Here is a 56,100-nt window from a genome sequence, read left to right on the forward strand (position 1 = left end):
CTGGACAAACACCCATCCATCAGGATTCATCATTTCTTCGGAAACCGCTGATCCTTCTGGACAAACACCCATCCATCAGGATTCACTTTTCATGTTATGGCAACTGTTTATTTGCTTATTTGACAAGTGTACTTGATGAGATTAAGCTTAAAAAAGGCTTAGGTATGATAAAATCATTCATTCATAAAGGGTTAGAAGAATTTTATTGGTTTGGAAACAAAAAAGGAATTCAAGCAAAACACTCAAATAAAATAGGATTGATTCTTGATCTTTTGGACAAAGCTGACAATATTTCAGTTATGAATTTTCCAGGATCTTATTTACATCTTTTAGAACCAAAGCAAAACAAAATTTGGTCTATCAAGGTCTCTGGAAATTGGCGTATAACTTTTAAATTTGATAGCGGTAATGTTTATATTATCAACTATATAGATTATCATTAAGGATTATAACGATGAATATAAAAAGAAAAAGATGCCCAAGTCATCCTGGGGCTATTTTAAGAGAATTATATATGAAACCATTGAAAATTTCAGTGACACAATTTGCAAAGGATATAGGTGTTTCTCGAAAAACTATCTCTGGAATTGTCAACGAAAAAGTATCTGTCACATCAGAAGTGGCATTTCGTCTTTCAAAAGCATTTCCTAATTCAACATTTGATAGTTGGATAGGTCTTCAGAAAGAATATGACTGTTGGCACATAGAGAATAATAATAAAAATTTGAAAATAAAACCTTATACAACGGCTTTAAAGGAAGTTTGCAGTATTTAATTTTTTTTAAAAAAGACTAACTATTTACTCATTAAAACTCTGGAAGCTGGAAATTTTTTCCAAGCCTTCGGGGTTTTTTATTTTCAAATCCCTCCGGGAGCCAGTTTCCCGGTCGGGAAATCTGCCTTCCGGTTTTTAAATTTAAAAAGGAGGAAGGTATGATTTCAATTAAAAGAATTTTTATGGGTGTTCAAGTAGGCAGTCTTCTTATGACTTCTGTTTATTTGTTCATTTTTTAATAAAAAACTATAATTTTATAAAAAAACAAAAAGGAGTATGGATGAAGATAAGTGGGCCGAGATACAAACCAAACCTCGATGCGTGGTTCTGTCTCCGGTAAACTGACAATCTAATGCCCGTCATCAAATTTTTTATTCTCTGAAGGGACATTTTTTTCCTTCGGGGAAGGGGTGTCCCTTTTTTTATCTTTAAAGAAAGAAAAGGAGATTCCCATGTCAAATATTACCAAATTTAATCCCACCAATGCCCCTGCTCATTCCGTGTCGGATTTTTCCCTGACGTCTGGTGCTGTAAGCGTTCAGGAAATTCTTAAACAGGTTCAGCTCATACAACAGCTAATGTCTGCTGTTATGAAGGAAGATGAGCATTACGGTACAGTGCCAGGGTGTGGCAGCAAAAAGGTTTTGTTAAAACCCGGAGCCGAAAAGCTCATGCTCGTTTTTAGACTCCTGCCTGAAATAGAAATTCGTCATACAGAAATGCAGAACGGCCACCGGGAGTATCAGGTGACCGTTTCTTTATTTTCTTCAAATGGCCTCCGGTTGGGCATGGGCGTTGGCTCTTGCTCAACGATGGAGAGCAAATACCGTTATAGAACAGGGGAAGTTACATTAACTGACAAACCTGTACCAAAAGAGTATTGGAACGACCGTAACCCCGCACTGCTTGGGGGTAAGGGCTTCGTTCCAAAAAAGGACGATTCCGGAAGATGGATGATCGCTGAAGCAGGGCAGAAAGTCGAACATGACAACCCTGCGGATTATTATAACACCGTATTAAAGATGGCGAAAAAGCGTGCCATGGTGGATGCTGTTATGACCACAACGGCTGCTTCCGACTGCTTTACGCAAGATCTTGAAGAAGACTTGGGAGCAAGACAGGCCAGAGCTGCGGATGAAGCGGCTGCTGCTGCCCGTCCTGTTACTCCAGAACCGCCACCTTCCGATGTTTCGAATGAAGACATATCACAGACCCTCAGAAGTTTGGGGGTTTCCTTCAAGGAAGAAAAAGATGGGCTTTATGTCACGGTTCCCCGTGGCAATCAGGCTGCTTTCGAGTTCGTTTCCCAGAACGGTTTTGTCCGTCTGGGAACAACAAACACTTGGCGGCTGAATAAGGCATAAAAAATAATTTTTTTTCTAATCCCGAAGGGAACACACTTCCCTTTGGGGCGGTTGTGTTCCCTTTTTCTTAGTTTTTAAATGAAAGGACACAACCAACATGAAAATATTCAAAATTTTTAAAAATAGACTTGCTGAAATTTCCAATTTTTCTGAAGAAAACGGACAAGCCTTTATCCAGGGCTTTCCGCTTTTCCCGACCCCATCCAGGGTTCGGGTAGGAGAAAGGTTGTTTCAGGAGCATTCTTGGGGGAAGCCCGGTAGTTTCGGTGACTACCTCATAGAAATTGAAGAAAAGGAGAGTTAATAATGTCTAAACTCCTTTCTTTTCTTGGAAAAAATCTCCTTTCTTTTTCCAAATCAAAATCGGAAAAGGAACTTGGGGATAGAAGCCTGTATGTGGGTGCAAGCGATCTAAGCTGCCCCCGCAAGGCTTTTTTGTCAAAAACCGTAGGGATTGAGCATGACACTCAAACCCTATTACGGTTTGAAAGGGGCCATGCAGCAGAAGATATTGTTGCTGGCCTTTTTGAGTACGCCAATATGAAGCCTCAGCGTCAGCTTGAGCTTTGCCACCCACAGAATCCAATGGTGAAATGTCACTTGGATTTTATATTTTACGGCCAGAATAGGGTCCACATTCTTGAGTGCAAGAGTGGTCCCATTCCTCTTGAACCCTACGGGGATTGGATTGAACAGCTTCAGATGCAAATGGGGCTTTTCAAGCTTAACAACCCCCATGTGGAAAATCTCACTGGCAGCATCTTGTCCGTGGATTTGCAAGAAGGAGAATGGTATGAGTTCGGCCCCTATCAGCCCTCCAACCTTCTTTTCAAACAGGTCGAGAAGAGGGCATTCCACATCTTAAATTGCTTGGACGGCAAAGAAATTCCTGTCTGTCGCCCAAGCTTGCTTTGCGGAGAATGTCACTTTGAGGATGATTGCCCTGCAAAACCGAAGTCTCAAGAAAAAATGCCTCCAGAAATGACGGCACTGCTTCAGTCTTTCATTGAAAAAAAAGAAGCAGAAAATAAATTAAAAAAGGAGAAGAATCTAATCCGGGAACAGCTTTTAGGTTTCACCGGGAAAAATTTTTTCTCCAGTTATGAGACTGAAGAATATGTTACATCTCTCAAAGTAAATACATCTTCTGATAGCTTTGTTGTAGATAATGAAAAACTGAAAAATGAGTTCCCTGAAATTTACAATAAGGTGTTGAAGCCTAAGAAGTCTTCACCAAGACTGACAGCTTCTAGGAAGAAGAAAAAATAATTTTTAAAATACCCCGAAGGGAACAAGCTTCCCTTCGGGGTGGCGTGTTCCCTTTTTTTGGAAGGAGCGAACATGCCAACATGCGCCGTTTTAGACACTCAAAAATACAGGGAAGATTTTAATTTCTCCCTGAAACCCTACCAGCTAAACACTTGCGGTCTTCTTGACCCGCAAGATGTGTTGGTCTGGTGGAACGAAAAAAAACAAAAACTGACTACCCTTTTTCCTCCGGAAGAGGGGTGTCCTTTTGCCTGTGTGCGTGGGTTCTTAGACCAGTACACAGGTTCGATTTGGCTAAAAAATGAAAAAATCCGGGGAGAAATTGAAATTCTTCCTGGGGGAAGGGTGGTGGAATTATGACTTCATTATCCTTCCACGCAGCCAACCGTACACTGGAACGAGGCTTGCCTTGGGCAGTTGTGGAAGGTTGCGAAAAAATAAAACCGATACTCAATGAAATCCCTCTGAAGTTTCAGTTTAAAGGGGTTTTCATAGTTGCGGCCCTTCATCCTGAAGGATACCCGCAAATTATAACGGCCTACAAAGCCGATTATTCGAGTATCCGAAAATAAAATTAAATAATTTTTTCAAATCCCGAAGGGAATACACTTCCCTTTGGGGCGGCTGTGTTCCCTTTTTAATTTTTTAAAAGAAAGGACATAGCCTTGAAATTCCAACTTAATAAACTCCCCGGTCTTGAGTCTCTTCCCAACGGAGCGGTAGTAATAGGCCGCAAAGAGTCATCCCCAATCCCTTTCAAATTGGATCAGGGATATTCATTCAGCCCGGATGAAATAAGGACTCTGGTTCTTTGGGCCAATATTGGCTCAACTGAACCATTTTTTATACACGGCCCTACAGGAAGCGGGAAATCCAGCCTTATCCAGCAATTTGCTGGACGGCTGAACATTCCCTGCATGACCGTTTGCGGCCATGCCCGGATGGAGCTGTCTGATTTGGTAGGGTATATCTCAATCCAGAAAGACGGTTCTATGGCTTGGATTGACGGGCCTTTGACTATTTCTATGAGGAAGGGGTTTTGGTTCCTCCTGGATGAAATTGACTTAATCGATCCCGGCACTCTTGCAGGATTGAATGCTGTGCTTCAGGGCCAGCCTTTAATAATCCCGGAGAATGAAGGGGAAATCATATTGCCACATCCCTCTTTCCGGTTCCTTGCTACAGGCAACACCGCTGGAAACGGCGATGATACCGGAAGGTATCAAGGAACAGTAGCCCAGAATATGGCAGCGATGGATAGATTCTGGGTGATGGAAAAGGGATATATGTCTCTTGAGAAAGAAATTTTGATTCTCAAGGGCCAAACCACAAAAATCCCTGAACCAGCGTTAAGAATGCTGGTGAATTTTGCTTTCGAGGTTCGGGAGCAGTTCGATCAGGGAAATCTTTCTGTAACTCTTTCAACTCGGTCGTTGTGCCGTGTGGTCAAGATTGCGAGTTACATTTGGCAACGGGCCATGGCGGGGCATGACGTAATCTTGGAAGCCCTTGAGGTTTCCTTGATTGCAAAGGCCCCCAAGGACGAACAAGAAGCGTTGCGAAGTATGAAGCAGCGTGTTTTTGGTGAGGCAACAGAGACAGAATAAAAAATAATTTTTTCAAACCCGAAGGGGAAGATGCTTACCCCTTTGGGTGAGTGTTTTCTCCTTTTTTAATTATTCAAAAATAACTAAGGAGAATAAAAAAATGCTTAATAATAAAAAACTTATCTGTGTCAATGTGGCTGTTTCCATGTGGGCTGGAAAAAAAGTTATCAGGCCAGAAGACTTGGGCCTGGACTCTTCTGAGCTTCCACCCCAAAAACTGGCTACTTTCGGCCAGAAAAAGGTCTGTAATCCCGAAGATTTACGGGATTTTGCCCGTATCAGGCAACAGACATTTCATGCCCTTGAACAAACAGGGGTTAAATTTTTGGGAGGCTTTGCATTTCCCCTTGCGAAAGCAGGGGAAGTAAAGAAACTGCTGGAAATCAAAAGGGATGAATTTTTGCAGAGCAAGCAATTGTTCCTGCAAAAATATGAGACTTCACTTCAGACTTGGCTAGAGGGCTTCCCGGAGAAATGGAGAAGCATTATTCATCCGCAAAGTACAGCGGACATTGCAGAAAAATTCCGTTTCACATTTTCTTTCTTCCAGATTCAGGCCCCACCGGGTTTTGAGAATGAGGTAGTGGCCATGTTTGATGACTTGGCCGAAAATTTTCAGGAAGAAATTAAGGAAGAGGCTAGGCAACTTTGGGAAAAAAGCTTTCAAAACCGTGCGGAAATCACCGCACGGCCTATGGAAAAATTTAGAAAGTTGCTGGAAAAGGCAACCAGCTTGGCTTTTCTCAAGCCCTCTTTAGGCCCAAACCTCAAGAGGATTGATGACGAGCTGACAAAATTGCCTCTAGGCAAGCTTACAGGCTCAGAAGCTTTCACGGCTTCTGGTCTGATAATGGAGATTATGACTCTGGCACCGATAGCTACAGGGAGCGATACAGAAGATACAGAGCATTTGCTCGAATCTTTTGACTCGTCTGCTTTTTCTTCTCCTGATCTTGATGGTTGGACAAATCCTTTAAATCAGGAAGAAATAAAAGAGCAGAACGTTTTTGATTTTTCTGACCCAGACCCCATTCCCAACGAAGATTGGATTTTTGGAGAAGAAGAAATACAACAAGCTCCTAATTGGCTTGAAAATCAGAATGAGCCTGAAGTCCAAAAACAAGATCCCATAGGGGAAGTTCCCTTTGTAGATTTTTAAAAAATCAGAACAATGATCTTAACCCTGGAGGGAGCAATTTTCCCTTCGGGGATTTTTGTTCCCTTTTTTATTCAATTATTAAAGGAGAATAAATGAAAGATCTCAAAGTAATAGCAAGCATGATAGGGAAGCAAAAAAACATCCCGATCCAGGTTGGGAATTTTGACACGGCCAGCACCGATGGCTTATCAATTTTTCTTCCTGATTCAATAAAATCTCCGGAAGGACATGCCCTTGCTCATGGGTACATAGATCATGAGGCAGGGCATGTTCAGTTAACGGACATGCATTTTTTTAGGGTGGCTGCTATGTCAGGCAGGCCACACCTGAAAAGTATCCTGAACATCCTTGAGGATGTCAGGATTGAGTATGCTGTTGGAAAGCAATATCCCGGCAGTGTGCAAAATTTGAACAGAGTGGTAAAAATTCTAAAAAAAAATAGAGAGCTAGAAGTACCAAGGGTGTCTCCTGATAGTATCCCATACATAGCCATGTGGCTCCTGTTTTGGGCCAGAAGTCATTTTCTTTCTCAAGATCTCTCGGATTTTGCGGAAGAAATGGAACGAAAAATAGCCCCCGATATTGTTTCAAGAATTAAAGGGTCGGTTGAAAATTTAACATTAGAATCAGACACCAGGGCTGTATTTATTATGGCTCTGAAGGTTTTGGATCTCATAGAAGAGAATCAAGCCGAACCTTCGGACGATTCTGACACCGGGGATCAGGGCCAGTCTTCGGACGATTCTGACACCGGGGATCAGGGCCAGTCTTCGGACGATTCTGACACCGGGGATCAGGGCCAGTCTTCGGACGATTCTGACACCGGGGATCAGGGCCAGTCTTCGGACGATTCTGACACCGGGGATCAGGGCCAGTCTTCGGACGATTCTGACACCAGGGATCAGGGCCAGTCTTTTGACCTCGGCAGTTTAATGGCTAAAGCTCTTGAAACTCATATTGACTTTGATGAAGAAGAAATAAACACACCCTATCTGCCAAGTATGAAGCTTAAAGGAATAGACTATTATGGTTTTACTTATCTAAAAAAACCTTTGCCATGGAAAAAGGTAGTGTCATCTCTTAATTGTTTGACAGAAGGAGATATTTTAAAATCAAGGGATGTGTCAAGAAAAGGCAAGCGAATTATCATATCTAAAGCTTCTAGGCTTGCCATTGGTGATACAAAAATTTTTAAAAAATCAACCATGAATAGGGGACAAAATTCTTCTTTCATTCTGCTCTTAGATAGATCAGGGAGTATGGAAGAAGGATTTGGAAATACTTCCCGCTTTGGTATTGCGATTGAAGCGGTTGCTACTCTGTATAAAGCATTGGAAAAACATAAAAATACTGAGGTTAGAGTAGCAATGTTTCCAAGTGATGATATGAGAAATTTTTCTGTCATCGAAATAAAACCTGAATATAATATCCGAATATCTATTGATGGATCAACACCTCTTGATACAGCATTGGAATGGGCCAGAGTTGAATTGTCTTGTGAACCCAGAGAGGTTCGCAAAACAATCATTGTTGTAACGGATGGTGAACCAAATTGCTACACAACTGCAAAATCTGTGGCTGAAAAAATCAAGGGACACGGTATTAACTTGCTTGGTATCGGCCTTGAATACAAAAAATTAGACTTTTTCTCTGCCTGGGAAGAAATAAACAAAGCAGAGGATTTGCCAATGGCTTTAACCAGAATGGCAAAAAGGGGTTTATCTTGAAAAAAGATATTAAAATAATTTTAGCAAAGCTTCAGGAAAGACACGATAGTTTGCAAAATTCAGATAATCCTCAAGTTGTTGAAGTCAGAAAAAAGACAGCCGCAGAAATTAAAGCTTTTGAGGCTGTTCTTCATGCACTTCGGGGAAATAAAATTTTTTTAAATATATACAAAGACTGAGGAAAACTAATGCAAGGAATTTTAAATTCTTCTCATGGAAGGATCGTTTTTGATACGGAAACCGGAGATATTATTGAAATGGTTTTCTTTAAAAAAGACGACCCTAAAAACTACCTTCCCTGTATCACTAAAATTGATGTAGCAGAATGGCTTCGTGCCTATCCCGGTGAATCTCTGGCAGAGGAACATGACATTCTCGACTTCGGAACCTGGGATATAGACGGTAACTACGAAGATCCCTGCCATGAATGGAGGGAAGAACGTAATTTAATTTAAGGGAGATAATATGGATTTATTGGAGAAGGCATACCGCAGCCTCGATAAAATGACGCTTTTTGAGTCTGGTGGTTTAGCTCCGAAGCGTCAAAACGGCTGCATATCCCTTCTCTGTCCCCGGTGCGGACAAAGAAGGGCATTTACATACGATGATCCAGATTATCGGGTTATCTCATGTAACCGCCTGAATAATTGCGGGTACAAGGCAACGTATCTGCAATGGATTTCAGGGCAAGAAAAGCCAAGGGGCGAAAGCTTCAAGGCTGCTCTTAAAACCCTTCAAGAAAATGGGAATGGGTTTGTAATTGATTTTGCAACTTCGTTCCCTGCTGCATCCAGCAAAAGTCCAGAAGATCGCTTTGCTCACCTGGACTATACGGAAGAATACATGCGTCTCCCTCATTTTCACACAGAAGGAGAAGCCTATCTTAAAAGAAGAAAAATTTATGGTGCGGCAAGACGTTTCGGCGTTCGGTTTGCGTCTCATGGTGAATGGCCTCATATTCACAACGGCCAAAAAATCCGACAGTGGAATCCGGGGAGAATCGTTTTTCCCATCTACGATGCCTTCGGAGAAAAAATTTTAAATTTATACGGGAGAACAATAGAAAATGGAAATGCTTCAGGAGAAGATTGGTACAAAGTCTTGAAGCATGATTTCCTCCCAGGCGCAAAGGGGCCTTGGAATATGGATAGGGCCGCATCGGTTAAAAATGATTCGGTTTTTATCGCGGAAGCCATTTTTGATGCACTTTCTCTTGTGGAGAAAAACCATACCTTGGCAAACAGGACAATATCTTTGAACGGGAATACCAGTCGGTTATTGATCGACAAACTCCCGGCAAAGAGATTGTTTTTCTGCCTTGATCCGGATAGTGCAGGAAAGGAAATAACACATCGCCTTGCCGAGTATGCCATTTCAAAGGGCAAGATTTGTTTTGTCCTATCAAAAGATGGGTATGGCGGTACAGGTGATATCAATGATGCTTGGAATCAAGGGGTTTTGAAATTTGATTTCAGGCCATATGGAAAGGAATGAGTCACGCAAGCGGCCATGTTCTTTTTTTAAAAAATAAAAGAAGCATAGCGACACAGGGTTAATACCTTGTGTCGCTAATGCTCATGTTCTTTCTCCTTCGTTCAACATACAGAATTTCCATCAAATTTTTTTAATTCTTAAAAGGATTTGGTGGAAATTCTGGAGTTGAACTTTTTATTTTCAATTTTTCAAGGAGGAAGAACAATGGGCATCAGCATAAAAAGAATATTTGTTGGCGTACAAATGGGAAGTGTGCTTTTCACTACCGTATATTTATTTATTTTTTAAACAAAAAGTACAAGGGGCTTTCTCTTTTCTTAAAAAGAGGAAGCCCCTTTTTTTATTGACAAAACTCAGCAATAATTCTAATATTTTCTTATTTACCTTTTTAAAAAAAGATATTTTTAATGAATAAATTAGAACTAATAAAAAAGCTACAAAATGAAGCAGGCATAAAAAAGGATGAAGCTCAAAAGGTGATTGAACTTTTTTTTGGCTCAATAACGGAAGCTCTTGCTGATGGAGAAAGGGTAGAAATTAGGGGATTCTGCACCTTCTTTGTGAAAGATTATAAGAGCTACGTTGGCCGTAACCCCAAAACCGGGGAACAGGTCAAGATAGAACCCAAAAAACTTCCGTTTTTTAAATGTGGAAAAGCTCTGAAAGAGCTGGTAGATTCCAAAAAATAATTTTTTGGGTGTTGTCGCCTTTCAAGGCGTGGATAGAAACATATGAAGTGAAGTCAATTCCCCCCCCACTGAATCCCTGGCTTTGCCGGGGATTTTTTTTATAAATTGGAGGCTCTTTTTTGATTTTAAAATCCATTTGAGGGAAGGTAGGATGGAAGGAAAAGCCCTTATTATTGGTGGTATCTGCAAAATATGTGGTGGAAAGGCGGTCAGAGTTGTGGAACCTGAAGAATAGTCACGTTCGTTTGAAGGAGGGCATTTTTAATGGCCATATATGGGTCAAAAGTATTGGCCATTGATATCAGGAATCAGGAATTTTTAAATATTTTTTTCAGGCTGCCTGCATGTTCGGGATCCAGCTCTGCTCCCTTTTTCTCTCTTTTAAGAATTGCGCCTGCAAGAGCATTGTCCGTAGATCGGGCTGGTCTCTGGCTGTTCTGTAAATGGCGTACCCCGTACTTGCCACTTAATTGCTGTCAAGGGACACGACTTTTTACGGAGTTAGGAGCCGTTTTTTTACGATTTTGACCTTTGGTAAATCCATCCCACCGCAGCATGGAGCCGTAATCAAGTTTAGATTATGATTATCGCCATACAAAAAAGTTTTGAAAATTATAAATAGTCGGGTGGCTTGTCCAAAAGGAAATTTTCGCATATGAAAAATACCTGTGTTACCAGATTTTTTGAGTGATATTTGTATTTCTTTATTTTGATTTCAGCTAATTATACTGGAGTTTCACAATGACAAGCAACGGACAACGAGCCGAACTTCAATCCCAGATATGGAAAATTGCCAATGATGTTCGTGGTTCCGTAGATGGTTGGGATTTTAAGCAGTACGTTTTAGGTACGCTTTTTTACCGCTTTATCAGTGAAAACTTTGCCAGCTACATAGAAGGGGGGGATGATAGTGTAAATTATGCAGAACTCCCAGATACGGTCATTACAGAAGAAATAAAAGATGATGCCATTAAAACCAAAGGCTATTTCATCTACCCAAGCCAGCTTTTTTCAAATATTGAAAAAAATGCACATAAAAACGAGAATCTCAATACCGATTTAGCAGCCATTTTTTCAGCCATAGAAAGCTCTGCTAACGGGTATCCATCCGAAACAGACATAAAGGGCCTGTTTGCAGACTTTGACACAACCAGTAACCGCCTGGGTAACACCGTCAAAGAAAAAAGCACCCGTCTATCCGCTGTTCTCAAAGGGGTAGCAGGACTTAACCTTGGTCAGTTTAATGAAAACAAAATTGATCTTTTCGGTGATGCCTATGAGTTTTTGATTTCAAATTATGCCGCCAATGCGGGAAAATCCGGGGGAGAATTTTTCACTCCGCAAAGTGTTTCAAGGCTCATTGCCCAGCTTGCCATGCACAAACAAACATCCGTCAATAAAATTTATGACCCAGCAGCAGGCTCAGGCTCCCTTCTCCTGCAAGCAAAAAAGCATTTTGATAACCACATTATAGAAGAAGGTTTTTACGGTCAGGAAATCAATCACACCACCTACAACCTTGCCCGTATGAATATGTTTTTGCACAATATTAACTATGACAAGTTCCATATTGCCCTGGGAAACACCCTTTTAGAACCGCATTTCGCCGATGAAAAACCTTTTGATGCCATAGTATCCAACCCTCCATATTCTGTTAACTGGATTGGTAGTGATGATCCAACCCTCATTAACGATGATCGCTTTGCCCCTGCCGGAGTTTTAGCCCCGAAATCCAAAGCGGACTTTGCCTTTGTACTTCATTCCCTGAGTTACCTTTCCAGCAAAGGCCGTGCGGCCATTGTCTGTTTCCCTGGTATTTTTTACCGTGGCGGTGCTGAGAAGAAAATACGAAAATATCTGGTGGAAAATAATTATATTGAAACCGTAATTTCCCTGGCTCCCAACCTCTTTTTTGGCACCTCCATTGCTGTCAATATTCTGGTTCTTTCCAAGCATAAAACTGAAAACAAAATCCAGTTCATTGATGCCAGTGGTGCAGATTTCTTTAAAAAAGAAACCAACAACAATATCCTCACCGATACTCACATAGACCGCATCATGGAAATATTCGACACCAAAGAAGATGTGCCCCATGTGGCTAAGTCAGTGGATTTCGATACCATAGCCAAAAATGATTTTACCCTCTCCGTAAGCTCCTATGTGGTTGCTGAAGATACACGGGATAAGATTGATATTCAGGTACTGAACAAGGAGATTCAAACCACTGTGGCAAAGATTGACCGCCTTCGTGCTGATATTGATACTATTATAGCGGAGATTGAGGCATGAAAATGGGCTATATAGAAAAATTGCTGGATGGGGTTGAGGTGGAGTGGAAGGCGTTGGGGGCTTTAACCAAGTTAATTACAAAAGGTACCACGCCTAAGAATTATTCCGTTTCAGGTATTAACTATGTTAAAACCGAAAGCTTTAATAATGGTGGTATTGATTCTCTAAAATTTATGTTTATTTCTGAGGATACTCATAAAAAAGAACTCAAACGGTCAATCTTAGATGAAAATGATATTCTTTTTGCAATTGCAGGTTCAATCGGTAAGTGTGCGATAGTTACTAAAGACATTCTACCTGCGAACACTAATCAAGCCCTGTGTATTATCCGTTTAGAACCTTGTGCTAACGTAAAGTTTGTCTATTACTATTTGCAAACAAGTGCAATGAAAGAGTACGCTGAGAAGTTCAATAAAGTATCTGCACAGCCAAATTTGAATCTTCAACAGATATCAGATTTCCAAATCCCCATCCCCTGCCCCGAAAACCCGACCAAATCCCTCGAAATCCAGGCCGAAATAGTCCGCATTTTGGACACCTTCACCGAGCTTACAGCCGAGCTTACAGCCGAGCTTACAGCCGAGCTTACAGCACGCAAAAAGCAGTATGAATATTACCGAGACCAGCTTTTGACCTTTGAAGATGGGGAGGTGGAGTGGAAGTTATTGGGGGAGGTGACTAAAATTCAACGTGGTAAAAGACTTGTCAAAAGTCAATTGGAAGAAACTGGTAATTATGCAGTTTTTCAAAATAGCATGACTCCTCTTGGATATTACCATGAAAGTAATGTGCAAGCTGATACAACTTTTATTATTAGTGCTGGTGCCGCTGGTGAAATTGGGTATAGCAGTGTAGATTTTTGGGCTGCTGATGATGTTTACTATTTTACTGATCACATCAATTTTAAAAGTAAATTTTTATATTATTTTCTATTGACTAAGCAAACAAAAATTTCTGGTCAAGTTCGCCGTGCTAGTGTACCCCGTTTATCAAAAACAGCGTTTGAAAAAATGCCTATTCCCGTTCCACCCCTTGAAGAACAAGCCCGTATCGTATCCATTTTAGACAAATTCGATGCCCTAACGTCCTCCATCACCGAAGGTCTTCCCCGTGAAATAGAACTGCGTCAAAAGCAGTATGAATATTACCGCAATATGCTTTTAACTTTTCCAAAATCAGAGGCAGAAGTATGACCAAGTACAAGCCCATTGCAGAAACTAACTCCTTTATCGTTTTGGATAAATATATCAAAATTGAGCAGCAGGGCGGTGGCTATCAGAGCGAAGCTGGCTTGGAGAAGGAGCTTATTCAGGATTTGGTCAATCAAGGCTATGAATTTCTGCCGGATTTAAATACTCCTGAAACCATGCTTGCCAATGTCCGAGTGCAGTTACAGGCCCTTAATAATATGCAGTTTACAGAGGGTGAATGGCTCCGTTTTGTTGAACAGTATTTAGACAAGCCTAGCGATAACAATATCGACAAAACCCGCAAAATTCAAAATGACCATATTTTTGATTTTGTATTTGATGATGGGCATATCCAAAACATCTATCTGGTCGATAAAAAATTTATTGCCCGGAATAAGGTACAGGTTATTAAGCAGTTTGAACAAAAAGGAACCCATGCCAACCGCTATGATGTAACCATTCTTGTGAATGGTCTGCCCCTGGTACAGATAGAGCTTAAAAAGCGGGGCGTGGCAATCAGGGAAGCCTTTAATCAGATACACCGCTACAGCAAAGAGAGCTTGAATACCGATAAATCACTCTTTAAATATCTTCAGCTTTTCGTAATTTCAAACGGCACAGACACCCGGTATTTTGCCAATACGATTACACGGGATAAAAACAGCTTTGATTTTACGATGAATTGGGCAAAATCTGACAATAGCCTTATTAAAGACCTCAAAGATTTTACCGCAACCTTTTTTCAGAAAAACACCCTTTTGAATGTGATTCTGCACTACTCAGTATTTGATACTACGGATACTTTACTGGTGATGCGGCCCTATCAAATTGCTGCAACAGAACGCATTTTATGGAAGATACAAAGCTCATACTTGGCAAAAAACTGGAGCAAGGTTGAAAGCGGGGGCTTCATTTGGCATACAACAGGATCAGGCAAAACCCTTACCAGTTTTAAGGCAGCTCGTTTGGCTACAGAGCTTGATTTTATTGATAAAGTGTTTTTTGTTGTGGATCGGAAAGATCTCGATTTTCAAACAATGAAAGAATATCAAAAATTTTCTCCCGATAGTGTCAATGGCTCAGACAGTACCGCAAAGCTAAAAATAAATATTGAAAATAATGACAATAAAATTATTGTTACAACCATTCAAAAATTAAATAATTTAATGAAAAGTGAAGATGCCTTACCTATCTACAACAAGCAAGTGGTTTTTATTTTTGATGAAGCCCACCGATCTCAATTTGGAGAAGCACAAAAAAAACTCAAGAAAAAATTTAAAAAATATTATCAGTTTGGTTTTACCGGGACACCAATTTTCCCTATAAATGCTCTGGGATCAGAAACTACCATGAGTGTCTTTGGTTGTGAATTGCACTCCTATGTGATTACCGATGCTATCAGGGATGAAAAAGTATTAAAATTTAAAGTAGATTACAACGATGTACGCCCTCAGTTTAAGGAAATTGAATCAGAGCAGGACGAAAAGAAATTATCCGCAGCAGAAAATAAAAAAGCCTTACTGCATCCCGCCCGTATTCAAGAAATTTCTCAATACATCCTTCAGAATTTCAGGCAGAAGACACACCGCTTACAGATGGGTACCAAAGGCTTTAATGCCATGTTTGCCGTGAGTAGCGTGGACGCAGCCAAGCTCTATTATGAGTCATTGAACAATCTGCAAATGGGGAGTGACAAACCCTTAAAAATTGCAACAATATTTTCATTTGCAGCCAATGAAGAGCAAAGTGCTGTAGGGGAAATCCTTGATGAAACCTTAGAGATTTCTGCAATGGATAGCAGTGCCAAAGAGTTTTTAAGTAAGGTCATAGATGATTACAATGCCATGTTTAAGAGCAATTACAGCGTTGAAGGCAATGAGTTTCAAAACTATTATCGGGATCTTTCCAGTAGGGTAAAGAATAAAGAAATTGATCTGTTGATTGTGGTCGGTATGTTCCTGACAGGCTTTGATGCACCCACCCTGAACACCTTGTTTGTCGATAAAAACCTTCGCTATCATGGCTTGATGCAAGCCTATTCACGAACAAACCGCATTTATGATGCAACAAAGACCTTTGGCAACATTATTACCTTCCGTGACCTGGAGCAGGCCACCATTGATGCAATTACTCTGTTCGGTGACAAGAATACAAAAAATGTAATTCTTGAAAAAAGCTACAAAGAATATATGCAAGGCTTCACTGATATTGCCAGTGGTGAAGCTCGCCGTGGCTATCTGGAAGTGGTGGATGAACTGCAAAAGCGTTTTCCTGATCCGGATAAAATTGTCACTGAAACAGACAAAAAAGAATTTGCAAAATTATTCGGTGAATATTTGAAGATTGAGAATATACTTCAAAACTTTGATGAATTTGCAGGCTTAAAAGCCTTGCAAAAAGTAGATATGACTGATCCAAAAGCCGTAGAGGATTTTAAGACAGCTCACCATTTAAGTGATGAAGATGTAGCCATGATGCAGGAAATACCAGTACCACCGGAGCGTACAGTTCAGGATTATCGTTCAAGCTATAATGACATACGTGATTGGCTCCGGCGTGAAAAAATGGGGGCCGACAATGAAAAATCCAACATTGATTGGGATGATGTCGTCTTTGAAGTGGAGCTTTTGAAATCACAAGAAATAAATCTGGATTATATTCTGGAATTGATTTTTGAAAAAAATAAAACATTTAAAGATAAAACAGCACTGGTAGAAGAAGTAAGGCGTTTAATTCGGTCAAGTGTTGGAAACCGTGCCAAGGAAAGTTTGGTTGTCGATTTTATAAATCAAACCGACCTGGACAACATTCTTGATAAGACCAGTATAATTGATGAATTTTTTGCATTTGCCCAAGCCGAACAGCAACGAGAAGCAGAAGAATTGATAAAGGCTGAAAACCTCAACACAGAAGCAGCAAGGCGGTATATCATGGCATCTTTGAAGCGGGAATATGCCAGTGAAAACGGGACTGAGCTTAATGCGGTCCTTCCAAAAATGAGTCCGCTTAATCCCCAATACTTGACCAAAAAACAAAGCGTCTTTCAAAAGATAGCTGCATTCATTGATAAGTTTAAGGGGGTTGGGGGGAGAGTTGAATAGAGTTACGAGATTATTACCTTTTTTCAATTCTAATGCATGATAACTTTGAGTTTTAGAAGGGTGTAGATCAAAATTGAAGGAGCATATGATTTTTTCTGAATTTTTGAATGAATTAGCAAATGGAAAAATTGACTCAAAATTTATCGAAAATCTTGTTACGTCTCCCAATGCAAAAAATAATTACTATTTTAATATTGGAGATAGATGGTGTTGCGTAGAGAGCTGCTTGAAGCACAATAAGCTGGCATTAAGGCAACTTTACAAGTTTGCTTTTAATAATGCTGATGAAGGCATCGCTTTTTCAATCGGTAATTTGAAAGCACAATACTTACCTGATGAAGATTTTATTGATGAAGGGAGTGCTATTGTAGTTTTTTCGATAGTTGGCTCTGCTTGGTTTCATTTTGTCAGAATCGGTAATCAAAAACATATTTTCAATAAACATAATTCAGTTCTCTTAGAATAGCTCCTGGTTTTCATTTCCGTCAGCAGATACTTGTCAGAAAGAGGGCCAGCTTCAGTCAATCTTCCTTTGGGTATCCATCCACCATGGGGTATCCCAAGATCCAAGGCAGCCAGGTCATCACCCGTCTGGCCCCCGGAAATAATTTTTAAAAATATTTTGGGCATTCTTTTCCCTTTTTTTTTAAAAATTATTTTTTTATGATGCAGTTCTTTTTTTCTGAATGGGCACTGCCAATGGCGCAGGAGTTTATCCAGATTTTGCTTCCATTTGGGATATTTCTTATGTGTCCTCTTCTTTTGGTTTGAATTAGTGATATTAACAATGCGCAAAAAGGAGATTTTTTCTATTATGATTGATGATAGTCAACTAAGACAAGGTAGATTATATGAATCAATCAATCAGTTAAATATTCTGATGACTAATAGAGAAATAGCTCTTTCAAAAAGAATGAAAACGTTTCAATCGGTACCAGGATATATGGAAGTAGATCATACATATTCTCATCATAAAGTATTTCCAGGACTCGATATATTGTTTGTATTATCTAATATAATAATGACATTTGCTATTGTTGGAATTATATATTTTATAGTGCCATAGCAGCGATGTTAATTTCATTTACATCATCCCCTTAATACTTGGTATGTCAAAGATTCTTTTTGGAGAATTTTTTAGAATGATTTGTAAATTATGTGGCAAAAATGATGATCTTAGAAATTCACATATAATACCACGATCCATTTATAAAAATTTAAAGAAAGACATCCCTCAGCTTATCGAGGTGATATGTGACGTTGATTCTATTCCAAAAAAAACAAATTCAAATCCAACTGAAAAGTTATTATGTTCAGCTTGTGAGCAAATATTGTCTGACAAATATGAAAGATATGGAACTCGAATATTTAGAACCAGTAACGGTGTAAAAAAAACAAGCAATTATGTTGAATTGAGTAATTTTACATATAAAATATTTTATCTTTATTTGATAAGTGTACTTTGGAAAGGATCAATATCCACATTACCTGAGTTTTCTGGGGTTAATCTTGGGAAAAAAATGGAAGATATTTTGTCTTCTTGCATAAAAAACAACTCTATTAAGCTTGGTACTTCATTAAACCTTGATAACCTTATTCTTATCTCTGTAATGAAAGTTATTGATACTACAAACGAGGTGAATCAAGATATAATTGACAATCTTTTAATTTCTTTGAACATGGGAGAAAAGAACAATAATGAAGATGACCATATATGTTATTGGATGACCAATGGCTTCATAATAATATATTATTTCAAAATCCATAAAGACCTGTTTAGTGCAAAACAATTCCGAATACACGGACAGATCAAAAAAGGAGCAAAACTAAAAATACCAAAAGTTGAAATATGGAGCCTGAAGGAAATTCATAGATCTTTGGATATTGCGTGTGAAAAAGCAAGAAAGTATGAAATTTGAAAAACAAGAACTTGTGTTTTTTTTGGATAATGTGAAGCGGATGAAAATAGGTTTTTTTTGGGGTTCTTAATAAAAACATACTCTAGGTCGGATATGTGGACTTATCAGACCTAAAAAAACGCCTTTTTCAAAATATGAAAAAAGATGCTTTCCTTAAAAACTGCTAAAAACTGAATTATTGGAGCTTGACGGTTTTTTTGATTTGTTCCAAAAAATAAGAATAGTCCTGTTTTAAAAATTCTTGAAAAACAGCCTGTAATCCTGTTTCTGCTTTCTCTTCAATCTCTTCCCATTCTTCATAACGAAGTCCGTAACCAGCTTTGTTTGTATAGCAGTTTTTTTTCTGTTTTTATTGACAGCCACTTTTCATGCTTTAACTTCATGCCTCATAGCACCAGCCGATATTTTAAAGCTGGATTTTTTCAGATTTTTTTTGAAAGGCGGTATTTATGAGAGAACTTAAATTGGTTGACGGCGGTAAGGTCGGTAAAATTGAAAGAGTCCCTACTACAATAACGACAAAGGAATGCCTTGGGCGTGCCGTTGATCGAGTAGGCAGAATGCTTGAAGGGGGTGTCGATGAGGAAGTAATCGCTTTACAAATGACAAGGCAAAGCGAAAAAACAGGTTGTAGACAAGTTTACACCGTATCAGACGTAGAGACTTGTGGCAAAATGTTTAGAGATGCAAGCGCAGGATGTATCCTTATGACATCACAACAAGCAGATGTTTTAATAAGAGATTCAGCAGAAAATACAACGCAAGAACAAGATACACCATCAGAAAAAGATATGTAATTATATTTTGAAATAGCAAAAAGCTTGTGGAAGGTATGCAGACTCCGCAAGCCCTGATCAAATTTTCCTGCTTGCTGAAGGGAGTTATCCTTGGCAAGCTTTTATTTTTCCCCGGAAAAGAAAATTTTCAACCTCGTCCAGGCTGATACTGGTACTGCGGCCAGACCTCAGATCCTGAAGACGCTGCATGACAATCTTCATATCTTCTTCCAGGGTTGACACCTGCACTGGACTGTTCCCCATGATCCAATTCCTCTTTTTCTTTTTCCCGTTTATTTCTCTCCGGAAAAATGTATGTTTCATAGCTCAATATTTGGAACCGATCTTCTGCTTCTTCCCACGACTGAGCATCTTTCCATCCCTTAACCGTCAAGTTTCCGGGCGATCCTTCAAATACCATTGTGGTATAACCCATTTCGTTCCCAATATCAGATACTACCTGTGACCCAACCCATCCTTCCGACATTAACCTGCCTTTGAGACGAACACTTGCTTTAATCAATAGTTCGATGGATCTTTGTACTGTGTTTTCAGGCGTATAATGAACGATTTCCCGCAACATAAGCACCTCCTTTTCACGTCAAAAAGAGAAGGATATTTGCTCTGCATTATTCATCGTCATCTTCTTCCTGTACCTTCTCTTCCAAATATTTCCAATCTAATTTTCCTTCTTGGATCAGAACTTTAACGCATTGAACTATGCACTCGTCACAAATATAAACCGCAGGGCCAGCGACAATTCCTTTTACATCACAGATTCAATTTTTATTGTTTGCATCTTCTTCCCCATAACGACTTTCTTCGTCTTCAGGGAGCGGTGAAATTTCTTCTAAAAATTTCAAAACTTCCCCCCTGTTCCTGGAATAAAAATCCGCAATAACAAAATGGACAAAAGTTTCTGGATTTTCATATCCAAAAATATTTGAAAGGACGTTGATTTGTCTTATTGTTTCGCTATTACTTATCCGCAAAGGTTTTTTTGACATATTTTCTCCTTATAAAATAACAATATCAAAGAGTTTTGAGATATGCTTTTTATCAGTTTTTCTTAAAAGCTGTGCATATCCCATGGTGGTTTTTGGATCGGTGTGCCTTGCTAAAATTTGCACATCGGTAATGGATACCTGAGCCATGAGAAGGTGAGAAATACCCGTATGTCTTAAAATGTGTGCAGAAACTCTCCTGTCCAAAGAAGCTTTTCTGGCCCTGTCCTGAACTATGCGATTAAAAGCATCTGTTGTGAGTGGTTCACAAAATGACCTTTTTGAAAAAGAAATAAAAATATAATTGTTTTTGAACTTTAAAAATTTATCCGTACAGATCAGTTTTTCAGCAACAGCCTTGTAGTATTGATTTAAAACTTTAAAAATTCTCTCATCGAGAGGAACAAAATCATTTGCTCCTGTTTTAGTTTTGGGTAATTTCAGAACATATCCAGAGCCAGCCTTTTGAAGATCCTCCCACCGGGCATTTACTACTTCAGAACGCCTCAGCATAGCACTGTACGCCAAAAGTATTGCTGCTTTATCCCGAAGATTCACCAAAGGCTTATTACCAATTTCACAAGCCTCTATAAGCTTTCTCATGTCAATTTTAGAAAGACCGAGTTTCAGCTCCTGAGAACCATGATCCTTGAGACGTTTTACTATTTTGGGGTCTGCTGGATTGTGAGGCATTAAGCCTCTGGCTACTATAGGATCGAAAAACTTTTTTATTGCAGTGAGTTTACGATTTATAGTTGCTGGTGCAAGCCTCTGGCTTGCCCAGGCAGAATTTCTCCATGCTATTACATCCTCAAAAGTTACATTCAGAATATCTTTTTCAGAAAAAATTTTGCCAGAAAAAAAATCCAACAGGTCAGTTCTGTATGATCTTTTAGTTTCTATTGAAAGAAATGAGGAAAGATATTTTTCAATACTATCTGTACAATTAGTGGAAGCCAAAACCTTATTATCGATAATTACAGGTTCCAAGGCCCCCCCCCTTTCCTTCAGGATGAATAACAGTTTCATCAAAATGGAAACCTTCGATAACTCTTTTTTAAAAGAGTTAAAAAGCCAGGTTTTTCCTTAAAAAGCTCTGATATTCAAAACTTGAGAAAAGTATAAACAAGCTGCATAAAAAATGCAAGGCTTTTTTTATAATAATCAATAAAATTCTTTATTCTGTTTTTTTACTTTGATTATAAATTTTTAAAATTTCTTCTGTTTCCATATTCAACTCTTGGATAAAGAAGTCCTCCATTTTTGAACTTAAACTTTGATGTTTCATTGTTTTTATGGCGGATTTGATAGCTGGATCTATGCGTACTGTAAGATTCACCCGTTTCTCGCCTGACAGTGTACCTTTGTTGTACGTTCTTTTTGGGGTTCCCTTTTTGGGAGGATTGGTCATTGTGTAATCGCGGACTGGATCACCCACTATGAAAGCATTTAATGCGTCATCATATCCGGTGATCTTTCTATTTTTATAGTCAAGAACAGTTACATAGTACCCTGCAAGAACTCGAACTCTACGCAAAATTACAGATTCTTTCCAGATAACACGCACTGTTTTATTTGCCAAATAAGCTTGTTCTAACAATTGTTCATTTTTTTCTTTTTTAGACATATAATTCCTATCTTTTTGTTTTTATGTATCATACCTTTTTCTTATCAAAATAAAATGTTGTAATAAAAAAAGCAATGCTTATTTGATTTTTTGCAAAAAAATAGCCCTCGAAGGGCTATTTTTTAGGGAGTATGCTGAATCTGGGTAATAAAAATTAAGAAACACTTACCTCATCTGATAAGGCAATAATTTGTAAAGCGATGCCTCCAGGTATTGCAATAAATACCTCTTCATCTTTTTGTATATCAATATTTTCAAACAAACCAGAAAGTTGTTGGAATACACTATGCATTTCGACAGCTTTTTTTGATGATCGGGTGGGCTGCTGAACTTTAAGAATTTCTTTAGATAAAAAAGCTTCTACCATTTTTTTTGTAATTTTTTTATGTATCCCTTCAACAGCCTGTTTTTGAAGAATATCAGAAATGATTTTTATGCTTTCATCTGCTCCAAATCGTTGAAATAAATTTACGGCAAGACTGCTTGAAATTTTATTTTTTTGTATCTGATCTTGAAGGAATATCGGAAGTATACACATTTCTGATAGCTGACGGATAGTTACCTCTGACACTCCTACTTTTGATGCAATTTCTGAAATTGACCATCCGTAATTTACCAGACGGGTATAAATCTTTCCCTTTTCAAGCGGGGAAAGACTTTTCCCGCTATTAGATGTCAGGATCAGCAGAGACTGTTGCGCTGGACCACCCCTGAATTCAATCACATGAATGCGTTTTACTTTAAAAGAAGGATCTTCTTCCATAGCCTCAATCAGGGCTTTTCTTCGGCAATGACCGTCTCTGACATAGATTTTTCCATCTTTTACCTGGACATGCCAAGGTTCAACATATTCTCCGTTTTTATAGGCATTTTTGAGATTTTGAATGTGTGCCTTAATATCAGGTGCATCATAATCTCTGGGATTAAACCCATCCTCTTCGTGAATCATTAGGGGGTCTATCCACCAGGAATTGTTTCCTTCGCCAGGGATTGCATGATCTTTCAATAAATTTTCTATTTTCTCTACTACCAGCTCTTCACCCATAAAAATCCTCCATGTTTTTAAAAATATATTTTTTAAAGAAATAGGAAGGATATAAAAAATGAATTTATTTTATCCATTCGTAAAAATGTTCTAATTTTACACCTGTCAAAAACACAAAAAAAATTAAAGCTTCAATGTTTTCATTAGAAATAATATGCCTTGTCTTATTTCTGAAAGAAAATTCATCTTTTGATGAAAAATAAAAAAAACAAATTTCTAAAATGCTTTTAAAAGGTAAATTTTCTTTTCTTTTTTCAAAAAAAACAGAGAAAGAATTGTAGGGAAAATTATATTTTACCGCCAGTAGCGTCCATAAAAAATACTTATCTCCAGGATCAAGAAGTATTTTTGGCTCTAAACCATCCACGTATAAATCTATTACTTTTTCAAATTCATCTTCATTCATAAAAAAATTGTCCTTTTAGACAGTTAACGCTTCGCCCAATACTTTGACGGCCTAAATATTCACCTTTAGGCGAGAGACGGATAAAAGAAATCCAATACTGAGGTTCATAGGTTCCATCTTTCATACGCACACGCAATAATGCCTCTTCTTCGAACGACGATCCTAAAAATATTTTTTCTAGTCCTTCAAGCATTATATTTTTATCTTCATCGTGGACAGGAAGAAGGAATAATGTATGTAAAATATCTGTTCTTTCTAATCCTGTTTTATGTAGAAATAAATCATTTACACTGATAAGTTTTCCAAATTTATCATACATCAGAAAAAATTCATTTTTTTGGTGATAATAAACCTCTATTTTTTTCTTTATTACAGGAATAAGTGTTTCAAGAATGGTTAAATTTTGTAATATTTTTTGCTGCTCATCTATATCGGAAATAGACGAAATAACTGCTGGAAGTTGGCTGGTTAGCAGCCGTATTTTTTCTGATAGAAGGACTACATTTAATTCATCTCGATCACTATTTTCTTTTAAAAAAATATGTTCCTCTATGGTTTTTATTAGTTCTGTTTTTTCTTTTGGGCCGATTCCAAAAAAGAGCCAAAAAGGAGAAATATTGCCAGCGTTACATATTTCTAAAAGTTTAAAGCCACCTGGCATAGTATTTCGCGTGATGACACCGTGCATTGTTGCGCTACCATAAACACCGTTATTTTCCCAAAATGGGCCACCTTTCTCCTTCAGGACTGAATACAATCGATTTCTAAATGAATTTTCTTCAATCGTGGTTTCGTTTTTATTTTTAGGCACAGAGGATTTCCTTTTTAATTATTTAAAAAATTAAAAAGCTGTATGCCTATAAAAAAAAAACGTCAATACTTAAACTGTAAAACAATGTATGCTTGCATAAACGCAAGTATAAAAAACATCTTTTCCCAAAAAGCTTTCAAATATACAAGTATCACAGAACTAAAAACTTGACAAACAGAAATAAAAAAACAAAAAGGATAAAAAGAATCAAATATAATTTTGTTTAAATAAGGTTACGCAATGAAACCCATAAATATAATTTTTGAAAAAATTATACAAAGCAGAGCTTACGAATTTGCATCTCAAGCAATCATGAGATCTAGCGGGTATACAGTGCAAGATCTGATAAATGAAAGTTATTTGGTGCTTCCCAGCATCATGCAAGCATGGAATCCTCACAAGGAAGTACGATCTAGTCTGTCGTCATGGATATGGCTTAATCTCGGCTGGCACTTTAATGGGTTAAAACGTCAACTTGACCCATTTGCTATTGATATGAACAATTTAAGTTTATTCAATGATATTGAAGACTCTTTTCATGAAAAAGAAAATTTCTTTTTTTCAAAAGAAACAGATGCTTTATTTGAAGATGTTTTTGATTTAAAAACCGATTTTGATTCGATCCAAAACAGAATAGAAGAAAGAAAATCGAAAGAAGAAATGCTTGAAATTTTTGAAACTAAAATAAAAAGCATTAGAAAAATGTTGACAAAAGAAGAGCAAAGAATCTTAGAAGCTATAACATCCTGTTCTTCTTATGTAGATGCTTCGGAAATGGTGGGTAAAAGTGCTCAAAACTTTTCATACCACAAACAAAAACTTGTAGAAAAGATTTCTCTTCTATTAGAAGATAATTCTGACAAATTTCAAAAAAATTCAAAAGAAGCTATTTTATTATGTAAAAAACTCACTAGGTTGGGATGGACATCGGAAGAAATAGCGGAAGAAGTATCTGCGTCTGTTGAACTTGTTGAAAAATATATAAATATGTATGATTTAGGCATGTTAGATTAGATTTAGCTGCTCTTACAGTCAGAATTTCATAAGATATTCAATAAAATTAAATATTTAAAGCAGGTGGGCATGATTTATGTTTTCCTGCTTTTTTTATGCCATTTCAAATATAGAATATGAATGCTGAAAAAGTTTGTACTTCAGGCCAATTAGGAAGGATTAGGAATATGTGGAAATTGATATTTATTCTTTCTTTAATGATCTTTTTTTATTCTATTGCAGCACATGCAGCCATTATTGACCTTGGTACTTATGGAAACACTTATAAAATTTCAGATCCGGACATACTTTCTGAAATTGAAGAAAGGGTTAATGACCCAGAAATACAAAAAAAAGCAACGCAAGGACTTCAAAAGGCTCTCGATAATTATTCTCACCCTATGAAGATACAAACAGCCTGGGCTTCAAAAGATGCTATCCATTATGTTGATCCTACATACACACTTCCTTATGATATCCCAAACGGTTTTGGTGGTTATATGTATAAAAAAGGTTATAAAATAAACCCATTACATCATATGGTTTTTGACCAAACTATTTTTATCATCGATCCAGGCGATAAAAGGCAGCTTTTATGGCTTAAAAAACAGTTTGAGACTGAAAAAAATATAAAACCGATGGTCTTGTTAAGCTTTGGAAATATGGTTGAATATGCACATAAATTTCCTTTTCCTGTCTATGCTATGACAAAAGATCTGAGTAAATTTTTTAAAATTAAAGAAGTCCCTGCAAAGATTACTCAAGCAGGCGATCTAATGAAAATAGAAATTTTTGACCCTGAGGAAAAAAAATGAAAAAAATATTCAATAATTTTTTATTTATTCTTTTATTTATTTTTTTTAACAATGCACACGCTATCTGTATCCCAAATCCTCTTAACGCCCTTGTCGCTGTCGATTGGACAGCTATTTTTCCTATCAAAATCGGTGGTGTACAAATTGGAATTTCGCCTCCAGGGACATCAGACCCACCGGAAGTATTGACGCAACCTATATGTTTTTGTCCTGTTCCCTTACCAAGGCCAGGAATATCTTTTTCGATGTGGGAACCTGTCTATATTATTGAAACAGTGAAAGACCCTATGTGTATGATGACTCTTGGTGTACAGCTACCAATTCCGTTTGGAAATCAAGCAGGATACGATGAGAAGACAAATCATAAATTTTTTAATGCACATCTTATCCAGTATCCGGTGTGGTCAGTCTTAGGGTTACTGGTTGATTTCATGTGTGTTTCTGGTGCCAGTGAAATTGACATCCTGGATTTTTCTGAGGTTATTCCAACGTGGCAAAACGATCAACTTGCCACACTGTTGTATCCCGAAACGCTCCTTTTTGCTAATCCCATTGCACCAGTTGCATGTATAGCAGATGCTGTGTCATCAAATCTTGGCTATCCACTCGCCCCACTTTTTTGGTGCTTGGGTTCCTCTGGTACAGCTTACCCCATGACAGGAAATATTAACAGTGAGGGTACTGCACAAGCATCTATGACTGCTGCTGGTCGATGGTTAAATTTTTTACATCGGCCAGGAGTTGTCTGGGATTACGCAACCTGGGCTTGCAGTCCCATCCCTCTGCCTACATGGCAAAAAAATCATTGGCGTTTTCAGCTTATTCAACCAGTTCCTGGGCGTGTACAGGTTATGGGGCGGTCTGCGATGTTATGGGGAGCTTTTAAAAATCCTATTGGCATAGCAGATAATTTTGCATGGATGGTTTTCAGAAAAAGGGTTTGTTGTGCATTATAGAATATAAGGGGATAAAAGTGTTTAAAATAAAACAAAAAAATATGTTTATATTGATTTATTGGTTTGTCTTTTTTGCAGGTATTATTCATTTCTCTGTTATTGCTCAAGCAGAAAATTTTAAACCATTAACAACAAAAGAAGCAGAAACCCTTTTGGAGCAACATAGAGAATCGTTAGAACAGAGCCTTCCTGAAGATTTAAAAAACACTATTGAAAATTACAAAACTGAAATAGAACCAATCATAACAGAGGCACAAAAACGTGCAGAAATCATAAAACAAAATAATTTTTTATCTGGGTACAAATACTATTCAGACCCTAACCAAAACCAACAAAAAGAAGAAGAAAAGAATGAGTTTAATGGAAAGAACACCGAGCTTATAATTTTTGTTTCTTCTTCCATGGGTATTGATGCCATCCGGGAATATATAAGCGATGCAGATAAATCAAATAGTATTAGTTCAAAAAAGATTCTTTTGCGGGGATTTGTCGATGGAGCAAAGTCGGTACAACCCACAATAAATTTTTTACATCGGTTAACAGAAGGCTTCGAAATTAAAAATGTGGAAATTGAAATCGATCCAACAATGTTTAGAAAATATAAAGTTGATACTGTTCCTGCGTTTATTATCAAAGAGGTAACACCAGGGCAAATACCAAAATCTGAAGCTGAATACAGAGTACAAGGGCATATTTCTTTAACGAAAGTTTTTGAAATTTTAGAAAAAAAGACAAATGAAAAAAAATATGGAAAAATTCAGAATGAAATCAATAAAAACTTTTTTTTCTAAAAGAAAGAAATTATTTTTTTTGTGCTTGTTGTTATCCATTGTAACAAACTTTGTATTATCTCATATTATGATAATATTTAATGATTCTATCAATTATAGTCTTGCTTGGGTTTACAAAAAAAAAGATATAATATCTTCTGACATTACAAAAGAAAAATATGTTTTTTTCAAAACAAAACATCCATTTAAAATGGAAGAAATACAACTTATAAAACAGGTGGTTTGTGATGAAAATGATGACCTTTCTGTAAATGAAAAAAAAGAGTTTTTCTGCAACGGCTCTTTCTTAGGAAAAGCAAAGGATAAGGCAAAAAATGGAAAATATGTGGAACACTTTAATTTTCATGGAAAAATACCCAAAGGGCATTTCTTCTTTATGGGATCACACGCCGACAGCTACGATTCTCGATACTGCGGTTTCTATCAAAAAGAAAAAGTTCTGGGTTTGGCTCATCCTCTTTTTTAATGCCGTTACGTTTGCATCTGCGGAATCATTTTTTTCTCTTTCGGAAGATAGGATAAAAAAAATTCCCCTGGATGACCCAAGACGGAAGGAAAAGTTCTGGAATAACGACTACAGAGAAGGTTTTTATTGGTATACTGATTTAATCGAAAAAGAAGAAAAAGATGAAGAAAAAACCCCCTCTATTTCTGAAGCTGCGGAAAAAGTGTTGCGTGAAAAGGTAGATTCAAAAACCTATTCAGAATTGTGGAATACGCATCCTCAAGAATTAGGAGAATTACAAGAAGTTGCCACAAAGCTTGCAATACAGGCTCCAACCCAAAGAAATGTATACAGGCACTTATTTATGCAGGACTTAATGAAAAACAAAGCAACTGCTTTTGCTTATGCTGTAACTGCCTATGGAGTCCAAAATGATGCTTTTGACACAGGAGCTACTTACCCGATTGTTGGCCCTGGTCAATCTTCGCTTGTCAATATGAGACAAGAAGAAATATCAAGAACCATTCAGAAAGTGCAAAAAGATTTTGGTTTAATTTTGATTACCCAGCCTAGATGTAGTTTTTGTGATGACCAAAAAAACATACTTCGTTTTTTCCAAAATAAATATCCCTTTGTTCTCATTAAAGAGATTGATTTAGATACACCGTTGGCTATGAAATTGGGAGTTACGAAAACCCCAAGCATTGTTACTGTCTCCAAAAAATCTGAAAAATCTATGCCCGTTGCAAGCGGTGTTGTCGCTGTAAATGAGCTGGAGCAAAATCTTTACAGAGCGATCAGGCTCTTAGATGGTGATATTTCTCCTGAGCAGTTTGGCTCCTATGATTTTAATATTCGCGCGGGGGAAGACCCCCATGGCAATAAACGAAGATTTCAAGATCAGCCTATCGAAGAGTTTTTAGAATAATAAACGAAAGGGGAGCACCCCTTTTTTTTAAAATTAAGACGGCTTTAACCTGCCCTCACCTTTAGGCTGCGGAGGTTTGATGGAAAAAATCAAATATTTTTTTTATTTATTTTTTTTGGTTTGCATGATTTTTTTAGAACTAGCGTATTCTGGAGACGATATTTCTAATCTTCTCAGAATTGACATCGGGAGAATCACCCATAAAACATACAATAATATTCTCCCTTCAATTTACATTACACGAAATCTTGATTTTCTTAATTCCAGTATTTCTTCCTCGTCTGAAATGCTTCAATTCCGGGCTTCTGGTGAAACCAGAAATATCCAATGTGATAATAGCTATGTCACTTGGACTGTCCCAGGAACAGCATTACAAAATAAAATTAAATGCAACATTGTTGACTTGGAAAAAAACTTAATCAGTGTTTCTTTTGATTTTGTTTACAAAGGCGAAGATTCACCCCAAAAACAGCAACCCAGCACAAGTTCTTTTGGGGATCTTGCAGGTACAAGCTTATCAAATCCTTCTTGCGAATCTGATAAGAATGCAACTGCTTGTAAGTGGGAACAAAAAGAGGAAGAAGAGTGGTTTGTTTTTACCCAAATAAACGTTATCGACCAAGAACTTTTACTCGGCAATAGGGCAGAACAAGCCCCGGAACCTATTAACGATTTTTGCGGAGAAGACAGTAATAGCAACAGTATTCTTGAGCCTTTTGAATTTTCTGAGTGCTTGAGAGACGGCAATAATAGGCTTTTTTGTACTCATGATAATATTGATTGCACAGAAGTTACAGCAGACCCCATTTGTCTTTTTGATGGAGTTTTTGATTCTCCAAATAACAGGTGTAAGCATCCCTTAATTTCGGTGACATGCCCTATGTCAAGCCCTTTTGTGTATGACCAAGGGATAGAAAAATGCTTCCGTGACCCTGTTTGTCCCGATAGAGGCATATTCAAATCAGTGACAAACACATGCAATATTTCTTTGACAAATGGTGATTGCCCCGATGGTTTTTTTTATAGCAATCAGGAATCCAGTTGCATTAAAAATTCTGTTTGCCTTCCTGGAACAGTTTTTAATGATACAGCTAAACGCTGTGAGGGGCTGCCTACTGATTCATGCTACCTGCCCTATTCCCAAAATGGAAATCTTTGTCAGGCAAGCGTATCATGCCCATCAGGATCAAGTTATAGTACAACTCTTAAACGCTGTGTAAGGGCTGCTGTTAAAAATTGCCCTTCTGGAACTACATTGGTAGATAATATATGCCAATCTACGCCAACCTGTCCTCCTGGAAGTACATTTAGTTTTGCAAATAAAAGGTGTGAATCACCACCTTCAGGCGGTGGATATACACAATGTACTATATTATCTCATGACGAAATTTGGCTTACATCCCCGTCTACATATCAAAACACATATCCACAAGATTTCTATTTAAGTAGTGAATCATATAGTAGTTATTATGGAAATCCAGGAGGTCAATTATATTTTTTATGGGGAACGATGCCTTTTTACATAGACAATAGCTTTTTTGATAATAATTGTAATTTAAATACCTTTTTAAAAAACAATAGTGGCACTATTTCTATTTCAATCATGCCTGGAGAAAATAAATTAGTTAAGCACATCGGCTCTGGTTATGCGTATATAGGAGATACGGGAAGACAAGAAAAAACTTTTTATCATAACAAGTCAGAATCACCGATAAGCTGCTCTATCGGTTATCTTGTAGGAAATATTTGTATAAGCAATCCAACCTGTCCAACTAATACTACACTTAATTCTAATACAGGTTTTTGTGAAAAAAATCCTGATAGCAGTTGTGCAGAAGGTTTTTTTTATTTTGCGTCTAGTGATACGTGCGCTAAAATTCCTGATTGCCCAATGATGATAGACGGTATAGCAGGAGCATTTAATGAGGCTACAGAAAAATGTGAGGCTATTTTTTCTAAAAATTGTCCATCAGGATTATCTGGGAATGGAACTCCTCCTACATTATGTTTTACAGAACAGGTATGCCCTATTGGCGTATACCGTTTAGATTCTAATAGTTGTGCTATATATGGCTCTAGTTTTTGTCCTCCTGGGTATCCGTTTAATGCAAGTACAAATGAATGCATCAAGCCTCTGCCAGATTGCCCACATCCATCAAAATATGACAGCAATTTAAAAAAATGTGTTGATCCGACAGATCCCATATACAACTGCCCGGAGACATATTCATACAATCCCACTTTTAAAGATTGTTCAACATATCCTATTTGTGAGGCTGGAGCCTATAGGCCAGCAACAAAAGATTGCTGGGATAACGAATGGGCTTGTCCATATGGTGGAGATCGACCCTGTGTACCGTTTCAAAGTAAGCAGCAATGCAGTAAATTTGATTGTCATGATTTCAGCTCATCTACTCCAATAGGTGATCCTGAAGGAGCCAATGACAAAGAGGATGATGGAGAAATAGATGATTCTGGTGATTGCCTGGGACAAATATACATTTATAACGGGCAGGACAATAGATGCCGAAATGGTGGAGTGACGTTGACTGGAGGGTCATGTTGCAAAGAAGAGGATTACGCGATGGGCCTTTTAAAATGTAACCCAAAAGAAATAGCTTTGATGAAATTACGGGGTAACGGCGTTTGCCACGAAGTCGGAGAATACTGTTCAAAAGAGATTAACTTGATGTTTGGAAATGTATGTGTCGAAAAATCAAAAAGATATTGTTGTTTTAATTCAAAGCTCGCCCGTATTATTCACCAACAGGGCAGGCCACAAATTGATGGCTTGGATTGGGGAACACCGGAATCTCCTACTTGCCGTGGTTTTACCCCTGAAGAATTTGAGCGTCTTGATTTCAGCAAAATAAATTTGAGTGAATTTTATAAAGATATCGAAGTTAAAGAGATGGATCATACTGTACTCCAGGATACTTTGACCGACTCATTTAATAGAAAAGATCAATCTCAATGGAAAGATCCTATGGAAGAAGGATCTAAAAAAGTGAACGAACTTTATAATTCTGTTCCTTTGCCAGAGTAAGGAGTTTGTAATGTTAAAAAAACAAATAAAATATTTTTTTACGGTTTCTTTTCTTTTGTTTTGTTTATCCCTTCAAGTAATGGCAAATTCACAAAAACCTCATTACCAGGAAGGGACAAGCAAAGCCTCTGAAATTGCAGCTCCAATAAATCACCCGCAAGGATTGAACGAGACAATTTTTCAGCCGATGCTTTCAGACGACAAAAACATGAAAAGTTTTGGCGGTACTCCCGATGATCCTGGTGTAGAATTTTCAGCAAATATTTCTCCGATAGCCACCAAGAGTTTTTTGCATATTTTTATTCAGCCGTCGCCAAGCAAAGACATTCAACATCTCGCAGTAAAACTTGATACAACCATGGATGGAAATTATGATAAAGCATATACGGTATCTGATACAATTTCTGGGCTTTGTTCCAATGGCTTTGTGAAGTGTACTCCTGGGACATGGAATAACTGTTCTTTTTTCCGCTGGGAAGCAGATACAAATTTGAATATTTATGGTGTCAATGTTGGAAGTTTGCCTAGCGTAGTGGGACGTCATAATATTTCATTAGATCAAAAAGTCTCAAATTGTTTTTGTATAAATAATAGTTGTTCAGGAAACATTTCATGGCAGCATAAGCAAAACCTACTGCAAACTATCGGAAACGGAATTCTTGAAGCATTAAATAAAAAAACATCACAATTTTCCGTAACAAATTCAACTTATGATGAATATTCAATAGAATATATGGGAGTTAAAACAGCGCATAATGTAGAGCAGTCTGGCACTGCTATTTCTGAATATACATCTGGATCTTCCAATCCTGAAAAATATTATCAAAACAATCTACAAGGTGCTGGCGAAGATGAAATGGTGAGACAGTCTCAAGATACAAAATCACCCTATCACCGCTCTTATTCTGCAATGGCTAACGTAACACATCCCAAAACCACTGTAACATGCTCAGAAAAAACAATAATTGAATTTTCAGGGGATCAGCCATACGCAAAACGATCTGAAACTTGCAGCGATCTTGATATTACTGATTGTTCTCCTTATTCCATTACCGTATGTGATTATTTCCATGAGAACTGTATTGACATGGTTCAATATGGAAAACCAACAGGTTTTAACCCAATAGCAATCACAATACGTTATAATGATTGGAATTTCACTGCCAATGGCTCTCAGATCATAGCTGAAAATTATAATAACCTTAAACCGGGAGAAGTACCTGTTCCGACCCCAATGCTTAGTGGGCCTGATCTCTGGTGGAATGTACAAAGAGAATATCAGTGCAGAACAGCCCCACATGACTTTTCTCAAGCTAACCAAGCTGAGGGCGATGTAAGCACTTCTCTTAAAATGAATGGAACAGAATCGTTTTCATACGCGCACAGTGGAATTTCATATTCTGCCCAACTCCCATACACAGAGCGTCCAGAACAAACTTGTGATCCAGTATGCAAAATTCGTGTCAGTATCGCTCATAGCGGGGTGACTTCTACCGGGTCAGGAGCCTGGGATGGCAATACAAGCTCTTCATCAGACAAAGAATTTTATAAGACATGCATTGCTAATCAATGCCCACTGGATACAGGAGAAAGTTTAATCCTTGATTGTGGTTGTCATAATGCTTTTGCAGAAGCGATGTCAGCGGTTGCAATAATTGAAGCGATGTCAAAAGATTTTATATGCAGTTCGGATTGAATTGTGGCCTGAAAGGTGCGGAACTTGAAATTCCCATTCCAAATGTCCTTGTGCCGGGACTTGAATCCATCCAAGCCAAACTCTTCCCCTGATGCCAGAAACCTTACCAAACACCGCATAGACAGCGATTAGCCACACATAAAGACAACATCCGACAAAAAAATCCGCATTCTCACTTCAGAGGATGAAGTGAATGCGGACACATGGTTTGTCAGTATAACCGTAAAAAATCCTAAGCTCGATGATCTTCCCACTGCCGAAAATCAAGGAGTATCCGCACTGGCAAGCCTTTCCACGGAAAAAAAGCTTCCAGTAACACCAGCAAAAAGATTGACATCATGCCCTTTCTCTTCACCTTTAATCTTTGCATCCAAGTCATGGGGCCTGGATTCTCTTATGCTGATTTTAGGTTTTTGTAGATTTTCTCCATATGTCTGATGTTTCCATTTTTCAATAAGAGAATCATCTCCTGCAAGTGGCTTTTTTAAGGTCTCGACCTTGATTTTCACTGCGCCTACCCATGCCCGAGCAAAAACGTCTCCCTTGCGAGTTTTGGTGCTTCGTGAGACTCTAGGCTGCAATGTTTTGATGTATTCACATCGATCCCTATTAAGCTTCTTACGCAACACATCATAGGCATATGCAGCCACCTCAGCATCACTACCGTAACCCACAAAACGGAGAGTATTTTTCCATTCACCCATAACCATTCGCACCTCTTTAATGGCTTCGCAGCCAAAAACATCACATACAATCCGTGCCAAATACTCCATATGCGCTGGTATATTGCGTGTACCCGTAGGGTTAGATATACAACTCTGCACCTCTGATAATACAACATTATCCTGTGTTATACCATGCCGAGCCATTAAGTCATGCGCTTTTGCGAGGGCAGAAGCAGCCTCTGCTGCATTATCAGATGCCGATAATGCCAGACATTTTTTTATTTTTCTGAGTATATCATTCATCAAGCTGAACTCACGAAGGATTGATTTTTTTACGGAGATTATTAGAACATTTGAATGTAACAACTCTTCTCGGTTCAAGAATCATGGTCTCTCCGGTAGCTGGATTTCGGCCTTTTCGTGCTTTTTTATCGTTTACTTCAAAAGAACCGAATCCAGAAACAAGGACTCGTTCACCATTTTCTAAAGTTTTTTTTATGATTTCCAAAAGGATTTCAGTGATATAATCAGCTTTTTTTTGATGAAAATCAAGGCGGCAAGAGATATTTTCAACCATATTCTGTTTTGTGAGAGCCATTATAATACCTATCTTTTTTCTTTAATTTTTTTTTGAGTAACTGTCTCAATAAATCCAATTGTATTTAAAATATTTCCTTCTTTTCTTCTTTCTATTTCATTCCAATTACTGAATTCAAAAAAATATTTATCAAAAACAGTATAATAAAGTCCAGAGAATAGAACTTGTTTATTTTTTGAAAAAACATCAAACTCCATGCTGAAATAAAGATTTCTTTTATTTTTCAATTTCACATGAGGCAAATTTAAAAATGAATTCACCAAAGAAAAATCTTCTTCTTTGCTCAGGACACTTATATTGATAGCCCTGTTTTTTGCCGCCATTTCTTTAATTATTGTAGCAAGCCGCCTGGGAGCGATGTAAACATAATCTCCGAAGGAAAAAAAAGAAGGGATAGACCCATCCGTATTGCAATTCATATAAGGGTCAACGAAATTAAAAAATTCATCAAACCGAAGCCAAGATAGATCATACGGTTTGAATTGTTTTCTTATTGAAATTGTTGGTTTTGGAACAAGATTTTTACAACCTTTAACAATTTTAAGGCTTAAAGTTTCTTCGGCAATATTTTCTCCCATTTCCATTTGCCGAACATCACTATCTGCATCCTTCAACATTTTTAAAACAGTTATATTTTTTGCAACAAAGAATTTATCATGATGCCCTTCGATAGCAGAAAGAACAGCTTCTCTTTCTGCTATCGGTAGATTTTTTAAGATTTTTTGTTCTTCTATATAAGCTACCCCTTTCAAAGGATGTTTTTTTGACTTATATTCTGAATCTTTCCATAAATCAGGTATTTTACCAACATCGTGTAAAAGTGCAGCCATTGCTGCCAGGGAAACATTGACAGATTTTTCCTTTTTGAAATTTTTAAGAATTAAAGAAGCAACATTGAGAAGATGTTTTTTAAGAGAAGTTTTTTTCACCAAATCATATTCTTTTCCATAAAATTTATCAGATGGAAAAACACTTTGGTAATCTGGAAGAGAATCAAGCCATTGCAAAATATCACGAAAAACTTGATCGTGTCCTAAAGCAGAAATCCAATCAATGTTTGGTAAGTAGACATGATACCAAAATTCCTGAAGGTCGTTATCTATGAGTGGAAAATACCATTTTAAATCTTTTTCTGGAATAAAAATGTTTTGATCTTTATTGACATATTGATTTTCTGTTGCTCTTTGTCTTATTCGTTCAAAATTTTTTCTTTTTTGTCCATTTTCTTGAAAATATTTAAAATTCAAAAAAACCCACCTAGATATTCCAAGCAAACAAATACATCCATAAAAAACCATTGAAAAAAATGAAAAGTTTAAAATCCATTCGACTGAAGGCATAAAAAACCTTTAATTGCTGTGACCTTTTACGGTCAAATCTGGAAAAATAATATCCAAATATGAAGATTCAACATCCGCTGTTATGCCCCTGTAATATCCTTCAAAACCAGAATACCAAAAATGACGAGCTGGTAAATTCATAGCTTTTCCTGGTTCTACCAGCATTTCCTTTGCCTCTCTTATCATGAGATTATCGTTTAAGGAGACGATAGGAGAAAAATATTTTTTTTCAGAAAAACAGGAGGATATAAAATCTGCGGTTTCTGGATCATTTACCCGGAGAAACAACTTCGAGTTTGTGTTATCCAGAACCTGCCTTGTAGCTTCTGGGCCAATTACCCTATTCAAATCAGCAATACTTTGTGTCAACGCAGTTATCCAGACACCAGACCCACCAGCTTTATTAAAAAGCTCTACAATATCCATATAAGCAGCATTTGAAAACTCATCAATGACAAGTGATAGGGGCGTGCTTAATCGTTTGCCCGAAGCAAATCTACGGCCTACAAACGTCTGAATTGTAGAAATTAAAACTCTGGCGAGGGTGCCAGCCGTCCTCCTGGTTATCAAAGATCCAGTTTGTATAACAACAATAACTCTTTTTTCTTCTTCAAGCTGTTTTATAAAATTGTTTTTTTGTGCTTTTCCGACAATCTTACCCATCATTCCGGTTGAAAGAGAATGAAGGACAGTCCTTAAAGAAGAAGAAATTTTAGAAAAAAAATCTGGTGGGCTTTGAAGTTGAATGTCAATAAATGATTTGACCTCTCTAGCTTCTTCAGAATGATAATTTGAAAGCATTTCGGAAAGCTGAAGTAGCCCACTATGAGAACACTTATCTAATATGGAGGAAAAATTCAGATAGGTTTGATTCCCGTGCTTCTGCAATACTAAGATAGCATTCACAATACTACTCGTTACTTCTTCTGCCACATTTAAAAAAAATGCTTCTTTCGAATCAATACCTGAAACAACGTGGCTTACCAGTTCTTCAGGCTGTGCATAAAATAGCAACGGATCAGTCTTTGCCGATAGATCTGGATACAGTGGATTGATAAATATCAATTCATCCTCTCGACCTAATTCATAAGCCACCTGGACTATTTTGGAAAATAGTTCTATGTCTCCCTTCGGATCAACGAGAACGAGGCTTCTACCAGCTCTCAGATCTGTCTCTATTATATGTTCAGCGAGACGACTCTTACCTACTCTAGTCGAGCCACAACAAAAAAAATGACCAGCTCTATTTTTGTCGGACAAGATAATTTTTTGTAGCTTATTTTTATCACCATTAAGGTCAACTCCATGACCCAATATTATGCCATCTGTTTTTTTTTTATTAAAAAGCATCAATATCTCCAAAAAATTTTTTGACTTTATATGACTTAAAAAAACGAATACTGCTAAATAGCCACACGCTGATAAAAGGTATAACCATACCGAACATCATCAAAAAAAATGTTTCAAATGCTGAATAAATCAACTCTGGTTTAAGATTCATTATAACACGATATGCAGCCATTTTCATTTCAGGATTAGAACTTAAATTCTGAGCTATAGCCCAAGCCCAATTTTCTGTAATAAACGTAGACAGATAAATAAATGAAATAAAAATCAATATCCCCTTAAAAAGCATAGAAAAAAGCCTTCCTAATAACAGATTGTCTATTGCCATACGGGTGATATTACCTATTCTATAGGATGTAAGAAAACAGCATATTCCAGCAAAAAGAATCACTGGAAAATAATTGATAAAAAAAACAAAACTCCGATAATAAAGCAATGGGAAATATTCAATGGCTTTATCATATAAGTACGGATCAGATATAATAGGTACTATGACTATAGTAAGCAAAATTAAAAGAATGGATTCAACAAAACCAGACACAAAACCAAGTCGAAAAAAGATAATCCTTTTTTCGATGGTATGAAAATCGGCTGGTATATCTCCACTATTTTTTTCAATCACGTAATAGGTTTGAATTTTTGATATTGCACCTAATAATGAAAGAATTTCATCCGGTTCTTTTTTTTGCTGATTTATTACAACTTCTTCCGAACTTCCTACCATTACCTAATTCCTTTCCATTTAAAAAAATCACATTTTGAAACACCTGATAATTTTACCTAATGAAGAGACCTGTTCATATACAGGCCAAAAAAGAACAAACCAATATTTAAACCATGGCAACATTATTGCTATCAAAAAACTGAAAAGCATAATTCCTACGTGCCGTAAAATAATTCCGTAAGACAACCCTAAAATAAAAAAAATAGCTGAAATAAAATAAATTGTTGAGAAAAAAGGAAAAAACAACTGTATTAAAGGCTCGTAGATAAAAGAAAGAAAAATGATAAAAAAGATTAAAATCACTATGAAAAACATCTTAAATTCTTTAAAGAAAAGATAAAACACTTTTAATAACCTCCTACAATAAGATGCTCATATGTTTTTTTGACTTTTTTTATATAGTTTTGGCCTTGATGACTACGGGTTTCCAGTCCTCTTCCTGTGTTATAACAGGCTACGGCTCTCCAAGAATCGCCGTACCTGGAAATACAATCTTTTAGAATCCATGCGCCAGCAGCAGTACAATAACAGGCATCTTCTAAAAGAAGATCAAAATTAAATAAAAAAGACCACTGTGAGTTAATCTGCATATGACAAAAATCTTGACTGCCATCACTATTGCTAGTGTTTATAACCCTGTTATCCATATTACTTTCAACTAAAGAAATAGCCATAATAAGTTCTTTTGATAAAGAATATTTCTCAGCAACAATATCAAAACAATAATCTGCATAAACTTTATCTAAAAAAAACAGAACAAATATAAAAATAACCTTATTTATTTTCATTACACCTCCGTCTTGGAGGCCCCCGCTCTCATGCGGGGGAGGAAGGGGCAGGATGATGAACGCATGTAAGTTTCACATGGAAATGTTATTTACTCTTTTATACCCAAAAGTTCTTGAATCCTCGGGATATTAGCACCTTCAACTTTCCAACCAGAAGAAGGTGCAATAAAAACCGGGACTCCGCTAATTCCAAATCTGGGAAAAAATTCTTCTGTTTTTTTAAAGATTTCTGCTGACTTTTGGCAACCCGATGTTTGAGGGGTAGCCTTCCCTTGTTTCAAATATTTTTCAGCATCAAATTCAGAACAAATTACTTCATCAGCATATGGCTTACTTCCATTAAGAATGGACGTTACAATCACCTTAAATGTTGCTGCATACGGATATTTTTTAGCAATATCCATTGCACCAGCAAGTCCGTTTTTACAATGAGGACACAGAGGATCGCTTATCAAATAAATGATATTTTCTTTGCCTTCACCAAAATGGATAGCTACCATTTTATCAAGTACTGAAATATTTTCTTGAATCAATTTCATCTGCTCTTTTTCTAAAATAATACGCCTTGCTTCAGTTTTCTGTCTCTCTTCAGCCTGAAGATCCGCGATGCTTCGTAATGTCATGTCCGTAATCTGCTTTCGATTCGAAAACATCTGACCTGCCAATATCCAATTTTTACCTGCGTAAACAGGAACAAACTCACCATTGATAGAAATTATGACCTCACAAAGGCCAAACTGTTCTTTTTTCAATATGATTTTGTTGGGAACAGGTATAGGAGCTTGTTCATTCAGCCATTTCATTGTGATATGATCGCATACATTTTGATCTGCTTGGGTAGTAACACACAAAGCAAAGAAAAGAGAAAACAAGAGGCTTATCTTTTTCATAAAAATTCCTTTTGAAGAGATTGATTATAAATCACCACGCATTTTTAGCAGAGAATTTCTTAAAGAACTTTCTTCTTGGACTTCTGACGTTGGCACGGTTTTTTCTTTTTCGGGTTCTTCAGAAATTATTTTTTCCTTTTCACCTTTTGCTTTTTTATTTCTTTTAGAAGGGGATAAGGAAGCATGAAACATTTCCCCTTCTGCAAAACACTCTAAAAATGAGAAATCTATTTTTTCTGCCTCTTCTGCTAAAAAAAAAGATTTGAAAAAAAACTGAAAATCAGGTTGGGCCAAAAGCAGCAACAAAGAATATTCTGTTAATCGTTCAATATCCTTTGGTTTTATTTTGCTTAAAATCCTTATCAAATCTTCATTTCTAAAATTAAGTCGGTATTGTTTTGTTCCTGTCATTACATTCTCCTTTCTTATCAAGCGGAACAAAACTTTCCGTATCCCCGTGCATTTGCAAATTCAGGTTTTTCAGGAATAAAAAGAAATTTTTTTCCTAATTTTTCAGCAAAATAATTTGAAATATAATGCGCCCCACCACCAGCACACAAAACACGATCAGCACGGACAATAAATGGACCAAATCTATTTTCGATTTCTGCGTACAAGTATGCGGAATATTCCCTTATTATCTCTGCACAAATATCTGTAAATTCAATTCTTTCTCCTTTAAAAACAAAAAATTTCTGCTTCAAACACTGCTTCAGATCTTGCTCTGTCAAAACAGCACTCATACCAGCCATGCTTTTGATTTGGCTCTTAACATGAGATTCAAGCATCTTGGTTGCTTTGCAGATACCCGCAGATTCAAGCATTTGAGAGTGATGTGAACTGCATGATCCCTGGTTAACAATCAATACATCTACGGTATTGTATCCCACATCAATCACAACCATATTGGTGCCATCCACAGAGCTACGAAGCTTAAAATTTTCATCAATGGCATAATCATACAAAACACCTTCACCCTGAGCCATAATTGATACATTTTTAAAATTGAAACACCTCCCATTAACCGAAAAATTAGAAATAGATGTTTTCAAGTCTTGTTTGTAATCTGCATAGAATTCCAATGGTAATCCAGCACAAATACAGATTTGTTCCATTTCTACATTTTTTACTTCTGGGATTTGGTCAATAATTGCAGCAATCATTATCGCTGAATTCTCGACAAGGAAATTTATATTTCGAGTAGGTAACGCTGTACCACTGAAAACAGCATCCGTACCCACCAGATATTTCTTCCCTTTAAATTCATAATGTTTTTCTTTTGAATTTAATCCGGAAATCATTTCTACGGCCAGGGGAGTAATAGCTGTTGGAATAGAAACCTGTCTGCGGATTGTAGGCTTAGAAATCAGTACAGCTTTTGTTTCGCCAAATCCTACATCCACACCTAAAAATAAATTTGCCATTTTTTACCTCGCATAAAAGAAAGTTATTTATGTTTTGATTATGCAAAGTGGGTAAAAAGTGGCAAAAAAAGGACAAAAAAAATGCGGAAAGAAACTCATATTGCGGCAGGGATTTTAATTTCAATAACTTTTATGCCTAAAATTTCAATGTTTCTTCTTATGGTAAATGATCTTCTTTATGCGTTTTTTTACTTTCAAATTTTTGTCGCTGGAACAATAGGATCTTTTTTTCCAGATCTTGATTTGATTTTTAAAAATAGGAATTTTCACAGAACGTTAACACATTGGCCTTATCCATACATTTTTCTTGGATTTATCGGATATTATTATAGATGTACCTTTCTGCTTGTCTTCAGCCTTACAGCTCTCTCCCATATTATGCTCGATTTTTTCAATCCAACAGGAGTCCCTTTTGGAAAGAATCCTTTTAAAAAAAGAACAAGCTCTCCTATATGCCAAATGAAAACAAAATCTTGGCAAGACTTTATACTCTTCTTTGTGTTTACTACCTTGACCATTCTCATCATTTTTGAGGATTTCTGATTACCACCACCCTTCTTCAGCTATTGTTCCCATGCCCCAGCGTGGGAACGCCATACCGGACGCTCCTGCGCCCAGGTCAGTATCCTCGTATATACTTCTCCGGGAACCGGGTATTGCGCGAAGCACCGGGACAATCCAGACCAAAACATGGGCGTATCCGATTTCTGTACGCCATTGGAATTCGGCCTACATCACAGCTTGTTTGTTTTCATTTTTTAATCAGAAACCTAAAACCAAAAGAAAACCAAATATCTGTGAAAAGGTCTATTTTATGATTAAATTTTTTAAAAATTTAAAAAAGCAAGCAAAGGGCAAGAACAAGCAAACTATTCTCTTAGAAGAATTGGCATTTTTGTGGCTCGATAATGACTTAGTTATCGGAAAGGAAGAAGAAGAAAAATTTTTAGACGAACTGACGGCGATAAAATTCAAAAATGAAAAAATTAGAAATTTTTGGAAAGAGCTTTATGACAGTCAAATTTTTTCATTGGAAGTCCAAGATTTAGTTTTCATCATTTCAAAGGCATTATTCTTTTTAGAAAAAAATTTTGAAAAAAAAAGAAACAATCCCCAAATCCCTCTGTCTGTGCAAAATCCAATATCGTTAGGTGAGCATTCGATAAACGTAGCCCAAACAATTTTGCAAAAAAATAAAACGTTATCTCCTAAAATGATATTGTGCATGGTTGCTGCTGCTCTCTGCCACGACCTGGGTTATGCACTTGATGGATACATTCGTCATGAAACAGGCTCATTGAGCTGGCTTGAAAGTCTTCTCTCGGATAAAAATATCGAAGCTGATATTTTTCATATAACTGAAGCAATCCAGAACCATCATGAAAGGCCAAGCCCTAAAGCATCTAAAATTTCCAAGGCTCTTTTTCTGGCAAATGAAGAAGTAAACGAAAAAGAATTATCACAGATTAACACCTCCCTTCCGACCACACCATCCACACCACAAATACAAACACACCACGATCACCTGAAAAGCCAAGAAGAAGCTCCGGGAACGAATGAAGATCAGCACTCTCTCGGGAGCCAAGAAGAAGCTTGGCAAAAAGAAATCCGCACGGAAAGCACGGAAAGCACGGAAAGCACGGAAAGCACGGAAAGCACGGAAAGCACGGAAAGCACGGAAAGCACCATAGCTCTTAATGAAGAAAAAAATAGTAAAGAAATTTTTCTTTGGGAAAAACAGATCTTTATTCATCCCAGAGCCTGGGACGATTGCCAAAGAAGTCCCCTTTTTTCTTCTTTAAAGAAAATCGAAAAACATACCTGTGTCTTTAAGTTTGAGAAAAAGCAACCTTCTAAAATCCATAGAACTCAAAGTAGAGGATTTTATTATGTTTTAGGTGAAACCGATTCTTTGAAAATTGCATCGTTTTTGGGTTTGGAGGAAGGAATGGAGGATGATTTTTTAAAACTCGTAAAAATTGAAATAAAAAACACAAAAGGAGATGAAAATTGAAAAAAGAAAAATTGGTTTTCTTAGCAATTATCTTTTCTATTTTCGGAAATTTAATAGCATTTGCAAATGCAGATCATCTACAAATCAATCAACAAAATGACTACGAAATAAAAAATACGATAGTTTCGTTTTCTAAAAGTTCAACTTTTATGATTACAAAAGATAATCCTGAAAAAAGTTCGAAAACTCTGCAACCTTGTAAAATAGCCAAACCAAAAGAAGATGCTTTTGACAAAGAAACGTTAACAATTTTTTTTGATCTGGGGAAAAGCACTATAAAAAATGAATTTTTTCCTGTTTTGAACGCATTTTCTAAAACTTATTCAAAGGGTGGGCCACTTTCAATTACAGGTTACACCTGTCCCTTGGGGACACAACAGATAAATCAAAGTTTAGCCTCAAAAAGAGCGGAAAATGTAAAAGATTTTTTTCAAAAACTTGGATTTTCATCTATCGAAGCAACCGGAAAGGAGGGATGTTGCTATATAAGTGAAGATCCACATCTTTTGTATAAGAATCGAAGAACAGAAATTATCTACAACCCAAATTATGTGAAGGAATGAAAAATGAATTTTCACAAATCAAATTTTTTTCTTACCCTTTTTTCTTTAACCGTTTTCAGTCTTCTCCTTTTTATCCCGGATATGGCATTGGCATTCACACCCGCAGGTGGGACAAAAATTGGGACGGAAATTTATACCTTTGCGACTACTGAGTTGATCGGTGGCCCTATCGGCGCGTTGTTTGGGGTAATCTGCATTCTTTTGTTGGCAGCAGGGGCATTAAAAAACAACGTACCCCTGGCTATCGGTGGCCTTTTGGCTGGTATTGCAGTTCTTAAAAGTTCTGCCATTGCAGCAGCAATGGGCATGACTTTTTAAAAAAAACTATTTTAAGCAGTGAATAATAAAAAGGTTTTCCTTTTTACTATTCACTGTTTTTTTTAGAAATAGGAGCAATATGGACGAAGTTAAATGCCCTCAATACCTCAAAAAACCATTAGCTTTTCTTATTTTTGAGTCAGACGAAGCTCTTATTTTTATGATTTTTTTTATTTTTGCAATGATAGCTGATTCATTTATCCATATTATATGGCCCTTTTTGTTCACATTCCTATTTCGGAAAATTAAACAAAAATATCCTGAAGGAGTTTTATGGCACACACTTTATTACTTTGGGATTCAAAATTTTAAAAAATACCCTTCTTCTTTTGAAAGGCGTTTTAGTGAATGAAAAAGGACTATTTTATAAATAAATATGAAGCATATAGAGAAACAGCAAAAATTCTTTCATTTTGTCTTGTATTTGTTTCTATATGCTTTTTGATTTCAATGTATTTCAATTACCAACTAAGTAAAAATCAAAGAATAATTGTTATTCCTCCTGGAGCAGATAAAAGGATAGAAATTTCTTATGATTATATCGATACAGACACATTGAAATTATGGAGTAAGTATATTACGTCCCTCTTCTTAAATTATACCCCTGCATCATACACAGATCAAGTAAATGACCTTTTAAAATTGACTACTCCAGAATTTTATAAAAAACTTGAATCCGTGCTTTTAGATAATCAAAAAGATATAGAAACTCTTAAAGTTTCAAGCACATTTTTCCCCACTGAGTTCAAGGTTAATAGAGCAAAAAAAGAACTCATAATTAACGGGGATCGTTTTTTAATTGTTGGATCAGAACCAATAACAAAAAAAGAAGAAGTTTATGTGTTTAATTATGAAATAATAAATGGAAAATTCTGTATCGATGGCATTTATAAAGAAAAATAAAAAGAGGTATGTATGAATATAAAAGGCGTTGTTTTTATCTTATCAGCTATTTCATTTGTCGTCTCTGCACATGCACAGGATTTTACCGTTAGCCTTGGGATAAAAAAAGATATTTCAGAGGCAAGGCTTTTTTCAGAAAGTGCAAAAAAAGAATTCCCTCATGTACAAATATGTCTCAACACTTCAGGTAATTATATTGTTTCAGACGGAACAATTACAAATGATACAAGCCTCATAGGTGTAGCAATTCAAAATGCTCAATCCAAAGGAGGATTTGAAGCACAAATAGCACCTATTGATAAGAATAAATGCTTTAGTCCTGAAAGTTTTTTGAGAACCGATCAAAACCCCAAAATAGAAATTGAAGATAAAAAGAGAGAATCAGCTTTACCTGTACATATAATGCCTCCTGATTTTTCCCAAAAAAATTTGCGGGATAAGAATAGAACTGACGCTCCAAGTATAAAAGATAATGGACAAGTCATTCAAGACAAGTTTATTCATGTTTATCCAGATATTGTAACATCTGTTTGGCTATCCAACAATTCTGTCAATAGAATTGTGTGCGAAGGTGGAGTTCCTGTTTCTGACGTCATTTATTCAGACGAAAAAGGAATTACCCATAAAATCCAAAATGATACTGTCTGGTTAAAATATGTCGCGCTCGAATCCAGCTTAACAAAAGAATTAAAATATCGGAATGAACCTACAGAACTTTACGTACTATGTGGAATAGATAAAAAAACCTATGCAATGGTAATTACACCAAAATTCATCGACACCCAAAAAATTATTTTAAAAAATGGAAACAAAAATATTCAAAAAAACCAGTCATTATTTAAAGGTCTATCAACGGAAGAAAAAATTCTAAAACTCATTAAAGAAGCTTATAATAACGACTATCAAGATTCGTATTCATTCAACTTTTTAACAAAAAATCCTGTCCAATATGGATCGTTGGAAATAAACGCAGAAAAGGAAATAAGCATTCCTGGAGAAGGTTTGCAAATTATTGAATTTTCAATTTGGAACAATCCTGAATGCGATTCACCGACCTCTGTCTTCTTCGATGAAAAAAAAATGCTCGCATTGAGTATCAGGAGCAATCCCCTTCTTATCTCTGTCCGAAATCATCATATAAAGCCTGGGGATAAAACCAAAGCTTATATTATTGATTTTGTCAAATAAAAGGAAAAATAAATGTCTAAAAATACATTTCAAATAAAAAAAAATGAAATTCTCCAAAACATTCAAAAACTCGTAAAAGAAGGGAGTGAAAAATACAAAAATAAAATCAACCATTCCTCCAAAAATCATAAAATAATAATGGCTTTTGTAGCAGCCATTATTTTGCTTTTTGCCGTTTTTTTTATGCAAAAAGCCAGAGAGAATCAAAACGAACATATTCTTACAGAGAATGAAACTATTGAAAAAATTCCTTTTGGTAAAGAAGATTTAGACCGTGCTCTAAGATCTCAAATTTTAAACAAAGAAAATAGGGAATTGGAAATTCTTAAACGTGAAGTCGCCAGTTTAAAATCTTCCGTCCAACAAAAAAATGAATTTGATTTATACAATCCTGATACTCAAAACATTCCAAAACCTTTATATGGAGAAAAAAAAGAACCTGTTAAACTAGCAGGTATCTCAGATAACCCAAGACCTACAACTCGGGATTTGCTGTATGGAGAATTCAAAAGCGCCCCGCCACCACCTGAAATAGAAACATTCAATAAGGTTGGTGGAATCCAATCTGATTCCATTGAACTTATTGAAGAAAAGCCTGTAGACGACCCGGAAAAAAAAACTATTTATTTACCCCCTTCTTTCGTTAAAGCTGATCTTTTAACAGGAATTACAGCACGTACAACAGGAACGTCCAGTCGAGATACTACACCGTTGATGCTCCGAATCAGAGATCTAGCTATCCTCCCAAACGCTCTCAAGGCTGATCTGAAAGGCTGCTTTGTTATCGCTGAAGGGTACGGAGACCTGGCTTCCGAAAGAATCATTACGCGGCTTGTAACGCTGTCCTGCATCGATAAAAAAGGCGGGGCTGTAATAGATGAAAGCGTAGATGGTTTTATTGTAGATGAAGATGGCGGGATTGGCCTAGCTGCAAATGTCACAGCTAAAATGGGAACACATATTGCTCGTTCAATGTGGGCAGGCTTCGTTGGAGGTTTCGGCAAAGGACTTTCTGATTCTCAAAGAGAATTTAGTTTCTCTGATTCAGGAAATGTCAACTCTTTGATTAGCAAGCAAGACGTAAATAAAAGCTTAAAAAGCGGTTTAGGTGAAGGAATTTCAGATTCAACAAAAGATTTAAGAAGTTTTTACTTAAAATTGGCAGAACAAACTATGCCTGTTCTCCAATCCGGATCAAGTAAAGATGTCACTATCGTTTTCAGTAAAGGTAAAGACCTCTCAATAATGGTTAAAGATCTTTATTAAAAAGGAAAAAATTATGGATTTTTCAAAATTTATATTTCTTTTTATTTTTACACTCTTTTGTTCTGGTTGTTCAATATTAAACCCATACAACGAAGAATTTATGTGTCCCAATGTGTCAAAGGGTATGTGTACCAGTGTTGAAGATGCATATGCGAATAGTACGCAACCTTTGGTTGCACCTGCTACGCTTCCTCAAAAACAAATTGCCACAGATTCACAAAACACCTTTGAATTAAACAGAAATATTATTTTGTCAAACATAATAAAAGAACCGAAACAGCCTGTAATGTCACCCCCAGAAATTGCCAGGGTACTTATCTTACCATACTCAACTGAAAATGGATCAATGATGTATGGTGAACGCTATGCATATATCATTATAAAACAAGCATCTTTCGATGTTTTAGCAACAAATCAAATAGATTAAAGCGTAATAAAAAAGGATAGGTGATACAATGTTTCCATTTGATTTATTTGCTAAAAAAATGGCTTTGAGTAAAAAGGACGTTGGAAACATGCTCCATGTCAATAAATTTTCAAAATATTTACCTTATCGAGCTTATGATGATGAGCAAGAAGTATATTATAACGTCGATGAATCAATAGGATTTCTTTTTGAATGTACACCTTTAGTATTTGCATCTCAAAAAATTTTTAAAACCCTGGAAGGTCTCTTCAACATTGGTATACCATTTGATTCTTCATTACAATTTATTCTCTATGCAGATCCAGATATAAATTATGTGACCGATTTATATCTAAAAATGAAAACAAGTACAAATCCAATCGTACAAAAACAAGCAGAATCAACCATATCTTTTTTTAAAGATCCTAATGGATTAAGAAAAAAAATGAAAAGTATCCCTCCGAGGGATCACCGCCTTTTTGTTTCCTTAAAAATTCCTGATGCAGCACATCTATCACAAAGAGATATTGCAGAAATAAAATCAAATTTAACAGAAATTTTAAAGGGGGCATTTTTGAACCCTGTTTCAATGCCCCCCTTAGCTCTAATTTCCTTATTAGGACAAGTCCTTAATGATGAAAAACTTGCAATACCTCGATATGATGAATTTAAACCTATAAATGAACAAATACTTTTATCTGATTCAGATTATAAATTTGAAAAAGATAGGCTTCTAATAGGAAGAAAAATTCTTCGTTCTCAAACAGTAAAAAATATGCCCAAAAACCTTGATAGCCTTACATCAAATCTATTAACAGGCGGCATCGATGGGCTTATTTCTGATGCCCAACAAATAACTATTCCTTATTTTTTTTCTACAACGATTGTATTCAAAGATATAGCTACAAAAATACACGCAAAATGCAATATTATGTTAAAACAAAAGGGTCTTGGATCTCTTTCTACGCAGTTAAAGAAAAAAACAGATGAGTATATGTGGGCAGCGGATAGACTAGAAGAAGGTCAAGCATTTTATTATGTAATTCCATCTGTTTGGACTATCACTGATGATGAAAAAGAATCTCTTGCTACAGCAGCGCGATTAAAACGAATATGGGAATCTCAGGGTTTTACCGTACAAAACGACAGACTCATTTTACAACCTTTGTTTTTGGCAAGCATCCCTTTTGGCCTCTATGATGACAAAAATTTTTTAGATTTTCTTAATAGACATCACATTTTACACAAAGAAGCTGCTCTAAGGATACTTCCAATTCAAGCTGATTTTAATTGCTTGATGGAACCAACAATGCTGTTTTCAGGGAGAAAAGGACAAATAGTATCACTTAATATTTTTAATAAAAATGCAACAAACTATAATGCTTTTGTTGCTGCTGAATCTGGTGCTGGCAAAAGTTTTTTCATGAATACATTTTGCATCAACTATTTTGGAACAGGCGCAAAGATACGACTAATTGATGTCGGGGGTTCCTACAAAAAACTGTGTGAAATGTTAGGAGGTAAGTATATTGCATTCTCAAAAGAGAATAAAATAGTTTTAAATCCTTTTTCTAATATCCGGGAACCTGACGAAGATATTCACACCGTAGCTGCCATTATTGCTCAAATGGTTTATTCAGCTTCTTTGGCGAGACCTTCAGAAGAAGAAATGACTCTCATCAAAGAAGCCGTTAAGATTGTTTATGCAGAAAACGGTAATAATGGGGATATAGATGACGTTTATAATATACTACTTTCGCCATCAAAAAAACTTTCTACCTTACAGGATATCATTGAAAATTGTGAAGGAGAGTCATGCAGTGTGGATCTTAATATCACATCAACCAGAATAGCATTTAACCTAGCTGCATTTACGTCCAGAGGGGAATACGGCGGCTGGTTTAACGGGTCAAGCACTTTCAATATAGCTGATGATGATTTTGTTGTTTTAGAGCTTGAAGAACTCAAAAATATGGACGAACTTTTTCCTGTCATAATTTTGCAAATTATGAACGCTGTCACATCAAATCTGTATCTTTCGAAACGTGAAGCCCCCAGGATAATTTGCTTTGATGAGGCGTGGCAATGTTTTTCTGATGAGTCATATATGCTGGAACAAGTTATTGAAGCAGGTTATCGAAAAGCCAGAAAATATCGTGGAAGTTTTATTACTATCACACAGTCAGTCATGGATCTAAAAGATTTTGGCAAGGTTGGCAGGGTTATAAGTGATAACTCAGCTTTTAAGTTTTTACTTCAAGCCCAAACCTATCAAAAAATTAAAGATGAAAAGATGTTAGATATAAATGCCTTCGAACTAAGTCAGCTTGAATCTGTAAAAAATAATAAGCCCCATTATTCAGAAATTTATTTGCATTCGGCTCTTGCAAAAGGTGTTTTCAGATTATGTGTTGATCCAGTAAGTTACTATATTTATTCAACAGAAGCTACGGATAAAATTAAACTTGAAAAAATAATGGACGAATTCAATTGTGATATTATGAAAGCCATAGAAATATTGGTCGAAAGGGAAAAAAATGTCTCATAAATTTTTATTTTATTTAATAATTTTTTCTTGGTTTTTTACACCATCTTCATATGCTGACTGGCTTGGAACTTGGATGAATAATAGCATGACCTCTACCTATGCTCCACCTCAATCATTTGAAACAAAAAAAGCTGGGTATGTAACAGGCGGGAGTTTTTCTACCCGGTATGTAATGTCAAATGACCCTGTTATATCTATTTCAAAACCTCGGTTTGAATCCGGTTGTGGTGGTATTGATATGTTCCTCGGTGGCTTTAGCTTTATGCAACCTGAATATTTGATTGAGAAAATGAAAAGGGCAATGGGGTCTGCTGCGCCTGCATTTGCATTTGATTTAGCTCTTGGAATGATGTCTGAAGGTATGAGGACATCGCTCAGTAATGTTATGGATATGGTTGATGCTCTCAATGGCTTACAGTTTGATGACTGTTCGATGCACAATGCTACCAAAGCTGTTTTGACAACAACAGCAAGTGGTGATTGGACAAGAGAAGCGTACTCAAAAAGTACACAAGAATTTATGCAAAATTCTGGTATGTCAAATTTATATAAAAAATCCAATGAAATATTTAAATCAAGCAGCGATGATATTGACAAAACATTAGAAAGTCAGGGAACCAGCGGTACAACTGAACTTGTTGCTGGTTGTCCACAAGATCTCAAAGATGTTTTTTTTAAAGACGGATCTCTCATGAAGAATGCGCTGGCGCATTTAAATAAAAGTTCAGTATCTATTCCAACTTATTTCCTTCCTTATATTAGAGGTTTATTTGGAGATATTGCTGTAGTCAAAACAAACTTTAGCTTTAAAGAACCTTTAGCTCAAAATGCAGAAATTAAATTACATGATTTTATAAGAGGTGATTTTTTCATAACAGATTCTTCAGGTAATCCAATAAAACCTGAAGAATTTGAATACAATGGTAAAAAATATAAAAATCTTCTGCTTTTTACAAATGAAACTCTTAAAAGCATTGGTACAAAAATATTAAACGATCAAGATTTTACAGATACCGAAAAAACATTAGTCGTTTTAATGCCTCTGAATATCTATAAATATATAGCGGCTGAGGTAACCAATTCAGGGAGTGATGCACCTGTCGTTATTGACAGTTTAGCTCATGGCTTATCTGAATATGTAGCAGCTCATATAGCGTATCAAGCCTTTTCCGATCTTTTCGCAAGTATAAAAGAGGTGACCGATTTACCAGCAAAAATAAATGCTGCCAATTCTCCAGGAAGAAAAAATACTTGCAAAACAGAACTTGCACAACCTGCAATAGCTCTCACAGAAAAAATCCAAACAAATATAGGAAAAAAAATGTACTCGTTTTTCCAAGAAAAAAATGAAATTCTTGATAAATATATCGATGTTATTACGGCAAATATTCAAATAGAAGAACGAAATAGGGCACGATTTGAAAAAAGCATAGATCCTGTTTCTAACTGATAAATACGTTATCATAAAATTCAAAATCCCTCCTTAAAAGAGGGATTTTTTAATGAAAAAAGGGGATAAGTCATGTTAAATAATAAAATTAAAAAAACTTTTTTGTTTTTCTCCCTTTTTTTTCTTTTTTTAACAGAAAATGCACTGGCAGATATGCCTAATTTTTTAAAAGTCGTATATGCCAGGATGGATTTCAATTCTGTTTATGTCGCCTATCAACATCTTGCCCTTATCTGTAACAGCCCAATTTATAAAGGTATGTTTGCTGGTTTCTTTCTTATTTCTGTTCTTTTTATAGCAATTAAAACCGGGGGTGGAATTTTATTTGGGTCAAAACAAGGTGGAGATATCAAATCTTTTATGATTCTCCCCATCCTTCTATTTTCATTGATTTTTACCAAAACTTTTATATTCAAAACTACTGATATTGTCATTACTGATAAATCATCTGGGTATTTCGAAACAGTTGCCGATGTTCCAGATATTATTGTTATAATTTCTGGATTTATCTCAAGTATAGAAGATGCTTTTATAGATATAATAAGTTCTCTTGCTATCCACCAAAGCGATATGAATTACAATCAAAATTCTACTGGTGCTTTATTCGATCTTGCTGGGAACCTGCAAAAGAAAGGGATTAACCATACTTTTTACGATGAAAAAATAAGCCGAGAATTAGATAACTATATCAAGGATTGCCTTTGGTTTGAATTAGGCCGACCAGGAACTACTCTACAGTGGAATGATATTAAAACAAATACTGATTATAGACCATTTTTTGAAGAGGCTGCGCGGCAAAACATAATGACAAAAAAAAATGACGGAACAAATGTCACATGCCGTATGCTCTGGAATGACAATATTAAGCCATCATTGAATTTTACCCAAACAGTAACTGATGAAATTGCTATAAGTCTTTGTGGTCAATCAGGAATTTTTGTAAATAAATTGATCCCGTTAACTGTAACAAATTGTCGTAAATCCCTAGAAGGAATTTATAGCGGATTTATAGGCCAAACTGTCAGCTCTAATGATTTAGTACGTCAAACAATCATTTCACAGGCATTATACAATGCAATCTCCACAGGTAATAACGCTGCTTTTATCAATATAAAAAAAGCAGAAGAATATAAAAACATTCTTACCGCAACAACGGAATGGCTCCCACATATTCAATCACAACTTTTCGTTGTTTACCTGGGCCTAATACCATTCCTGCTCATATTCACCGTAACACCCCTTGCTCCCGAAATTTTAAAATTCTGTTTTGGTGTTTTTATTTTTTTTACCTGCTGGGCTATTTGTGATGCAGTATTATACCAAGCAGCACTTGCTAAAGCCCTTAATTTAACAAATGAAATAAAAAATAATAAATTAGGGCTTATGACATATCTGACTTTCAGTTCAGATGCTGCAAAAGGATTTGCAGTATTCGGACAATATAAAATAGTTGCTATGACAATGGCAGGAGTTATTTCAGCCCTGTTTACTAAAGCAGGAACATCTTTAGGTAGAATGACCCTCAGTATGGGTGGTCAAATTGCATCAACTGGTAGCCAGAGTGCTGAAAAAATGACTTTTAGCCGTGGTCAGTCCTTAGATACCATAACATCGTCACAAGGCTCTACGCTAACTCACGGACATTCCTCTTTTAATAGCATGTCTGATTTTGCAAGATCCGCACGAGAACAGCATATAAAAGCCTATGAGACTGGAATAAATCATTTCGGAGGCCATGACCAATATGTCGAACGAACAGGTAGCGTTAAAGGCCAAGGAGAAGTTGAAGGTACTGGCAGAGGTGAAACCAGAATGAATACTGTAGGAGGTGGGTTGGGTGGAGCTGAAAATCATGCAAAAACAATGGAAAGAGCAGCAATTTCAGGTGAACGTGGTCAGATTGAAGGTGCTGAAAAGCTTAATAATGATTTGCACGCCATTAAACGTGGTCAAGGTGAAATACAGACAGCCAAAGCATTAGGTGGGGTTAATGCTGCACAAATATCAGGAAATTTAAGTCATGTTGAGCATGACGCTTATGCAAGAGAAGCCCAAAACATTGAAGAATCATCTAAATTAAATCGTATTGAACCATTGTATCTTGGCTCCCAGGATGGACAACAAAGGGCAATACAAGCGAAAAACTATGAATCAATGACTGCCGATGCAGGATTAAAGTACGCTGAAACTGCTGCTCTTGCTCCAATGGCAACGATTACAGCAAAATCAGCATATAATGATATACTGTCAAATGGTGGAAGGCTTTCTCCTGATACTATGAGTGCTGTCAACGCTCTTCGACAATCAAATACGGGGGCTGCATTATTCCAACAAGAAATGGCAAAAGGATTTTCCGCAAATCTTGATCCTGGTCAACAAAAAGAATTGGCAAAAACCTGGGGAGTATCCCCTGGTAAGCTTGAAGGAATAGTATCGTCTCAAGGCATTATGATAAATCCTGACGGTACAACAGGTGTTACACAAACCAGAGCAACTAGCGGGAATAGCACGGAAAAAAATGATAGCACTGTAAGAAATGCTGATAAAATAATAACCGATAAAACACTAAGAGATGCCAGCACAACAGTAGATAATTCTACCAATGTTAAAGCTGGAATAGGAACTCAAATAGGAAATTCTTCTCTTCGTGAGGGCAAGGCAGTTCAAACAGCAATAAACGCAGGTATAATTTCCCTTGGAGATAAAAGAGATAAAGAAGGAAATGTATTGCCTCAAGCATTTTTCAATGAAGGTCGGGCGAGAACTGTTGCTGGAGAATTTGCTCAAGCAATGCAAACCGAATATTCCAAGCTGGAAACCTTTGAGCAACAAGCGGCATTTAAAGCTAGTTTAAGTGGATTTTTACAAAAAACATTTGGTAAATTTGCTGGAATAAAAGCATCTGCAAGCCTTGATGCTGCATTAAGTTCAAGCGACAAGGAATCTAGAAACCAGTTATCTAATATTTTTTATGATGGATTACAAAAAGCTTATAAAGATACTGATTCTGCAACTCACATAAAGACTCTTCAACAGCATGAATCACCTGAAATATACTTTGATGCGTTTAAAGATACTATGCAAAACCGAGGCGAATATATGTTCAGGGCTATAGATGATGCTTTCCATAAAGCTTCAATGGAAACAACAGAAGGATTACCTTCAAAGCAAGACAATTATAGTTTTGAAAAAGTAGATAAAGAACAAGCTATTATAAATGAAGAAGGCTGGTCTTCTTATGTGAAACCCATAGAAGCAAATCCTTCTTCAAATCCATATCAAAAAGACCATGCTTTTCCTCAAGGTTTAGTACCTTACATTTCTAAAGAACCAACCCCGACAGAAAAAGAACAGACTATTCTCAACGGATTCACCCGTACTAAATTTGGAAAAGATGGTTTGATGGGCCAAGAGCTAAAACAACGTAATGACCCTAAAAATGAACATGCTGATGATTCAAGCGATAATACAAGTATGATGGACTCCATAAGAGATTGGTTTAGTGATAAAAGAAGTCATAATAGTATAGATGAAATTTCTCGAATGCGGCAAAAACCAGAAGATTTTGGAAATGCAAATGCTTCCGATGAATTCAATCCAATTATAGGAACACCCGCTTGGTTAAAAGCTGCCCATGACGCGGCTCCAGGAGCTTCCGGTACTCCCGGAGCTGCCCATGCTGATCGGAATGCCCTGACTCCTGAAGCAAGAGCGGCCATGGCTGCGGCTCCCGGTGCTTCCGGTAC

58 protein-coding genes are annotated in these 56,100 nt (G+C 36.7%); 40 read left to right on the top strand and 18 right to left on the bottom strand.

The genetic code is table 11. From position 1 onward, the window contains the following. From BR04_RS13935 to BR04_RS14015, 17 genes are all read left to right on the top strand, one after another. The coding region (locus BR04_RS13935) for a type II toxin-antitoxin system RelE/ParE family toxin (RefSeq protein ID WP_496356633.1) at window positions 1-443 on the top strand (443 nt) is incomplete at its 5' end. Window positions 444-454: 11 nt separating this feature from the next. After that, window positions 455-775: a HigA family addiction module antitoxin gene (locus BR04_RS13940; protein ID WP_496356634.1), complete on the top strand. Its 321-nt coding sequence runs from the start codon at window positions 455-457 to the stop codon at window positions 773-775. Window positions 776-1,227: 452 nt separating this feature from the next. Continuing rightward, window positions 1,228-2,139, top strand: a complete 912-nt coding sequence (locus tag BR04_RS13945; protein ID WP_496356635.1) for a hypothetical protein — start codon at window positions 1,228-1,230, stop codon at window positions 2,137-2,139. A 97-nt stretch (window positions 2,140-2,236) separates the two neighbouring features. After that, entirely contained in the window at window positions 2,237-2,443 is a 207-nt protein-coding gene (locus BR04_RS13950; RefSeq protein ID WP_496356636.1) for a hypothetical protein, read from the top strand. Between the two features lie 2 nt (window positions 2,444-2,445). Then, a complete protein-coding gene (locus BR04_RS13955; RefSeq protein ID WP_496356637.1) occupies window positions 2,446-3,408 on the top strand; it encodes a hypothetical protein in 963 nt (320 codons plus the stop codon). Window positions 3,409-3,480: 72 nt separating this feature from the next. After that, on the top strand, window positions 3,481-3,768 hold the full coding sequence (locus BR04_RS13960) for a hypothetical protein (protein ID WP_496356638.1): 288 nt from the start codon (window positions 3,481-3,483) through the stop codon (window positions 3,766-3,768). 305 nt (window positions 3,769-4,073) lie between these two features. After that, the gene (locus BR04_RS13965; protein ID WP_496356639.1) at window positions 4,074-5,015 is read left to right on the top strand and encodes an AAA family ATPase; all 942 of its coding nucleotides are present in this window, start codon (window positions 4,074-4,076) and stop codon (window positions 5,013-5,015) included. Window positions 5,016-5,115: 100 nt separating this feature from the next. Beyond that, on the top strand, window positions 5,116-6,174 hold the full coding sequence (locus BR04_RS13970; protein WP_496356640.1) for a DUF3150 domain-containing protein: 1,059 nt from the start codon (window positions 5,116-5,118) through the stop codon (window positions 6,172-6,174). Window positions 6,175-6,266: 92 nt separating this feature from the next. After that, on the top strand, window positions 6,267-7,901 hold the full coding sequence (locus BR04_RS13975) for a vWA domain-containing protein (protein WP_496356641.1): 1,635 nt from the start codon (window positions 6,267-6,269) through the stop codon (window positions 7,899-7,901). Beyond that, the gene (locus BR04_RS13980; RefSeq protein WP_496356642.1) at window positions 7,898-8,080 is read left to right on the top strand and encodes a hypothetical protein; all 183 of its coding nucleotides are present in this window, start codon (window positions 7,898-7,900) and stop codon (window positions 8,078-8,080) included. Before BR04_RS13975 ends, BR04_RS13980 begins: the two co-directional genes overlap by 4 nt. A gap of 9 nt (window positions 8,081-8,089) precedes the next feature. Then, window positions 8,090-8,356 (top strand): hypothetical protein, encoded by a 267-nt coding sequence (locus tag BR04_RS13985; RefSeq protein WP_496356643.1) that lies wholly within the window; start codon window positions 8,090-8,092, stop codon window positions 8,354-8,356. Window positions 8,357-8,366: 10 nt separating this feature from the next. Further along, window positions 8,367-9,395 carry a toprim domain-containing protein gene (locus BR04_RS13990; protein ID WP_496356644.1) on the top strand — a complete coding sequence of 343 codons (1,029 nt, stop codon included), beginning with the start codon at window positions 8,367-8,369 and terminating at the stop codon, window positions 9,393-9,395. Window positions 9,396-9,802: 407 nt separating this feature from the next. Further along, window positions 9,803-10,084, top strand: a complete 282-nt coding sequence (locus tag BR04_RS13995; protein ID WP_496356645.1) for an HU family DNA-binding protein — start codon at window positions 9,803-9,805, stop codon at window positions 10,082-10,084. Between the two features lie 741 nt (window positions 10,085-10,825). Then, window positions 10,826-12,373 (top strand): type I restriction-modification system subunit M, encoded by a 1,548-nt coding sequence (locus tag BR04_RS14000; protein ID WP_496356646.1) that lies wholly within the window; start codon window positions 10,826-10,828, stop codon window positions 12,371-12,373. After that, the gene (locus BR04_RS14005) at window positions 12,370-13,566 is read left to right on the top strand and encodes a restriction endonuclease subunit S (protein ID WP_496356647.1); all 1,197 of its coding nucleotides are present in this window, start codon (window positions 12,370-12,372) and stop codon (window positions 13,564-13,566) included. Before BR04_RS14000 ends, BR04_RS14005 begins: the two co-directional genes overlap by 4 nt. Next, window positions 13,563-16,664, top strand: a complete 3,102-nt coding sequence (locus tag BR04_RS14010) for an HsdR family type I site-specific deoxyribonuclease (protein WP_496356648.1) — start codon at window positions 13,563-13,565, stop codon at window positions 16,662-16,664. Before BR04_RS14005 ends, BR04_RS14010 begins: the two co-directional genes overlap by 4 nt. A gap of 85 nt (window positions 16,665-16,749) precedes the next feature. Further along, window positions 16,750-17,130 (top strand): hypothetical protein, encoded by a 381-nt coding sequence (locus BR04_RS14015; RefSeq protein WP_496356649.1) that lies wholly within the window; start codon window positions 16,750-16,752, stop codon window positions 17,128-17,130. Here BR04_RS14015 and BR04_RS14020 read toward each other — a convergent pair. Next, complete coding sequence (locus BR04_RS14020; RefSeq protein WP_496356688.1) at window positions 17,085-17,294, bottom strand: YpsA SLOG family protein; 210 nt, start codon at window positions 17,292-17,294, stop codon at window positions 17,085-17,087. The two genes, BR04_RS14015 and BR04_RS14020, sit on opposite strands and share 46 nt — an antisense overlap. 184 nt (window positions 17,295-17,478) lie before the next feature. On the opposite strand from BR04_RS14020, the gene BR04_RS14025 reads away from it, so the two are divergent. The 3 genes from BR04_RS14025 to BR04_RS14035 all read left to right on the top strand — a co-directional run bounded on the left by BR04_RS14025 (window position 17,479) and on the right by BR04_RS14035 (window position 19,380). Beyond that, window positions 17,479-17,730: a hypothetical protein gene (locus tag BR04_RS14025; RefSeq protein ID WP_496356650.1), complete on the top strand. Its 252-nt coding sequence runs from the start codon at window positions 17,479-17,481 to the stop codon at window positions 17,728-17,730. Between the two features lie 76 nt (window positions 17,731-17,806). Then, window positions 17,807-18,583 carry a hypothetical protein gene (locus BR04_RS14030; RefSeq protein WP_496356651.1) on the top strand — a complete coding sequence of 259 codons (777 nt, stop codon included), beginning with the start codon at window positions 17,807-17,809 and terminating at the stop codon, window positions 18,581-18,583. A 449-nt stretch (window positions 18,584-19,032) separates the two neighbouring features. Continuing rightward, complete coding sequence (locus tag BR04_RS14035) at window positions 19,033-19,380, top strand: hypothetical protein (protein ID WP_496356652.1); 348 nt, start codon at window positions 19,033-19,035, stop codon at window positions 19,378-19,380. A gap of 127 nt (window positions 19,381-19,507) precedes the next feature. On the opposite strand, the gene BR04_RS14040 is transcribed toward BR04_RS14035, so the two are convergent. The 8 genes from BR04_RS14040 to BR04_RS14075 all read right to left on the bottom strand — a co-directional run bounded on the left by BR04_RS14040 (window position 19,508) and on the right by BR04_RS14075 (window position 24,252). Beyond that, the gene (locus BR04_RS14040) at window positions 19,508-19,942 is read right to left on the bottom strand and encodes a hypothetical protein (RefSeq protein WP_496356653.1); all 435 of its coding nucleotides are present in this window, start codon (window positions 19,940-19,942) and stop codon (window positions 19,508-19,510) included. Window positions 19,943-19,988: 46 nt separating this feature from the next. Next, window positions 19,989-20,138 carry a ClpX C4-type zinc finger protein gene (locus BR04_RS14045; RefSeq protein WP_496356689.1) on the bottom strand — a complete coding sequence of 50 codons (150 nt, stop codon included), beginning with the start codon at window positions 20,136-20,138 and terminating at the stop codon, window positions 19,989-19,991. Further along, on the bottom strand, window positions 20,139-20,366 hold the full coding sequence (locus BR04_RS14050) for a hypothetical protein (protein ID WP_496356654.1): 228 nt from the start codon (window positions 20,364-20,366) through the stop codon (window positions 20,139-20,141). Between the two features lie 9 nt (window positions 20,367-20,375). Next, window positions 20,376-21,353 (bottom strand): tyrosine-type recombinase/integrase, encoded by a 978-nt coding sequence (locus BR04_RS14055; protein ID WP_496356655.1) that lies wholly within the window; start codon window positions 21,351-21,353, stop codon window positions 20,376-20,378. 187 nt (window positions 21,354-21,540) lie between these two features. Further along, window positions 21,541-21,990, bottom strand: a complete 450-nt coding sequence (locus BR04_RS14060) for a hypothetical protein (protein ID WP_496356656.1) — start codon at window positions 21,988-21,990, stop codon at window positions 21,541-21,543. A 154-nt stretch (window positions 21,991-22,144) separates the two neighbouring features. Then, window positions 22,145-23,035, bottom strand: coding sequence for a ParB-like helix-turn-helix domain-containing protein (locus tag BR04_RS14065; RefSeq protein ID WP_496356657.1), 891 nt, complete (start codon window positions 23,033-23,035; stop codon window positions 22,145-22,147). Window positions 23,036-23,099: 64 nt separating this feature from the next. Beyond that, the gene (locus BR04_RS14070) at window positions 23,100-23,441 is read right to left on the bottom strand and encodes a hypothetical protein (protein ID WP_496356658.1); all 342 of its coding nucleotides are present in this window, start codon (window positions 23,439-23,441) and stop codon (window positions 23,100-23,102) included. After that, the gene (locus tag BR04_RS14075) at window positions 23,434-24,252 is read right to left on the bottom strand and encodes a hypothetical protein (protein ID WP_496356659.1); all 819 of its coding nucleotides are present in this window, start codon (window positions 24,250-24,252) and stop codon (window positions 23,434-23,436) included. The genes BR04_RS14070 and BR04_RS14075 overlap by 8 nt, the downstream gene beginning before the upstream one ends. A gap of 240 nt (window positions 24,253-24,492) precedes the next feature. On the opposite strand from BR04_RS14075, the gene BR04_RS14080 reads away from it, so the two are divergent. From BR04_RS14080 to BR04_RS14115, 8 genes are all read left to right on the top strand, one after another. Continuing rightward, window positions 24,493-25,266 carry a hypothetical protein gene (locus BR04_RS14080; RefSeq protein ID WP_496356660.1) on the top strand — a complete coding sequence of 258 codons (774 nt, stop codon included), beginning with the start codon at window positions 24,493-24,495 and terminating at the stop codon, window positions 25,264-25,266. A gap of 167 nt (window positions 25,267-25,433) precedes the next feature. Then, window positions 25,434-26,060 (top strand): hypothetical protein, encoded by a 627-nt coding sequence (locus BR04_RS14085; RefSeq protein ID WP_496356661.1) that lies wholly within the window; start codon window positions 25,434-25,436, stop codon window positions 26,058-26,060. After that, a complete protein-coding gene (locus BR04_RS14090; protein WP_496356662.1) occupies window positions 26,057-27,016 on the top strand; it encodes a TraU family protein in 960 nt (319 codons plus the stop codon). The genes BR04_RS14085 and BR04_RS14090 overlap by 4 nt, the downstream gene beginning before the upstream one ends. Before the next feature lie 17 nt (window positions 27,017-27,033). Next, window positions 27,034-27,807 carry a TrbC family F-type conjugative pilus assembly protein gene (locus BR04_RS14095; RefSeq protein WP_496356663.1) on the top strand — a complete coding sequence of 258 codons (774 nt, stop codon included), beginning with the start codon at window positions 27,034-27,036 and terminating at the stop codon, window positions 27,805-27,807. Next, on the top strand, window positions 27,779-28,273 hold the full coding sequence (lepB, locus tag BR04_RS14100; protein ID WP_496356664.1) for a signal peptidase I: 495 nt from the start codon (window positions 27,779-27,781) through the stop codon (window positions 28,271-28,273). The genes BR04_RS14095 and lepB overlap by 29 nt, the downstream gene beginning before the upstream one ends. Before the next feature lie 67 nt (window positions 28,274-28,340). Continuing rightward, entirely contained in the window at window positions 28,341-29,180 is an 840-nt protein-coding gene (traF, locus tag BR04_RS14105; RefSeq protein WP_496356690.1) for a conjugal transfer protein TraF, read from the top strand. 79 nt (window positions 29,181-29,259) lie between these two features. Further along, the gene (traN, locus tag BR04_RS14110; protein WP_496356665.1) at window positions 29,260-32,226 is read left to right on the top strand and encodes a conjugal transfer protein TraN; all 2,967 of its coding nucleotides are present in this window, start codon (window positions 29,260-29,262) and stop codon (window positions 32,224-32,226) included. A gap of 10 nt (window positions 32,227-32,236) precedes the next feature. After that, the gene (locus BR04_RS14115; protein WP_496356666.1) at window positions 32,237-33,922 is read left to right on the top strand and encodes a hypothetical protein; all 1,686 of its coding nucleotides are present in this window, start codon (window positions 32,237-32,239) and stop codon (window positions 33,920-33,922) included. A 263-nt stretch (window positions 33,923-34,185) separates the two neighbouring features. Here the strand turns inward: BR04_RS14115 and BR04_RS14120 are convergent, their stop codons facing one another. The 9 genes from BR04_RS14120 to BR04_RS14160 form a co-directional block, all read right to left on the bottom strand. Next, window positions 34,186-34,890, bottom strand: coding sequence for a DUF2786 domain-containing protein (locus tag BR04_RS14120; RefSeq protein WP_496356667.1), 705 nt, complete (start codon window positions 34,888-34,890; stop codon window positions 34,186-34,188). Window positions 34,891-34,900: 10 nt separating this feature from the next. After that, window positions 34,901-35,185, bottom strand: coding sequence for an integration host factor subunit alpha (locus BR04_RS14125; RefSeq protein ID WP_496356668.1), 285 nt, complete (start codon window positions 35,183-35,185; stop codon window positions 34,901-34,903). 8 nt (window positions 35,186-35,193) lie between these two features. After that, window positions 35,194-36,525 (bottom strand): HD domain-containing protein, encoded by a 1,332-nt coding sequence (locus tag BR04_RS14130; RefSeq protein ID WP_496356669.1) that lies wholly within the window; start codon window positions 36,523-36,525, stop codon window positions 35,194-35,196. A 9-nt stretch (window positions 36,526-36,534) separates the two neighbouring features. Continuing rightward, a complete protein-coding gene (locus BR04_RS14135; protein WP_496356670.1) occupies window positions 36,535-37,875 on the bottom strand; it encodes a type IV secretory system conjugative DNA transfer family protein in 1,341 nt (446 codons plus the stop codon). Continuing rightward, the gene (locus BR04_RS14140) at window positions 37,865-38,596 is read right to left on the bottom strand and encodes a hypothetical protein (RefSeq protein ID WP_496356671.1); all 732 of its coding nucleotides are present in this window, start codon (window positions 38,594-38,596) and stop codon (window positions 37,865-37,867) included. Before BR04_RS14140 ends, BR04_RS14135 begins: the two co-directional genes overlap by 11 nt. 347 nt (window positions 38,597-38,943) lie before the next feature. Further along, window positions 38,944-39,384: a lytic transglycosylase domain-containing protein gene (locus BR04_RS14145; protein WP_496356672.1), complete on the bottom strand. Its 441-nt coding sequence runs from the start codon at window positions 39,382-39,384 to the stop codon at window positions 38,944-38,946. A gap of 89 nt (window positions 39,385-39,473) precedes the next feature. Then, window positions 39,474-40,274 (bottom strand): thioredoxin domain-containing protein, encoded by an 801-nt coding sequence (locus BR04_RS14150; protein WP_496356673.1) that lies wholly within the window; start codon window positions 40,272-40,274, stop codon window positions 39,474-39,476. A gap of 24 nt (window positions 40,275-40,298) precedes the next feature. Continuing rightward, window positions 40,299-40,685 carry a hypothetical protein gene (locus BR04_RS14155; protein WP_496356674.1) on the bottom strand — a complete coding sequence of 129 codons (387 nt, stop codon included), beginning with the start codon at window positions 40,683-40,685 and terminating at the stop codon, window positions 40,299-40,301. 17 nt (window positions 40,686-40,702) lie between these two features. Beyond that, complete coding sequence (locus BR04_RS14160) at window positions 40,703-41,698, bottom strand: ParM/StbA family protein (protein WP_496356675.1); 996 nt, start codon at window positions 41,696-41,698, stop codon at window positions 40,703-40,705. An 81-nt stretch (window positions 41,699-41,779) separates the two neighbouring features. Here BR04_RS14160 and BR04_RS14165 point away from each other — a divergent pair, with 81 nt between their 5' ends. The 12 genes from BR04_RS14165 to BR04_RS14220 all read left to right on the top strand — a co-directional run. Then, window positions 41,780-42,241 (top strand): metal-dependent hydrolase, encoded by a 462-nt coding sequence (locus BR04_RS14165; RefSeq protein ID WP_496356676.1) that lies wholly within the window; start codon window positions 41,780-41,782, stop codon window positions 42,239-42,241. Window positions 42,242-42,512: 271 nt separating this feature from the next. After that, the gene (locus BR04_RS14170; protein WP_496356677.1) at window positions 42,513-43,712 is read left to right on the top strand and encodes an HD domain-containing protein; all 1,200 of its coding nucleotides are present in this window, start codon (window positions 42,513-42,515) and stop codon (window positions 43,710-43,712) included. Further along, the gene (locus BR04_RS14175; RefSeq protein WP_496356678.1) at window positions 43,709-44,275 is read left to right on the top strand and encodes an OmpA family protein; all 567 of its coding nucleotides are present in this window, start codon (window positions 43,709-43,711) and stop codon (window positions 44,273-44,275) included. Before BR04_RS14170 ends, BR04_RS14175 begins: the two co-directional genes overlap by 4 nt. Window positions 44,276-44,278: 3 nt before the next feature. Next, entirely contained in the window at window positions 44,279-44,593 is a 315-nt protein-coding gene (locus BR04_RS14180; RefSeq protein ID WP_496356679.1) for a hypothetical protein, read from the top strand. Window positions 44,594-44,672: 79 nt separating this feature from the next. Then, entirely contained in the window at window positions 44,673-44,945 is a 273-nt protein-coding gene (gene traL, locus BR04_RS14185; RefSeq protein ID WP_496356680.1) for a type IV conjugative transfer system protein TraL, read from the top strand. Next, window positions 44,942-45,496: a TraE/TraK family type IV conjugative transfer system protein gene (locus BR04_RS14190; protein WP_496356681.1), complete on the top strand. Its 555-nt coding sequence runs from the start codon at window positions 44,942-44,944 to the stop codon at window positions 45,494-45,496. Before traL ends, BR04_RS14190 begins: the two co-directional genes overlap by 4 nt. 12 nt (window positions 45,497-45,508) lie before the next feature. Further along, window positions 45,509-46,684 carry a TraK domain-containing protein gene (locus BR04_RS14195; RefSeq protein WP_496356682.1) on the top strand — a complete coding sequence of 392 codons (1,176 nt, stop codon included), beginning with the start codon at window positions 45,509-45,511 and terminating at the stop codon, window positions 46,682-46,684. Window positions 46,685-46,696: 12 nt separating this feature from the next. Continuing rightward, entirely contained in the window at window positions 46,697-47,950 is a 1,254-nt protein-coding gene (locus tag BR04_RS14200; protein ID WP_496356683.1) for a TraB/VirB10 family protein, read from the top strand. Between the two features lie 13 nt (window positions 47,951-47,963). Next, the gene (locus BR04_RS14205) at window positions 47,964-48,377 is read left to right on the top strand and encodes a TraV family lipoprotein (RefSeq protein WP_496356684.1); all 414 of its coding nucleotides are present in this window, start codon (window positions 47,964-47,966) and stop codon (window positions 48,375-48,377) included. Between the two features lie 28 nt (window positions 48,378-48,405). Further along, a complete protein-coding gene (locus BR04_RS14210; protein WP_496356685.1) occupies window positions 48,406-50,904 on the top strand; it encodes a TraC family protein in 2,499 nt (832 codons plus the stop codon). After that, window positions 50,894-52,354, top strand: coding sequence for a conjugal transfer protein TraH (locus BR04_RS14215; RefSeq protein ID WP_496356686.1), 1,461 nt, complete (start codon window positions 50,894-50,896; stop codon window positions 52,352-52,354). The genes BR04_RS14210 and BR04_RS14215 overlap by 11 nt, the downstream gene beginning before the upstream one ends. A 72-nt stretch (window positions 52,355-52,426) precedes the next feature. Further along, a partial coding sequence (locus tag BR04_RS14220; protein WP_496356687.1) for a conjugal transfer protein TraG N-terminal domain-containing protein occupies window positions 52,427-56,100 on the top strand: 3,674 nt, incomplete at its 3' end.

The organism is Desulfobotulus sapovorans DSM 2055, from assembly GCF_059569355.1.

Coding starts and splice junctions, on each gene's coding strand:
- BR04_RS13940 (WP_496356634.1), top strand. CDS start 455: ATGAATATAAAAAGAAAAAGATGCCCAAGTCATCCTGGGGCTATTTTA.
- BR04_RS13945 (WP_496356635.1), top strand. CDS start 1,228: ATGTCAAATATTACCAAATTTAATCCCACCAATGCCCCTGCTCATTCC.
- BR04_RS13950 (WP_496356636.1), top strand. CDS start 2,237: ATGAAAATATTCAAAATTTTTAAAAATAGACTTGCTGAAATTTCCAAT.
- BR04_RS13955 (WP_496356637.1), top strand. CDS start 2,446: ATGTCTAAACTCCTTTCTTTTCTTGGAAAAAATCTCCTTTCTTTTTCC.
- BR04_RS13960 (WP_496356638.1), top strand. CDS start 3,481: ATGCCAACATGCGCCGTTTTAGACACTCAAAAATACAGGGAAGATTTT.
- BR04_RS13970 (WP_496356640.1), top strand. CDS start 5,116: ATGCTTAATAATAAAAAACTTATCTGTGTCAATGTGGCTGTTTCCATG.
- BR04_RS13975 (WP_496356641.1), top strand. CDS start 6,267: ATGAAAGATCTCAAAGTAATAGCAAGCATGATAGGGAAGCAAAAAAAC.
- BR04_RS13985 (WP_496356643.1), top strand. CDS start 8,090: ATGCAAGGAATTTTAAATTCTTCTCATGGAAGGATCGTTTTTGATACG.
- BR04_RS13990 (WP_496356644.1), top strand. CDS start 8,367: ATGGATTTATTGGAGAAGGCATACCGCAGCCTCGATAAAATGACGCTT.
- BR04_RS13995 (WP_496356645.1), top strand. CDS start 9,803: ATGAATAAATTAGAACTAATAAAAAAGCTACAAAATGAAGCAGGCATA.
- BR04_RS14000 (WP_496356646.1), top strand. CDS start 10,826: ATGACAAGCAACGGACAACGAGCCGAACTTCAATCCCAGATATGGAAA.
- BR04_RS14005 (WP_496356647.1), top strand. CDS start 12,370: ATGAAAATGGGCTATATAGAAAAATTGCTGGATGGGGTTGAGGTGGAG.
- BR04_RS14010 (WP_496356648.1), top strand. CDS start 13,563: ATGACCAAGTACAAGCCCATTGCAGAAACTAACTCCTTTATCGTTTTG.
- BR04_RS14015 (WP_496356649.1), top strand. CDS start 16,750: ATGATTTTTTCTGAATTTTTGAATGAATTAGCAAATGGAAAAATTGAC.
- BR04_RS14020 (WP_496356688.1), bottom strand. CDS start 17,294: ATGCCCAAAATATTTTTAAAAATTATTTCCGGGGGCCAGACGGGTGAT.
- BR04_RS14025 (WP_496356650.1), top strand. CDS start 17,479: ATGATTGATGATAGTCAACTAAGACAAGGTAGATTATATGAATCAATC.
- BR04_RS14030 (WP_496356651.1), top strand. CDS start 17,807: ATGATTTGTAAATTATGTGGCAAAAATGATGATCTTAGAAATTCACAT.
- BR04_RS14035 (WP_496356652.1), top strand. CDS start 19,033: ATGAGAGAACTTAAATTGGTTGACGGCGGTAAGGTCGGTAAAATTGAA.
- BR04_RS14040 (WP_496356653.1), bottom strand. CDS start 19,942: ATGTTGCGGGAAATCGTTCATTATACGCCTGAAAACACAGTACAAAGA.
- BR04_RS14050 (WP_496356654.1), bottom strand. CDS start 20,366: ATGTCAAAAAAACCTTTGCGGATAAGTAATAGCGAAACAATAAGACAA.
- BR04_RS14060 (WP_496356656.1), bottom strand. CDS start 21,990: ATGTCTAAAAAAGAAAAAAATGAACAATTGTTAGAACAAGCTTATTTG.
- BR04_RS14065 (WP_496356657.1), bottom strand. CDS start 23,035: ATGGGTGAAGAGCTGGTAGTAGAGAAAATAGAAAATTTATTGAAAGAT.
- BR04_RS14070 (WP_496356658.1), bottom strand. CDS start 23,441: ATGAATGAAGATGAATTTGAAAAAGTAATAGATTTATACGTGGATGGT.
- BR04_RS14080 (WP_496356660.1), top strand. CDS start 24,493: ATGAAACCCATAAATATAATTTTTGAAAAAATTATACAAAGCAGAGCT.
- BR04_RS14085 (WP_496356661.1), top strand. CDS start 25,434: ATGTGGAAATTGATATTTATTCTTTCTTTAATGATCTTTTTTTATTCT.
- BR04_RS14090 (WP_496356662.1), top strand. CDS start 26,057: ATGAAAAAAATATTCAATAATTTTTTATTTATTCTTTTATTTATTTTT.
- lepB (WP_496356664.1), top strand. CDS start 27,779: ATGAAATCAATAAAAACTTTTTTTTCTAAAAGAAAGAAATTATTTTTT.
- traN (WP_496356665.1), top strand. CDS start 29,260: ATGGAAAAAATCAAATATTTTTTTTATTTATTTTTTTTGGTTTGCATG.
- BR04_RS14115 (WP_496356666.1), top strand. CDS start 32,237: ATGTTAAAAAAACAAATAAAATATTTTTTTACGGTTTCTTTTCTTTTG.
- BR04_RS14120 (WP_496356667.1), bottom strand. CDS start 34,890: ATGAATGATATACTCAGAAAAATAAAAAAATGTCTGGCATTATCGGCA.
- BR04_RS14125 (WP_496356668.1), bottom strand. CDS start 35,185: ATGGCTCTCACAAAACAGAATATGGTTGAAAATATCTCTTGCCGCCTT.
- BR04_RS14130 (WP_496356669.1), bottom strand. CDS start 36,525: ATGCCTTCAGTCGAATGGATTTTAAACTTTTCATTTTTTTCAATGGTT.
- BR04_RS14135 (WP_496356670.1), bottom strand. CDS start 37,875: ATGCTTTTTAATAAAAAAAAAACAGATGGCATAATATTGGGTCATGGA.
- BR04_RS14140 (WP_496356671.1), bottom strand. CDS start 38,596: ATGGTAGGAAGTTCGGAAGAAGTTGTAATAAATCAGCAAAAAAAAGAA.
- BR04_RS14145 (WP_496356672.1), bottom strand. CDS start 39,384: ATGAAAATAAATAAGGTTATTTTTATATTTGTTCTGTTTTTTTTAGAT.
- BR04_RS14150 (WP_496356673.1), bottom strand. CDS start 40,274: ATGAAAAAGATAAGCCTCTTGTTTTCTCTTTTCTTTGCTTTGTGTGTT.
- BR04_RS14155 (WP_496356674.1), bottom strand. CDS start 40,685: ATGACAGGAACAAAACAATACCGACTTAATTTTAGAAATGAAGATTTG.
- BR04_RS14160 (WP_496356675.1), bottom strand. CDS start 41,698: ATGGCAAATTTATTTTTAGGTGTGGATGTAGGATTTGGCGAAACAAAA.
- BR04_RS14165 (WP_496356676.1), top strand. CDS start 41,780: ATGCGGAAAGAAACTCATATTGCGGCAGGGATTTTAATTTCAATAACT.
- BR04_RS14170 (WP_496356677.1), top strand. CDS start 42,513: ATGATTAAATTTTTTAAAAATTTAAAAAAGCAAGCAAAGGGCAAGAAC.
- BR04_RS14180 (WP_496356679.1), top strand. CDS start 44,279: ATGAATTTTCACAAATCAAATTTTTTTCTTACCCTTTTTTCTTTAACC.
- traL (WP_496356680.1), top strand. CDS start 44,673: ATGGACGAAGTTAAATGCCCTCAATACCTCAAAAAACCATTAGCTTTT.
- BR04_RS14190 (WP_496356681.1), top strand. CDS start 44,942: ATGAAAAAGGACTATTTTATAAATAAATATGAAGCATATAGAGAAACA.
- BR04_RS14195 (WP_496356682.1), top strand. CDS start 45,509: ATGAATATAAAAGGCGTTGTTTTTATCTTATCAGCTATTTCATTTGTC.
- BR04_RS14200 (WP_496356683.1), top strand. CDS start 46,697: ATGTCTAAAAATACATTTCAAATAAAAAAAAATGAAATTCTCCAAAAC.
- BR04_RS14205 (WP_496356684.1), top strand. CDS start 47,964: ATGGATTTTTCAAAATTTATATTTCTTTTTATTTTTACACTCTTTTGT.
- BR04_RS14210 (WP_496356685.1), top strand. CDS start 48,406: ATGTTTCCATTTGATTTATTTGCTAAAAAAATGGCTTTGAGTAAAAAG.
- BR04_RS14215 (WP_496356686.1), top strand. CDS start 50,894: ATGTCTCATAAATTTTTATTTTATTTAATAATTTTTTCTTGGTTTTTT.